The organism is Aeromonas sp. 602658 (genome assembly GCF_049173005.1).
Classification (GTDB): domain Bacteria; phylum Pseudomonadota; class Gammaproteobacteria; order Enterobacterales; family Aeromonadaceae; genus Aeromonas; species Aeromonas veronii_A.
This window is the reverse complement of record NZ_JAAKRF010000020.1, coordinates 1-56132: the sequence shown is the minus strand read 5'-3', so window position 1 is coordinate 56132 and position 56132 is coordinate 1. Positions and strand designations below refer to the sequence as shown.

Annotated in this window: 55 protein-coding genes and 2 tRNA genes (1 of these 57 running past the window's edge); 35 read left to right on the top strand and 22 right to left on the bottom strand. The window is 57.6% G+C overall.

The features are described 5' to 3' along the window. Nucleotides 1-339 carry the 3' portion of a porin OmpA gene (gene ompA, locus G5253_RS14265; RefSeq protein WP_266135391.1) on the top strand. It extends 699 nt beyond the left edge of the window, so only the last 339 of its 1038 coding nucleotides appear in the window; its start codon lies beyond the left edge, outside the window; its stop codon occupies nt 337-339. A gap of 130 nt (nt 340-469) precedes the next feature. Here the strand turns inward: ompA and G5253_RS14260 are convergent, their stop codons facing one another. Further along, nucleotides 470-1492, bottom strand: a complete 1023-nt coding sequence (locus tag G5253_RS14260) for a GGDEF domain-containing protein (RefSeq protein WP_005343157.1) — start codon at nt 1490-1492, stop codon at nt 470-472. Between the two features lie 134 nt (nt 1493-1626). Between G5253_RS14260 and rnr the strand changes: the two genes are divergently transcribed. Further along, the gene (gene rnr / locus G5253_RS14255) at nt 1627-4014 is read left to right on the top strand and encodes a ribonuclease R (RefSeq protein ID WP_266135392.1); all 2388 of its coding nucleotides are present in this window, start codon (nt 1627-1629) and stop codon (nt 4012-4014) included. 305 nt (nt 4015-4319) lie between these two features. On the opposite strand, the gene G5253_RS14250 is transcribed toward rnr, so the two are convergent. Next, nucleotides 4320-4523: a DUF4282 domain-containing protein gene (locus tag G5253_RS14250; protein WP_410170588.1), complete on the bottom strand. Its 204-nt coding sequence runs from the start codon at nt 4521-4523 to the stop codon at nt 4320-4322. A 259-nt stretch (nt 4524-4782) separates the two neighbouring features. On the opposite strand from G5253_RS14250, the gene G5253_RS14245 reads away from it, so the two are divergent. After that, nucleotides 4783-4965, top strand: a complete 183-nt coding sequence (locus tag G5253_RS14245; RefSeq protein ID WP_266135393.1) for a hypothetical protein — start codon at nt 4783-4785, stop codon at nt 4963-4965. Next, on the top strand, nt 4962-6590 hold the full coding sequence (locus tag G5253_RS14240) for a class I SAM-dependent methyltransferase (RefSeq protein WP_266135394.1): 1629 nt from the start codon (nt 4962-4964) through the stop codon (nt 6588-6590). The genes G5253_RS14245 and G5253_RS14240 overlap by 4 nt, the downstream gene beginning before the upstream one ends. A gap of 45 nt (nt 6591-6635) precedes the next feature. Here the strand turns inward: G5253_RS14240 and G5253_RS14235 are convergent, their stop codons facing one another. Next, nucleotides 6636-7790 carry a phospholipase D-like domain-containing protein gene (locus G5253_RS14235; RefSeq protein WP_421203590.1) on the bottom strand — a complete coding sequence of 385 codons (1155 nt, stop codon included), beginning with the start codon at nt 7788-7790 and terminating at the stop codon, nt 6636-6638. A gap of 702 nt (nt 7791-8492) precedes the next feature. Here G5253_RS14235 and rlmB point away from each other — a divergent pair. The 3 genes from rlmB to G5253_RS14220 are packed head-to-tail and all read left to right on the top strand — an operon-like array spanning nt 8493 to nt 10329. After that, complete coding sequence (gene rlmB / locus G5253_RS14230; RefSeq protein ID WP_266135396.1) at nt 8493-9242, top strand: 23S rRNA (guanosine(2251)-2'-O)-methyltransferase RlmB; 750 nt, start codon at nt 8493-8495, stop codon at nt 9240-9242. A 2-nt stretch (nt 9243-9244) separates the two neighbouring features. Continuing rightward, nucleotides 9245-9817, top strand: coding sequence for a Crp/Fnr family transcriptional regulator (locus G5253_RS14225; protein WP_266135397.1), 573 nt, complete (start codon nt 9245-9247; stop codon nt 9815-9817). Nucleotides 9818-9873: 56 nt separating this feature from the next. After that, nucleotides 9874-10329: a GNAT family N-acetyltransferase gene (locus tag G5253_RS14220; protein WP_266135398.1), complete on the top strand. Its 456-nt coding sequence runs from the start codon at nt 9874-9876 to the stop codon at nt 10327-10329. Nucleotides 10330-10401: 72 nt separating this feature from the next. Here G5253_RS14220 and srmB read toward each other — a convergent pair whose 3' ends face one another. Next, nucleotides 10402-11625 carry an ATP-dependent RNA helicase SrmB gene (gene srmB, locus G5253_RS14215; RefSeq protein WP_058059701.1) on the bottom strand — a complete coding sequence of 408 codons (1224 nt, stop codon included), beginning with the start codon at nt 11623-11625 and terminating at the stop codon, nt 10402-10404. 119 nt (nt 11626-11744) lie between these two features. On the opposite strand from srmB, the gene G5253_RS14210 reads away from it, so the two are divergent. The 3 genes from G5253_RS14210 to brnQ (G5253_RS14200) all read left to right on the top strand — a co-directional run bounded on the left by G5253_RS14210 (nt 11745) and on the right by brnQ (G5253_RS14200) (nt 15658). Beyond that, on the top strand, nt 11745-12455 hold the full coding sequence (locus tag G5253_RS14210) for a tRNA1(Val) (adenine(37)-N6)-methyltransferase (RefSeq protein ID WP_266135399.1): 711 nt from the start codon (nt 11745-11747) through the stop codon (nt 12453-12455). Between the two features lie 191 nt (nt 12456-12646). Next, nucleotides 12647-13951, top strand: a complete 1305-nt coding sequence (gene brnQ, locus G5253_RS14205; protein ID WP_266135400.1) for a branched-chain amino acid transport system II carrier protein — start codon at nt 12647-12649, stop codon at nt 13949-13951. A gap of 429 nt (nt 13952-14380) precedes the next feature. Continuing rightward, entirely contained in the window at nt 14381-15658 is a 1278-nt protein-coding gene (gene brnQ / locus G5253_RS14200) for a branched-chain amino acid transport system II carrier protein (RefSeq protein ID WP_266135431.1), read from the top strand. 73 nt (nt 15659-15731) lie between these two features. Here the strand turns inward: brnQ (G5253_RS14200) and G5253_RS14195 are convergent, their stop codons facing one another. The 3 genes from G5253_RS14195 to zur are packed head-to-tail and all read right to left on the bottom strand — an operon-like array spanning nt 15732 to nt 16876. Continuing rightward, entirely contained in the window at nt 15732-15962 is a 231-nt protein-coding gene (locus G5253_RS14195) for a hypothetical protein (protein ID WP_160882368.1), read from the bottom strand. Nucleotides 15963-15966: 4 nt separating this feature from the next. Continuing rightward, nucleotides 15967-16428, bottom strand: coding sequence for a chemotaxis protein CheX (locus tag G5253_RS14190; protein WP_005343179.1), 462 nt, complete (start codon nt 16426-16428; stop codon nt 15967-15969). Continuing rightward, the gene (zur, locus tag G5253_RS14185; protein ID WP_160882369.1) at nt 16418-16876 is read right to left on the bottom strand and encodes a zinc uptake transcriptional repressor Zur; all 459 of its coding nucleotides are present in this window, start codon (nt 16874-16876) and stop codon (nt 16418-16420) included. Before zur ends, G5253_RS14190 begins: the two co-directional genes overlap by 11 nt. Nucleotides 16877-17013: 137 nt before the next feature. On the opposite strand from zur, the gene dusA reads away from it, so the two are divergent. Continuing rightward, complete coding sequence (gene dusA / locus G5253_RS14180; protein WP_042062963.1) at nt 17014-18000, top strand: tRNA dihydrouridine(20/20a) synthase DusA; 987 nt, start codon at nt 17014-17016, stop codon at nt 17998-18000. A 69-nt stretch (nt 18001-18069) separates the two neighbouring features. On the opposite strand, the gene G5253_RS14175 is transcribed toward dusA, so the two are convergent. Both G5253_RS14175 and G5253_RS14170 read right to left on the bottom strand, forming a co-directional pair. Continuing rightward, a complete protein-coding gene (locus tag G5253_RS14175; protein WP_227341416.1) occupies nt 18070-18384 on the bottom strand; it encodes a hypothetical protein in 315 nt (104 codons plus the stop codon). Between the two features lie 118 nt (nt 18385-18502). Next, nucleotides 18503-20107 carry a peptide ABC transporter substrate-binding protein gene (locus G5253_RS14170; protein ID WP_266135401.1) on the bottom strand — a complete coding sequence of 535 codons (1605 nt, stop codon included), beginning with the start codon at nt 20105-20107 and terminating at the stop codon, nt 18503-18505. Nucleotides 20108-20291: 184 nt separating this feature from the next. Here G5253_RS14170 and G5253_RS14165 point away from each other — a divergent pair, with 184 nt between their 5' ends. After that, on the top strand, nt 20292-20999 hold the full coding sequence (locus tag G5253_RS14165) for a ParB-like protein (RefSeq protein ID WP_266135402.1): 708 nt from the start codon (nt 20292-20294) through the stop codon (nt 20997-20999). A 94-nt stretch (nt 21000-21093) separates the two neighbouring features. Here the strand turns inward: G5253_RS14165 and G5253_RS14160 are convergent, their stop codons facing one another. Beyond that, nucleotides 21094-21753 carry a CatB-related O-acetyltransferase gene (locus G5253_RS14160; RefSeq protein WP_266135403.1) on the bottom strand — a complete coding sequence of 220 codons (660 nt, stop codon included), beginning with the start codon at nt 21751-21753 and terminating at the stop codon, nt 21094-21096. Between the two features lie 283 nt (nt 21754-22036). On the opposite strand from G5253_RS14160, the gene G5253_RS14155 reads away from it, so the two are divergent. Further along, entirely contained in the window at nt 22037-22465 is a 429-nt protein-coding gene (locus G5253_RS14155; protein ID WP_216952074.1) for a DUF2753 family protein, read from the top strand. Between the two features lie 18 nt (nt 22466-22483). On the opposite strand, the gene G5253_RS14150 is transcribed toward G5253_RS14155, so the two are convergent. Then, nucleotides 22484-23233: an enoyl-CoA hydratase-related protein gene (locus G5253_RS14150; protein WP_266135404.1), complete on the bottom strand. Its 750-nt coding sequence runs from the start codon at nt 23231-23233 to the stop codon at nt 22484-22486. Nucleotides 23234-23323: 90 nt separating this feature from the next. On the opposite strand from G5253_RS14150, the gene G5253_RS14145 reads away from it, so the two are divergent. From G5253_RS14145 to G5253_RS14135, 3 genes are all read left to right on the top strand, one after another. Further along, nucleotides 23324-23773: a copper chaperone PCu(A)C gene (locus G5253_RS14145; RefSeq protein ID WP_266135405.1), complete on the top strand. Its 450-nt coding sequence runs from the start codon at nt 23324-23326 to the stop codon at nt 23771-23773. A gap of 95 nt (nt 23774-23868) precedes the next feature. Further along, entirely contained in the window at nt 23869-24501 is a 633-nt protein-coding gene (locus tag G5253_RS14140) for a TIGR04219 family outer membrane beta-barrel protein (protein ID WP_266135406.1), read from the top strand. Nucleotides 24502-24532: 31 nt separating this feature from the next. Then, the gene (locus G5253_RS14135) at nt 24533-25213 is read left to right on the top strand and encodes an SDR family oxidoreductase (RefSeq protein ID WP_201994735.1); all 681 of its coding nucleotides are present in this window, start codon (nt 24533-24535) and stop codon (nt 25211-25213) included. A 94-nt stretch (nt 25214-25307) separates the two neighbouring features. On the opposite strand, the gene G5253_RS14130 is transcribed toward G5253_RS14135, so the two are convergent. Next, nucleotides 25308-27032: a proline--tRNA ligase gene (locus G5253_RS14130; RefSeq protein WP_266135407.1), complete on the bottom strand. Its 1725-nt coding sequence runs from the start codon at nt 27030-27032 to the stop codon at nt 25308-25310. 274 nt (nt 27033-27306) lie between these two features. Between G5253_RS14130 and rlmD the strand changes: the two genes are divergently transcribed. After that, a complete protein-coding gene (gene rlmD, locus G5253_RS14125; protein ID WP_266135408.1) occupies nt 27307-28659 on the top strand; it encodes a 23S rRNA (uracil(1939)-C(5))-methyltransferase RlmD in 1353 nt (450 codons plus the stop codon). A gap of 78 nt (nt 28660-28737) precedes the next feature. Here rlmD and G5253_RS14120 read toward each other — a convergent pair whose 3' ends face one another. The 3 genes from G5253_RS14120 to G5253_RS14110 are packed head-to-tail and all read right to left on the bottom strand — an operon-like array spanning nt 28738 to nt 32217. Next, nucleotides 28738-29307, bottom strand: a complete 570-nt coding sequence (locus tag G5253_RS14120; RefSeq protein ID WP_042656389.1) for a PqiC family protein — start codon at nt 29305-29307, stop codon at nt 28738-28740. Next, complete coding sequence (pqiB, locus tag G5253_RS14115) at nt 29304-30953, bottom strand: intermembrane transport protein PqiB (RefSeq protein WP_005335774.1); 1650 nt, start codon at nt 30951-30953, stop codon at nt 29304-29306. Before pqiB ends, G5253_RS14120 begins: the two co-directional genes overlap by 4 nt. Further along, nucleotides 30946-32217, bottom strand: a complete 1272-nt coding sequence (locus G5253_RS14110; protein WP_106844099.1) for a paraquat-inducible protein A — start codon at nt 32215-32217, stop codon at nt 30946-30948. The genes pqiB and G5253_RS14110 overlap by 8 nt, the downstream gene beginning before the upstream one ends. 176 nt (nt 32218-32393) lie before the next feature. Here G5253_RS14110 and hfq point away from each other — a divergent pair, with 176 nt between their 5' ends. After that, nucleotides 32394-32753, top strand: coding sequence for an RNA chaperone Hfq (hfq, locus tag G5253_RS14105; protein ID WP_005335772.1), 360 nt, complete (start codon nt 32394-32396; stop codon nt 32751-32753). Nucleotides 32754-32885: 132 nt separating this feature from the next. On the opposite strand, the gene G5253_RS14100 is transcribed toward hfq, so the two are convergent. The 6 genes from G5253_RS14100 to G5253_RS14075 form a co-directional block, all read right to left on the bottom strand. Beyond that, on the bottom strand, nt 32886-33476 hold the full coding sequence (locus G5253_RS14100) for an HAD family hydrolase (RefSeq protein ID WP_184235819.1): 591 nt from the start codon (nt 33474-33476) through the stop codon (nt 32886-32888). Between the two features lie 65 nt (nt 33477-33541). After that, nucleotides 33542-34645, bottom strand: a complete 1104-nt coding sequence (locus G5253_RS14095; RefSeq protein ID WP_266135409.1) for an EAL and HDOD domain-containing protein — start codon at nt 34643-34645, stop codon at nt 33542-33544. 4 nt (nt 34646-34649) lie between these two features. Then, on the bottom strand, nt 34650-36236 hold the full coding sequence (locus tag G5253_RS14090) for a GGDEF domain-containing protein (RefSeq protein WP_266135410.1): 1587 nt from the start codon (nt 36234-36236) through the stop codon (nt 34650-34652). A gap of 253 nt (nt 36237-36489) precedes the next feature. Further along, nucleotides 36490-38505 carry an exoribonuclease II gene (locus G5253_RS14085; RefSeq protein ID WP_421203586.1) on the bottom strand — a complete coding sequence of 672 codons (2016 nt, stop codon included), beginning with the start codon at nt 38503-38505 and terminating at the stop codon, nt 36490-36492. A gap of 86 nt (nt 38506-38591) precedes the next feature. Next, nucleotides 38592-39491 carry a LysR family transcriptional regulator ArgP gene (locus G5253_RS14080; RefSeq protein ID WP_266135412.1) on the bottom strand — a complete coding sequence of 300 codons (900 nt, stop codon included), beginning with the start codon at nt 39489-39491 and terminating at the stop codon, nt 38592-38594. A gap of 199 nt (nt 39492-39690) precedes the next feature. Continuing rightward, nucleotides 39691-40341, bottom strand: coding sequence for an acyl-homoserine-lactone synthase (locus G5253_RS14075; RefSeq protein ID WP_421203584.1), 651 nt, complete (start codon nt 40339-40341; stop codon nt 39691-39693). Nucleotides 40342-40403: 62 nt separating this feature from the next. On the opposite strand from G5253_RS14075, the gene G5253_RS14070 reads away from it, so the two are divergent. Both G5253_RS14070 and lysE read left to right on the top strand, forming a co-directional pair. Next, nucleotides 40404-41186 (top strand): LuxR family transcriptional regulator, encoded by a 783-nt coding sequence (locus G5253_RS14070; RefSeq protein WP_216952064.1) that lies wholly within the window; start codon nt 40404-40406, stop codon nt 41184-41186. A gap of 194 nt (nt 41187-41380) precedes the next feature. Continuing rightward, nucleotides 41381-41992, top strand: coding sequence for an L-lysine exporter (gene lysE / locus G5253_RS14065; protein WP_421203582.1), 612 nt, complete (start codon nt 41381-41383; stop codon nt 41990-41992). Between the two features lie 82 nt (nt 41993-42074). On the opposite strand, the gene G5253_RS14060 is transcribed toward lysE, so the two are convergent. Further along, nucleotides 42075-44084 (bottom strand): methyl-accepting chemotaxis protein, encoded by a 2010-nt coding sequence (locus G5253_RS14060; RefSeq protein ID WP_421203580.1) that lies wholly within the window; start codon nt 44082-44084, stop codon nt 42075-42077. Nucleotides 44085-44345: 261 nt separating this feature from the next. Between G5253_RS14060 and ruvA the strand changes: the two genes are divergently transcribed. The 15 genes from ruvA to G5253_RS13985 all read left to right on the top strand — a co-directional run bounded on the left by ruvA (nt 44346) and on the right by G5253_RS13985 (nt 56132). Further along, nucleotides 44346-44960, top strand: a complete 615-nt coding sequence (gene ruvA, locus G5253_RS14055) for a Holliday junction branch migration protein RuvA (RefSeq protein WP_216952061.1) — start codon at nt 44346-44348, stop codon at nt 44958-44960. Nucleotides 44961-44968: 8 nt separating this feature from the next. After that, nucleotides 44969-45979 (top strand): Holliday junction branch migration DNA helicase RuvB, encoded by a 1011-nt coding sequence (gene ruvB, locus G5253_RS14050; protein WP_005335744.1) that lies wholly within the window; start codon nt 44969-44971, stop codon nt 45977-45979. A 935-nt stretch (nt 45980-46914) separates the two neighbouring features. After that, entirely contained in the window at nt 46915-48471 is a 1557-nt protein-coding gene (locus tag G5253_RS14045) for a cytochrome ubiquinol oxidase subunit I (protein WP_227341407.1), read from the top strand. An 11-nt stretch (nt 48472-48482) separates the two neighbouring features. Beyond that, on the top strand, nt 48483-49619 hold the full coding sequence (cydB, locus tag G5253_RS14040; protein ID WP_139408789.1) for a cytochrome d ubiquinol oxidase subunit II: 1137 nt from the start codon (nt 48483-48485) through the stop codon (nt 49617-49619). A 14-nt stretch (nt 49620-49633) separates the two neighbouring features. Further along, the gene (gene cydX / locus G5253_RS14035) at nt 49634-49750 is read left to right on the top strand and encodes a cytochrome bd-I oxidase subunit CydX (RefSeq protein ID WP_005304933.1); all 117 of its coding nucleotides are present in this window, start codon (nt 49634-49636) and stop codon (nt 49748-49750) included. Then, entirely contained in the window at nt 49737-50048 is a 312-nt protein-coding gene (locus G5253_RS14030) for a cyd operon YbgE family protein (RefSeq protein WP_041202810.1), read from the top strand. The genes cydX and G5253_RS14030 overlap by 14 nt, the downstream gene beginning before the upstream one ends. Nucleotides 50049-50153: 105 nt before the next feature. Further along, entirely contained in the window at nt 50154-50561 is a 408-nt protein-coding gene (gene ybgC, locus G5253_RS14025; protein ID WP_005335737.1) for a tol-pal system-associated acyl-CoA thioesterase, read from the top strand. Nucleotide 50562: 1 nt separating this feature from the next. Beyond that, nucleotides 50563-51240 carry a protein TolQ gene (tolQ, locus tag G5253_RS14020; protein ID WP_218972410.1) on the top strand — a complete coding sequence of 226 codons (678 nt, stop codon included), beginning with the start codon at nt 50563-50565 and terminating at the stop codon, nt 51238-51240. Next, the gene (gene tolR, locus G5253_RS14015) at nt 51240-51686 is read left to right on the top strand and encodes a protein TolR (RefSeq protein WP_266135417.1); all 447 of its coding nucleotides are present in this window, start codon (nt 51240-51242) and stop codon (nt 51684-51686) included. The genes tolQ and tolR overlap by 1 nt, the downstream gene beginning before the upstream one ends. 5 nt (nt 51687-51691) lie before the next feature. Continuing rightward, nucleotides 51692-52825: a cell envelope integrity protein TolA gene (gene tolA / locus G5253_RS14010; protein WP_013723471.1), complete on the top strand. Its 1134-nt coding sequence runs from the start codon at nt 51692-51694 to the stop codon at nt 52823-52825. A gap of 95 nt (nt 52826-52920) precedes the next feature. Further along, the gene (gene tolB / locus G5253_RS14005; RefSeq protein ID WP_005335728.1) at nt 52921-54246 is read left to right on the top strand and encodes a Tol-Pal system beta propeller repeat protein TolB; all 1326 of its coding nucleotides are present in this window, start codon (nt 52921-52923) and stop codon (nt 54244-54246) included. Nucleotides 54247-54295: 49 nt separating this feature from the next. Next, nucleotides 54296-54820, top strand: a complete 525-nt coding sequence (gene pal, locus G5253_RS14000) for a peptidoglycan-associated lipoprotein Pal (protein WP_005304908.1) — start codon at nt 54296-54298, stop codon at nt 54818-54820. A gap of 158 nt (nt 54821-54978) precedes the next feature. Beyond that, on the top strand, nt 54979-55779 hold the full coding sequence (gene ybgF / locus G5253_RS13995) for a tol-pal system protein YbgF (RefSeq protein WP_167571264.1): 801 nt from the start codon (nt 54979-54981) through the stop codon (nt 55777-55779). Nucleotides 55780-55953: 174 nt separating this feature from the next. Further along, nucleotides 55954-56029 (top strand) — tRNA-Lys (locus G5253_RS13990). Between the two features lie 31 nt (nt 56030-56060). Beyond that, nucleotides 56061-56132 (top strand) — tRNA-Val (locus G5253_RS13985).

Below are 56132 nucleotides of genomic sequence, written 5' to 3'. Positions count from 1 at the left end.
CTCAAGCCAGAGGCCAGTCAGGCTCTGGATAGCCTCTACAGCCAGATTGAAGAGGCTCGACCCAAAGATGGCGTGGCAACCGTAATTGGTCACACCGACCGTATCGGTTCCGATGCCTACAACCAGAAACTCTCCGAGCAGCGTGCCCAGACCGTCGCCAACTATCTGGTTGGTAAAGGGATCCCGGCCGCCAAGATCAATGTGGAAGGGCGTGGTAAATCCTCACCGGTTACCGGCGACAGCTGCGTCAGCAAGTCCAAGCGTGAGCTGATCGTCTGCCTGGCTCCGGATCGCCGTGTTGATGTGAAAGTCGAAGGTGTCAGCGAGGTGCAGGAGTAATCTTTCACACTGAGCAGCTCTCCACAGGGGCTGGAATTAACAGCCCCTGTTGGAGCAAGAGAGGCCAAAAAGCCAGTCAGTTGAGCTGACTGGCTTTTTACATTGGCATTGCGGTCGGACAGAGGACAAATCAGGAAGGGAGCGGCATAACCCGGTTGCGCCCCAGCTCCTTGGCCTTGTAGAGCAGCTTGTCGGTACGTTCGACCAGACAGTCTGCACTCTCCTGACCGTTGAACTCGCCCACGCCAAACGAGGCGGTGATGTGGTCGATGCGGCGGCCAGATTTGCGATCCAGAATCGACATCCGCTCTATGGAACGGCGCATGCTCTCTGCCATTTGCCTAGCCAGTGCCAGCGAGCGATGGGGAACCAGCATGGCAAACTCTTCCCCACCCAGCCGATAGGCGGTGACCCCCTCCTTGCAGGCATCGCGCAGCCGTTTGCTAAAGGCACGCAGCACCTGATCGCCGAGCAGGTGACCGTACTCGTCGTTGAAATTTTTGAACCGATCGATATCGGCGAGGATCAGTGAAAAGGGGTGCTGACTGCGGATCAACCCCTCCAGCTCCAGATCGAAGGCGCGGCGGTTGAGCAGGTTGGTGAGTGCATCCTCGTTGGCCAGTTTGCGGGTTTCGTTGAGCGCGGCACGCAGCTCCTTGATCTCCTTCTCGGCATTGCTGAGCTGGCTGCGAAAGTGCATGGTGGACATGCGTACATCCCGCGATTCGCGCACCAAGTCTCGCAAGATGCCCATGGTATCTTCCAGGCTCAGCCCCTCATCGTCGATCTTACTTAACTTGTCGAAGCTCTTGTCGAGCATCTCCTGAAACATACCGGTATCGGAGATGGCATCCTGCATGGAGTGGCCGAGCTCGTTGGCCATGGCTGCAAGGTTGAGCTTCATCGCCTCCATCTGCTGTTCGTCCTGCGCAGCCAGATATTGGTGATAGAGGCGCTCGCAGGTAGTGAGCGAGCAGGTTCCCTGCAGTTTGATGGCTTGATCGATCGCCTGGTTGAGTTCGGGCATGCTGGCCGAGACATAGTTGTACCACAGGTGGTAGTTGTCCGGCGTAGTTGGGATTTGGTACTTGATCATCAGGGGAACTGCCTGTTTGAGATAGGCGGCGGATTGGGCAAATGTGTCCTTACTCATGAGTTCTGTGTCTCATCATGCCAGCGAACTGAAGATAGTATGACAGAGAGATTGGCCAAAAGGCAGCCGATGGATGCCATTCGCCCCCCCCTCCGATATAATGGCACCGTTACCACCTACCCTAAGGCCTGCTTATGTCTCAAAAAGATCCTTTCCTCGAACGCGAGGCCGAAAAATACGATAACCCCATCGCCAGTCGCGAGTTGATCCTGGAACTCATCAAGGGCCATGAAAAGCCCATGTCCCGTGAAGAATTGGCCAAGGTCCTCAAGCTGAAAGATGAAGAGCCGTTGGAAGCCTTGCGTCGTCGTCTGCGCGCCATGGAGCGCGATGGTCAGCTGGTATTCACTCGCAACCAATGTTATGCCCTGCCGGATCGCCTGAATCTGGTCAAAGGTTATGTAATCGGCCACAAGGATGGCTTCGGTTTTCTGCGTCCGGAAGGTGGTGGTCCGGATCTGTATCTGAACAACCGAGAGATGCAACGCCTTATGCATGGCGATTACGTGCTGGTGCAGCCGACCGAGATCGACCGCAAGGGTCGTCAGGAAGCGCGTCTGGTGCGCCTGCTCAAGTCCCGTGAGGCAGACATTGTCGGCCGTTACTTCGTCGAGAATGGCGTTGGTTTCGTGGTGCCGGATGACAGCCGTATCGGCCAGGACATCATTATCCCGGAAGGGGAAAACAAAGGGGCTCGCCAGAGCCAGGTCGTGGTTGTGCGCATTAACCAGCGCGCCACCTCCCGCATCAATGCCGTCGGCACCGTACTGGAAGTGCTGGGCGAGAACATGGCCCCGGGCATGGAGATCGAAATTGCCCTGCGTACCCACGGTATCCCGCACACCTGGCCGGAAGAGGTGACCAAAGAGGTTGCCGGTCTCGGCGAACAGGTGCCGGAGAAGGCCAAAGAGGGCCGCATCGACCTGCGCGCCCTGCCGCTGGTCACCATCGACGGCGAAGATGCCCGCGACTTCGATGACGCCGTCTTCTGTGAAGCCAAACGCGGTGGTGGCTGGCGCCTGTGGGTTGCCATTGCTGACGTCTCCGCTTACGTGAAGCCCGGCACGGCGCTGGATGCCGAAGCGTATCAGCGCGGCAACTCCGTCTACTTCCCCGAGTTCGTGGTGCCCATGCTGCCGGAGGTGCTCTCCAACGGCTTGTGTTCCCTGAACCCGCAAGTTGACCGTCTCTGCATGGTGTGCGAGATGACCATCTCCGCCGCTGGCCGCATGTCCGGCTACAAGTTCTACGAAGCGGTAATGAACTCTCACGCCCGTCTGACCTACACCAAGGTTGCCGCAATCCTCGATGGCGATCCCAAGCTGCGCCAGCAGTATGATCCGCTGGTGGGCCACATCGAAGAGCTGAACAACCTCTATAAGGCGCTCAAGCATGCCCGTCATCAGCGCGGTGCGGTGGAGTTCGAGAGCGAGGAGACCCGCTTCATCTTCAACGCCCAGCGCAAGATCGACCGCATCGTGCCGCTGGTGCGCAACGACGCCCACAAGATCATCGAAGAGTGCATGATCCAGGCGAACGTGGCTGCTGCTCGTTATATCGAGAAGAACGAAGCCTTTGCCCTGTTCCGGGTACACGATCGTCCTGGCGAAGAGCGTCTGACCGGTTTCCGCGACTTCCTGGCCGAACTGGGTCTGGAGCTCAAGGGCGGCCTCGAGCCTGAGCCGAAAGATTTCGCCGAGCTGGCCGCCAAGTTTGAAGGTCGCCCGGATGCGGAGCTGCTCTCCACCATGCTGCTGCGCTCCATGCGTCAGGCCATCTATCAGGCCGACAACATCGGTCACTTCGGTCTGGCGTTGAAGTCCTATGCGCATTTCACCTCGCCAATCCGTCGTTATCCCGACCTGATCCTGCACCGGGCGATCAAGTATCAGACCGCCAAGGAGCAACAGGGCAACCTGCGCCACAAGTGGACCCCGAGCGGTGGTTATCACTACCAGCTTGAAGAAGTGGACCCGATGGGCGAGCACTGCTCCATGACCGAGCGCCGTGCCGACGATGCCACTCGCGACGTGGCCGACTGGCTCAAGTGCGAGTACATGCTGGATCACGTGGGTGACGAGTTTGACGGCGTTATCGCCAGCGTCACCGGCTTTGGCTTCTTCGTGCGTCTGGCGGAGATCCACATCGACGGTCTGGTGCACGTCAGCACCCTCACCAACGACTACTACCAGTTTGATCCCCTGCACATGCAGCTGATCGGCGAGAACTTCCGCCGTCGCTACCGTCTGGGTGACAAGGTGCGTGTCAAGGTGATGGGCGTGAACCTGGACGATCGCAAGATCGACTTCGTGATGGTGGAAGAGCCGCTCAAGGCCACCGGCAAGAACGCCAAAGAGATGGCGCGCAAGCAGGCCGAGATCAAGAAAGAGAAGGCCAAGAGCGCCCAGCGCCACGAAAAACGTAAAGAGGGCAAGGAGCACGGCAAATCCGACAAGGGTGGCCGTGCCAAACCGAGCAACAGACGACCGAGCAAAAAGGCTCGTGATAAGGCCAAGGGATAAGCCCTCAGCCTATGGCCTGGGTCTGGCGACCCGGGCTGAGGTCGTAAAGGGCTGATGGCCCCGGGTTATCTTCGCCAGCGCCCGGGTTATCACTGCAAAAGCCTGCGACTCTTGAGATGAAAAAATCCGAACCCGGTTACCGGGGTTCGGATTTTTTATGGTCAGCGAAAAGGGGAGAGGCTTAGATTCTGGGCGGGGCTCAGCCAGGCGCCGTGCCGATGGCGAGGGGCATACTCCCTGCGCGATGGTCACTTTATTGGTCGCTACGCGGCGCTTAGAAAGGTGGGTGTCCTATTTTTCCTTTGTTAGGCTTCTGACTTTTTACTTGAATCTTTTAATACTTGTAAGTTTTCATTTATTTTGAAAATCACAATCATTAGTTCACACCAAATTCTAGCAGCAATTGCGCCTCCCAATATAGTCAAAAGGCCCATGAGAAACTTCGTCAAAGTAACGCCACCATATCCACCAAAAATAGTTCCTAACCCAGAAACTAATGCGATTAACAACAGAAACTAATATAGGCCAGTCACTAACTTAGGTGTTAACATTGAATTAAACGAAAAAATTGATTTCATTATTATATTTCCTTGTAGTTAAAAATTTTATTATTGAACCCTATGATTGAAGCCTAACGCTTGGCTTTGCGGCGTACCGAAGCGCAGCGTAGGTACGTCCGACAACAGCCATTTATTAGGATTTTTCGTGACATTTCGCACATAGGTAATATAATGAACATAGATGCTATATGTTACAAGGGGCGTTGAAATGTCAAAAAGTGAATCTGGTCGATTAGTTCTTGAGATTGACCCTGACTTAAAGCGAAAGCTCTATGCCGTATTGGCATTGGAACAAAAAACCTTAAAAGAATGGTTTATCGAATCTTCGTCATCCTATGTGAAAGAAAGACTCAAAGCAGAGCTGGACAGTTTCGGGAGTGAAAAAGAATGAAGTTCAAAGCAGACCAGACAACCCAAAAGCTCAGGGGCGGCTACTATACACCAAAACCCTTAGCAGACTATGTAACAAGCTGGGTTTGTGCAATTAATCCTGAACACATTGCGGAGCCGAGTTGTGGAGACGGTGTTTTCCTGCAAAGCATTGCTGAGAAAAAACTTAACAAAGACGTACAGGTCACTGCTTATGAGCTATTCGATGTCGAAGCCGAGAAAGCCAGATCAAGAGCCGCCGAATCAGGGTTGAATAATTTTCAAATAAATGAAGGTGACTTTTTAAATTGGGCCAATATTGCACTGTTAGAAAAAGCGCACCCTTTCGATGCTGTGGTTGGCAACCCTCCGTTCATCCGATATCAGTTCCTTGAAATGGAATTTCAGCTGAACACAGAGCGGGTATTTCAAACACTCGGTCTTAAATTCACTAAACACACCAATGCATGGGTGCCTTTTATCTTGGCTTCCATTTCATTGCTACGCCCAGGTGGTCGACTCGGAATGGTCATCCCATCTGAAATTGTGCATGTTTTGCACGCACAGTCATTGCGTACTTACCTTGGTACCGAATGCAGTAAGGTTGTCATCATTGATCCTCAGGAAATTTGGTTCGAGGGCACCCTGCAAGGTGCGGTGATAATTATGGCCGAGAAGAAAATGGACTTTCATGAGCCGACCCAAGGAGTCGCCATTGAGAGTGTGCGCGGGTTTGACTTTCTTGAAACTGATCCGAATCAACTCTTCGAAAATGCCGTCGGAATCAATGGTGAAACAGTCGCGGGGAAATGGACTAAGGCTCTGTTCTCCCCCGAAGATTTAGCTTTTTATAATGACATTTGTCGGCACGATGACGTCCATATCTACAGTGAAATTGCTACAGTAGATGTTGGGATCGTTACTGGTGCAAACAAGTTTTTCCTAATTGATGACGAGACAGTAAAGCAACACAAATTGCATCAATATGTGCACCCAATGTTTGGTCGAAGCGAGCATTGTAAAGGCGTCATATATGACGAAGCACAACACCAGTCTAATAGGGATTCAGGAAACCCAACAAACTTTCTTCTGCTTGAGGATGAGCTCAACACCTACCCAGAAAACGTGAAGCACTACATCGCTCAGGGTGAACAGGAAGAACTACACAAGCGCTACAAATGCCGGATCCGTAAACCATGGTACAAAGTACCTTCTGTTTACGCTACTGCCATTGGGATGCTTAAGCGTTGTCATGACGCTCCACGTTTAATTTCCAACCAGATTAGTGCATACACTACGGATACCGCATACAGAATAAGACCTCTGGGTAATATTGATCCAGACACTCTCGTATATTGCTTTATGAATCCAATCACCGCAATTTCTGCGGAGCTGAATGGGCGGTATTATGGTGGTGGCGTATTAGAGTTGGTGCCATCAGAAATTGAAAAATTATGGCTACCTATTCCTGATGGAGTTGATATCCAGCTGGCACTGCTTGATGAGGAAATTCGAACTCTACCTATGGAAGAGGTGTTGCGCAGAAATGGCTATCGTGTGTTGCAGCACATTGGATTGTCTGAACAAGATGTCGAGAGATTGGTTCAAATTTGGTCTTGGTTCCGAGACCGGAGACAGAGAAAATAATCAGGGAAATGAGGCGTTCAGTGCATCTGACGCCTCTGATTACGTTTAGGTGATTTCTATCTGGTAGTTACTGCCACCCAGGTGGTAAAGTGCCATGTGCTTACCCAATAGTCCTCGCTTGGCAACAAGCGCTTTAGCATCCCCCCAATGTATCTGAGTCATTGCATTATTTTGGGCATACGTTTTTGTGTTTGTCTTAGAATTGTGGGTCAAGCGCAAATCGTAATTACCATTTGAGATACCATTAATAATGATTTCAAAAGTGGCTGTTGCCCTCAATAGGTGTTTTTTACTGGGGCGGGCATCAGGTGTCCATGTTAGCCCTACAAACACGCTATCCTTAAAATAGTGTCGTTGATCAATTCCATCAAGAAGGCCTTTCTTTAAGTACATAGACCCAGTTGGATTGGTGTTACTGCCAGTAGGGATGCATAAATCTCTTTCCGTTAACTCTTTACTGGACCAAACCAAGCCTGCGGCTGGAACAGCTTGGGGATTCTGCGGGTTTGGTGGCGCAACCTGAACAGGAACAGGTTGTGGTACAGCCTGAGGCTTTCTTCGATGTATTGGTAAGGCAGGTGTAGCCACTGATTGCCCACCTGGAGTCTTAGTGCCAATGACGGGAGCTTTTTTCTTTATGCTCTCATCTTCCAACCGGCCTTCATTTACTAAGTCGTCTAACTGGTTTCCAGCGGTGATCTGAAATACATTCAATGGATGCTGACCAATCAAGGCCCTGAATGGATCAATTAGCGTTGAAACATACTGACTATCATCATGATTAGTCAAATCAAGTTCAACTTTTGAACTAACTTCAACGTTATCGCTAAGCCCGCTAGCTGTCAGATTGGCACTCCCCACGATAAAGGTGGCTTGTTGAGCACCAATTGCGGCGTAGAGCTTTGGATGGAAAAGACTTGCTTGCGTCCCCATATCTATGACGTGAAGTTGCACTCCGATTGCTAAGAGTTTAGCTAATGCTTGTTTAGAAGTTATTCCATTCGAAATACCAACAAAAACTTGAGCTATATTGTTCTTTCTCTGAAGAGCCGTCTCAATTTTTGCTACTCCCGCTTCCCTCACAAATGCAACACTGATAAATAAGTCATCTGCCCACGGAGAATCAATTAAGTTATTTATTGCATGTTCATGATCATGATTAGGGGCAAGCCCCTGTGTAAGAGCTGATACTTTTGCCAATTATATATCCTTTTTAATTCTGAAATTATTGTTTGCGAGTAGTGGTGGCCACAATGAAGGAATGATGGGGTCAGGTCTTTAATTTTGACTTTGGCAAAAAATCCTTACCACCCACCTTGCTAACCGTACTGAAATTGGGACAGCCACCGTTTTGCTTCACTCGCTTACCCATTCCATCCGGCAAGGCTACCGCCCCTGAATGTCAGCCTCCAGTCTGCTGCTTTTTACCTGCGCGGTTTCGCTGGCTTGGCTCATAGGTGACTCCGACGAGGCTGTTGCCAAACGGCTATGTTAGCGAGCGATGCTGGAGAGGGAAGTGGAAGGTGATGGTTTTCTGAGCAAGATCAATAAATTAGTCATCCTGAGCCGTGTTGAAGTCGAACATCAACAAGGAAAGGGCTGATCTCCAAGGGCTGAAAATGGGACTGCGACCGTTTTGTGCACCGCGTAGCGAGCCCACTTAGTCACTGCCGGACAGGGTCAGGAGCACAATCAAGGATGATGGTACAGCCGTATCAAGAGGCCTGTTATAGATCCGGAGCTTGGCCGAGCAGCTTCCTCCTCCCTAGATGCCGGTCTCTCTGGTATGATGCGCCATCATTTAGCGACCGGTGACGAGACCAGTATCATAGGGGTCAGGCTGCCGGTACGGCCATTTTTCTTCGGGGCGCATTTATGCGACCCGACCTACGGATCTTGAACATGAGCACTGAACTGATCTACGGCATTCACGCTGTCACCGCGCTGCTGGAGCGCACCCCGGAGCGTTTCATCGAGGTATGGGCGCTGAAAGGGCGGGATGACGACCGGCTGCAACCCCTGCTGGCCGAGCTGGAGTCCCTCGGCCTCAAGGTGCAGAGCGTGAACCGCAAGACCCTTGATGACAAAGCGGAAGGCAACAATCACCAGGGCATCATGGCCCGGGTGAAAGAGGCGCCGAAGCTGGCCGAGCACGATCTGGCCAGCCTGCTGGACGAGTTGGCGGCACAACAGAGCCAGCCCTTCCTGCTGGTGCTGGATGGCGTGACCGATCCGCACAACCTCGGCGCCTGCCTGCGCAGCGCCGATGCCGCCGGGGCTCATGCGGTGATCGTGCCGCGGGACAAGGCCACGGGTCTCACCCCGATTGTGCGCAAGGTCGCCTGTGGCGCGGCCGAAGTGGTGCCGCTGATTCAGGTCACCAACCTGGCCCGTACCCTGCGCGAGCTGCAGGAGCGCGGTGTCTGGATCGTCGGCACCGCTGGCGAGGCAGATCACGACCTCTATCAGGCCAAACTGACCGGCCCGATGGCGCTGGTGATGGGTGCTGAAGGTAAAGGCATGCGTCGTCTGACCCGAGAACATTGCGACGAGCTGGTGAGCATCCCGATGGCGGGGGCGGTATCCAGCCTCAACGTCTCGGTGGCAACCGGCGTTTGCCTGTTTGAAGCCGTGCGTCAGCGTCGCTGTTAATCATGCTGACTGACAGACCCCCCTTCGATTGGGCGCAGGTCGCAGATAGAGAGGAGGCCGCGCGCCTCCTCTCTTTTGCCCGCCCGCTGACCCTCCGCCCGAAAAGCTGCCTCTGGCACGCCGGCGACAGCCCGGATCTGCTGGTCAGGGTGGAGCAGGGGCTGCTGCGGGCCAAGCTGGTGCTGGAGGATGGCCGCGAGTACATCAAGGAGTTCTACTGGGAGGGGGACGAGTTTCTCGACTTCCACCACCTGCTTAGTGGCGAGCCAGCCCGCTACAGCGTGGAGGCGCTGGAGTCTTGCCGTCTGCAGCTGTTCAGTCTGGCCGACCTGCGCCAGCTGCCCGGCTGGCCGCGCTGGTATCAGCACTTGCTGGAGGTGCAGTTGCGCATCAAGGAGGAGAAGGAGCTGTTGCTGCTCACCGGCAGCCCGCAGGCGCGCTATCAGCACTTTCTCGACAGTTTTCCCGCGCTCGATGCCAGAGTGCCCGACCACCAGATCGCCGCCTATCTCGGCATTACCCCCATCAGCCTGAGCCGCATTCGCAAACGGCTGAAAGAACTTAACAAAGGTTAATGCAGGGCGCTGGCGCCACGATTATGCTGGCAGGCCGAACTGATAAGGAGTTGCCGATGAACTGGATCCTGAAACCCTGGTCTGAACTGACCACAGACGAGTTGTATGAGTTGCTGGCGCTGCGGGCCGAGGTGTTCGTGGTGGAGCAGACCTGCCCCTTTCAGGATCTGGACGGGCTCGATCGCCGCGAGGGTGTCTGGCACCTGCTCGGCTATCAGGGCGATCTGCTGGCCGCCTATGCACGGATCATGGCGCCCGGTATCGGCGATGAGAGCGGCGCCGCCATCGGTCGGGTGGTAACTTCACCCAAGGCGCGCGGCGGTGGTCTCGGTCACCAGCTGATCGGCGAGGCGGTCAAGGCGTGTGAGGCACGCTGGCCGACCCACAGCATCTGGCTGGGGGCGCAGGCCCATCTGCAGGGCTTCTATGGCCAGCACGGTTTTGTGGCGGAAGGGGAAGGCTATCTCGAAGATGATATCCCCCATATGGGAATGCGCAGAGTGGCGGCATAACCACTCGTCAGAGTGATGCAGAATGCAGAAGGGCTATCCCGCGGGATGGCCCTTCTCTTTATCGCCAGGCGATCACTTCTTCTTTTTCTTCTTGGCGGACTTCTTCTTGTCGACCGGCTTTTTCTTCTTCACCGGTACCCGCGCCTCTTTATGTTTCGGGCGCAGCTCGTCGATCACCCGGCGCTTGAGGCGCTCTTCGGTGTAGCGCTCGATCTTGGCGACCATCGCCATGTCGTGGGCCTCCACCAGGCTGATGGCGCAGCCACGATTGCCGGCGCGGCCGGTACGGCCGATACGGTGAACGTAAACGTCGGCGCCGTAGGGCATGTCGTAGTTGATGACATGGCTGACGTTCGGCAGGTCGATGCCACGGGCGGCGACGTCGGTGGCGATCAGGAAGGGCACTTCCCCTTCGTGGAACTTGCGGATCGACTCGATACGCTTGCTCTGCTCCATCTCGCCACGGATCCAGGCGCAGGAGATACCTGCAGCCTGCAGCTGGCCGGAGAGCTCCGCCAGACGCTCGCGAGTCTTGACGAAGATGATGGCTTTCTGGGTTTCCGGATCTTTCAGGATATGGGTCAGCAGCGCCAGCTTGTGGGTGGCGTCATCGGCCAGATGGATCCACTGGGTGATGGGGCGACGTTCGCTGCGGGGCGGCTCGGCGTGCAGCTCCACCGGATCCTTGAGGATCTCGTTGGCGAACTTCTCAAGGCCGGCCCCTTCCAGGGTGGCGGAGAAGAGCATGGTGTGCTTGCGGTAGCGCGCTTCGGCCACGATGCGGTTCACATCCTTGATAAAGCCCATGTCCAGCATGCGGTCCGCTTCATCCAGCACCAGCACTTCGATGTCGTGGCTCTCGAACTCCTCTTTCTCGATGTACTCGAGCAGACGGCCCGGGGTGGCCACCACTATGTCGGTGGTCTTGGTCAGGGCAGGCAGCTGCTCTTCATGGCTGACGCCGCCGATGATGGTTTCGATGCTGAGGTTGGTATGGGCCGCCAGCGCCTTGGCGTGGGCGGTCACCTGCAGCGCCAGCTCGCGGGTCGGGGTCAGGATCAGCATGCGGCAGGGGCCCGGCTTGCGGCGCGGGAAGTCCAGCAGGTGCTGGAGTGCCGGCAGCAGGAAGGAGGCTGTCTTGCCGGTACCGGTCGGAGCGGATGCCAGAATATCGCGGCCGTCCAGGGCTGGCTCCAGCACCATCTGCTGGATGGTGGTGGGGCGGGTGAATCCCATCTCGGCCAAGGCCCGGTTGAGGGCTGGGTGCAGGTCGAAATCATCAAAGGACTGGCTCATGGCAATACTCGGTCATTAAGGAAACGGCAGATTATAGGCGATTATCTCGTCGGCTCCTATTGGTGAGTGTGTCTTAGCCGCTATAATCGCCCACCATTTTTGCAGATGACGGGGGCCAGATGGGACGTAGTCGCGGATTTACCTTCAAACAGTTCCATATCAATCACGATCGCTGCGCCATGAAGGTGGGTACCGATGGCATTTTGCTCGGTGCCTGGGCGCCGGTCGAACAGGCGCGTCGAGTGCTCGATATCGGCACCGGCAGCGGCCTGATCGCCCTGATGCTGGCCCAGCGCAGCAGATCTGACTGCCGTCTTGATGCGGTCGAGCTGGATATTAATGCGGCCAGCCAGGCGCGGGAGAATGCGGCGTCCTCTCCTTGGGCAGATCGGGTGACCATCATAGAGAGTGCCATTCAGGATTATCAGGCCGCCCCTTACGATCTTGTCGTCTCCAACCCTCCCTATTTCGTGGCAGGCCAGTCATTTAGCGATCCGGCGCGGGCGTTGGCCCGCCATACCGGCGCCCTCGACAGCCCCGCATTACTGGCGGCCTGCAATCGTTTGTTGAGCCCGAACGGGCAGGTGGCGCTGGTGCTGCCGACGGCGATGGCCGATGAAATTTTATGCATTTCGGCGAATTATGATCTGCATGGCATTTGTTATACAGCTGTTATCACCAGAGAGGGTAAAGAGGCAAATCGTGTTTTATTGCTACTTGGCAGAGGATTAAACAGGTGTGAGAGGGGTGAAATTGTGATCCATTCTGCTGATGGGGCCTATTCCGACAGATATATCCAACTGACCAACCCCTTCTATTTGAAGATGTAAATTTCGTCTTGAACTATTTTTTCACGCCATTATGCTGGTTCCAGATCGAGCGCCCGCTCCAGACCAGCTAAAACCACTGGTTGCGATGAAAAAACATGCGGGGCTCTTTTTTTATACCCCCTGAACACACCCGGTCAGCGACCGATAAAAACTATAACAAGCAATAATCTACAAGACAGACGAGGTTGAACTTGACGAAATCACTCACATTGTCCGATGTACTCGGATTAGGGTTTATGACCTTCGCCTTCTACTTGGGCGCCGGTAACATCATTTTCCCGCCGTTGGCCGGTTACATGGCTGGTGAGCACCTCTCCCTGGCGATGTTTGGCTTCCTGGTCACTGCCGTGGGCCTGCCTCTGGTAACCATTCTGGCCGTGGCGAAAGCCGGTAACGGTTGGGCTGGCATGACCAAACTGCTGCCTGCCGGTGTTGCGACTGCGCTGGCCGTTGCCATCTATATCATCATAGGCCCGGCCTTTGCCGCGCCCCGTACCGGTCTGGTTGCCTACGAAATGGGCCTCAAGCCGTTCATCGGTGATATGGGGCAAGCGGGTCTGGCGGCCTATACCGTGATCTTCTTTGGTGTGGCCATTCTGGTCTCCATGAACCAGGGCAAGCTGATGGACGCCATCGGCAAATACCTGACTCCGGTACTGATGCTGCTGCTGCTGACTCTGGCGGTCGGGGTATTCGTAGCGCCGCAAGGCGCCATGCCTGACGCGTCCGGTGACTATCAGAACAGCCCCTTCGTGAAAGGGATCCTGGAAGGTTACAACACCATGGACACCCTGGCGTCCCTGATGTTTGGCGCCCTGATCGTCGATCTGCTGCGCCAGAAAGGCATCAACGATTACAAGAGCCAGTTCAAGTATCTGGCCATTGCCGGCCTCATCTCTGCCGTTGGTCTGAGCGTGGTGTACGTCTCCCTGTTCCAGCTGGGTAACACGGCAGCCGGTGTGGCGACGGATGTCAGCAATGGTGGCGCCATCGTCAACGCCTACGTACTGAGCCTGTTTGGTCAGCCGGGTCAGTTCATTCTGGCGGCCATCATCACTCTGGCGTGTTTTACCACTGCAGTCGGTCTGATCTCCGCCTGTTCCGATTTCTTCCACAATCTGACCGGCATGGCTTACAAGAAGCTGGTGGTGTTGCTGGGCGTTATCTGTGCCGTGGTGGCCAACGTGGGCCTGAGCCAGCTGATCAGCCTCTCCATTCCGGTGCTGGTTGCCATCTATCCGGTTGCCGTGGCGCTGGTGCTGGTCACCTTCCTGAAGGGTTACTTCGGCCGTCCCCGTCTGGTGTTCCGTGGCGTGTTGATGGTTGCCTTCCTGTTCGGGTGCCTGGATGGTCTGGGTGCTGCCGGCATGAAGATGGATGCGTTTGCCTTCCTGCCGCTGTTCGACAAGGGCCTCGCCTGGCTGATGCCGACCCTGCTGGCCTGCGTAGTTGGCGTGATGGTGCGTCCGACACAGATGGCTGCCGAAGCTGCCTGATCACGCCCGATGTGATATTGCCAAGAGCCTGCCCCGTGCAGGCTCTTTTGCTTTCCGTCACTCTGCATTGTGTTTTGCAGGGTTGTGATGGTCACTGCCGGTGACGCTTGCCTGTTCCGCGCTTTTGCTGCCTGTTCTCGCCTCTTTGCTCAATCTCTCTTTACATCATTTTGAGAATGGCAAACTTGTTGGTGATTAATTCTATTTGTTCAAATTGTTTCAATGTATTAATTTGATATTGAGATTTGATTCCTTTTCTTTATGCTGAATGCGCAATTCTTGTCCGGTATCCGTACGAGAGAGAAGCAAGAGACATTGTTACCGGTTATCTGCCAGGCAGTGGGTGCAATCAATAACAAGCTGATAAGGCAGATGAGGGTGGGTTTGACGAAATCATTGAAGTTGTCCGACGTATTCGGACTGGGGTTTATGACGTTTGCCTTCTATCTGGGGGCTGGCAATATCATTTTTCCGCCGCTTGCGGGTTTTATGGCTGGTGAGCATCTGCTGGCCGCCATGTGCGGTTTTCTACTGACGGCGGTGGGGCTGCCGTTAATCACCCTGATTGCGGTTGCCAAGGGGAGTTCGGGGGGCCGCGCGAGTGGCTGGACCGGAATGACCCGCTATCTGCCCGCCGGGGCGGCGACCGCGCTGGCCATCGCCATCTATATCATCATGGGGCCCGCCTTTGCCATTCCCCGCACCGGTCTGGTCGCGTACGAGATGGGGCTCAAGCCCTGGCTCGGCGATGCCGGTCATGAGGGGCTGCTGATCTACACCCTGAGTTTCTTTGCGCTGGTGATCATGGTGGCGCTCGATCGGGGCAAACTGCTCGATGCGGTTGGCAAGTACCTGACTCCCGCCCTGATGGCGATGCTGCTCATTCTGGCGGTCGGGGTCTTTATCGCGCCACAGGGTACCATGCCCGATGCCAGCGGTGACTACATCAGCGCTCCGCTCACCAAGGGGATGCTGGAGGGGTATAACACCATGGATACCCTGGCATCCCTGATGTTTGGCGCCCTGATCATCGGGTTGCTGCGCCAGAAGGGGATCGAGGATTATCGCAGCCAGTTCAAATACCTCACCATTGCGGGCCTGATCTCGGCGGTCGGGTTGTCGGCGGTCTATCTCTCCCTTTTCCAGCTTGGCAACAGTGCCGGTGGGGTGGCGAGCGACATCAGCAACGGCGGTGCCATCGTCAATGCCTACGTCCTGAGCCTGTTTGGTCAGCCTGGGCAGCTTATTTTGGCGGCCATCATCACTCTGGCCTGTTTTACCAGTGCAGTAGGCCTACTCTGTGCCGGAGCCGATTATTTCCAAGGTTTGACTGGCTGGGCTTACCACGAGTGGGTGATGCTGCTGGGGGCACTCTGCGCGCTGGTGGCCAATGTGGGGCTGAGTGAGCTTATCAGTCTCTCCATCCCGGTGCTGGTAGCCATCTACCCGGTTGCCATTGCATTGGTGCTGGTGACCTTCCTCAAAGGGTGGTTTGCCCAGCCACGGCTGGCGTTTCGTGGCGTGCTGCTGGTCGCCTTTCTGTTTGGCTGTCTGGACGGACTGGGCGCTGCTGGTATGGCTATGGACGGCTTTGCCTTCCTGCCGCTGTTCGACAAGGGACTTGCCTGGCTGCTGCCAACTCTGCTGGCCTGCATCGTTGGCATCTTGATGCGACCGAACGGAAAGCTGGCTGCCGAAGCGGCTTGATTCAGGATCAACGAGATAGCAAAGAGGCCAGCATCTGCTGGCCTCTTCTGTTTCTGCCGGATCCGTTACCGGATCAGATTTGCGGGCCTGCCGGCTTGGGTTTGCCATCCAGACCATACCAGTGGGTTTCTACCCGTCCGGCATGCCACTCGAAGGTGCCCCAGGGCTGTTTGGTTTCCCAGCGCGGGAAGTTGATGAGAACCCGGTTATCTTCGTACTTGTAGAGGGAGGTGCTGATCTGAATGTCCGACAGGATCAACAGTAGTGCCCAGCAGATGAAAATCCATTTCAATGCTTTCCACATAGGATTACTCGAAGCAAATTTCGATAGTGGCGCGACCGAAATCGGATTCGAACGGCATCATTATCTTGGTGCCATCGGCCCTGTGGGTGATGGTGTGGTTGGGGCCGGAGACGATGATGGGGGTCGCCATGTCAAACTCGTAGCCCTTCTCGCCCAGCATCCGCTTGGCACCGCCGGTCACCATGTTGGTGATTTCACCGACCATGTCGGTCACCTCTTCATTGATGGAGGCGGGAGCTTCCCCCAGCATGCGACGCATGATCTCCAGCGCCAGCCCCTTCTCGAAGCTGATGGAGAGGGAGCCGCGGGTCTGCGGGCCGACCATGCCGATCAGACCGGAGACGTCGCCGCGCGCCAGCTCATCCATCTTGCGTTTCGGTTTGCCCGGTTTTAGTTCCAGCTGTGCCATGGTCGAGAGCACATTGAGCAGAGATAGCAGGAACGGATTTACAAAATCAGCCTTCATGATGACTTCCTACAGTGGGCGTACAGCGAGCACATTGGCCATGTGCCTCTATTGTCTTATTGGTAATCGTAAAGCCATGCAAGTGGGCCTGCTCGGAAAACGCGCTATCTATTGCACTATCGTGAAGTTCGACCACATCCCCGCACTCGTCGCAGATCAGCAGCTGCATCGGGTGAGCGTGATCGAAGTGGCAGCAGAAGATAAACGCGTTGAGCGATTCCACTTTGTGAGCAAAGCCCTGTTCGAGCAAAAAATCGAGTGCCCGATAGACGGTTGGCGGCTTGGCATTGGCTTCGGTTTGTTGCAGCTGGGCCAACAAATCATAGGCGCTGATGGCGTTGCCGTGTGCCGCCAGCAGGCGAAATACCTGACGTCGGGTCGGGGTGAAGCGGATCCCTCGCTGTATACAGAGTCGCTCGGCTCGTTGTAAAAGTTGGTCTTGATTCATGATCGCGCAGATACCCTTTCTATTAGCCGGATACTATCACAGGGCCTCGCATGGCGCGGCGACAAAATTCATTTTCTGGGGCTGCTTCACGTTGTGATAAAATCCGCCCCTTTCTTTAGCCAACCCGGATGATTTTTATGCAGGCGCAGCGTTTTTCCATCGCCCCCATGCTGGACTGGACTGATCGGCATTGCCGTTACTTTCATCGACTGATGAGCCGCCAGACCTTGCTCTATACCGAAATGGTGACCACCGGCGCCATCATCCACGGCAAGGGGGATTATCTGGGTTACAGCGAGCAGGAGCACCCCATCTCCCTGCAGCTGGGGGGCAGCAATCCGGCCGATCTGGCGCGCTGTGCCAAGCTGGCCGAGGAGCGCGGCTATGACGAGGTGAACATCAACGTCGGCTGCCCCTCCGATCGGGTGCAAAACGGTCGCTTTGGCGCCTGCCTGATGGGCGAACCAGCGCTGGTGGCGGACTGCGTCAAGGCAATGCGCGATGTGGTCGATATTCCGGTGACGGTGAAGACCCGTATCGGCATCGACGATCAGGACTCCTACGAATTTCTGCAGACCTTTATCGAACAGGTGCGCGATGCCGGTTGCGATACCTTTATCGTCCATGCCCGCAAGGCGTGGCTGAGCGGCCTGAGCCCCAAGGAGAACCGCGAGATCCCGCCCCTCGATTATCCCCGCGTCTATCGGGTCAAGCAGGATTACCCGGAGCTGACCATCGCCCTCAACGGCGGCGTCACCTCCATGGAGCAGACTCTGGAGCACCTGCAACACGTCGATGGCGTCATGATGGGGCGTGAAGCATATCAGAACCCCTACATTCTGGCGCAGGTGGACAATCTGGTGTTCGGCCAGAACAACGCCGTGCCGAGCCGCCACGAGGTTGTGCGGATGATGCTGCCCTATATCGAGCAGGAGCTGGCCAAGGGCAACTACCTCTCCCATATGACCCGCCATATGCTGGGGCTGTTCCAGAACATGCAGGGGGCTCGCGCCTGGCGCCGCCACCTGAGCGAGAACGCCTGCAAACCGGGCGCCGGTATTCAGGTGGTGCTGGATGCCATGGCCAAGGTGCCGGAGTTTGCCAGCAGCGAGACGGCCGAATAAGCCGCTTTGTCAGGGCAAGAACCACAAAAAGCGCGTCAATCGACGCGCTTTTGGTTTTTCTGGTCAGGGTCACCCTGATGTGTTGTCAGAAGTCGTACTGTAGTCGTGTATCTCTCCGGGGCGCGGAGTAAAACGTGGATCGCCATCTTTGTATTCACGAACAAGCTGCATGGTCTTGCAGAAGCTGGCCTGCTTGTCGTACTCCTGCCGGGCAAGATCGATGGCCCGCTCGGCCCGGCGTCGCTCCATCTTGTCAGACTTGCGATCACTGAACTGTTGCTGCTGATGCAGCATCCAGCCGACAAACTCTTGCTGGCATTGGGATTCGCTGTTGGCCTGTGCAGGCAGGGTCCACAACAACGAGAGCAGTATCAAATAACGCATGTCTGACTGGGTATTGAAGATTAATTGAACAGAAGGGGCGGCATTTTAGGCTGGAAATCGGGGTGTTAACAGTATCAATAGCGAGGCCCTGCGGGGCCTCGCATCGTTGTGGCCGGTGTCAGTGTTTGATCAGGTACAGCTGGCGGCTGTAGGCCACATCCTCCGGGTTGTTGATGGGGTAGCCCTTGAGCCATGGCTTGATGAGGCGGGCATTGGTGTACTGGTAGATGGGGGCTATAGGGGCCTGATCCAGCAGGATCGCTTCCGCCTCGCCAAACAGCTTGCTGCGGCTGGCGGCATCCTGAGTGCTGGCCGCCTCTGCCAGCAGCTGGTCATAACGGGCATTGGCAAAGCCTGCCATATTGCCGCTGTGACGGGAGCCCCACAGGCCGAGGAACGCTGACGGGTCGTTGTAGTCAGCGACCCAGGAGGAGCGGATCACCTCGAACTGACCGCTCTGGCGGCTGTCGAGATAGGTTTTCCACTCCTGATTGGTCAGCTCGACCTCGGCGCCCAGCTTCTGTTTCCACATGCTGGCGATGGCCAGCGCCATCTTCTTGTGAATTTCCGCGGTGTTGTAGAGCAGGGTCAGCTTGAGTGGCTTGCCCGGGCCGTAACCGGCCTCCTTGAGCAGGGCCTTGGCCTTGCTGTCCAGCTCCGGCTGGCTGCTGGTGGAGAGCAGGTTGGCGGCTGGGGTGAAGCTGGCGGTTACATCCGGAGTGAAGTGATAAGCCGGTTTCTCGCCAGTGCCGAGCACCTTGTCTGCGATCAGGGCGCGGTCGATGGTGTAGGAGAGCGCTTTGCGCACCCGCACATCGTTCAGTGGCGCCTGTTTGGTATTGAAGGCGTAGTAGTAGGTGCCGAGCTGATCCGGGGTATAGACCTCATTCGGGATCTGCTGCTTCAGCTTGTCGTACTGCTCCTTGGGGAAGGATTCGGTGATATGCAGATCGCCAGCCAGGTAGCGGTTGGTGGCCGCGCTCTCCTGATTGATCGGCATGAAGATCACCTTGGTCAATACGGTATGTGCCCGATCCCAGTAATAAGGGTTGGGGGTCAGCTCCAGCTTCTCGTTGACCACCCGATGGTTCAGCGCAAAGGCACCGTTGCCCACCAGTTTACCGGGCTGAGTCCACTGGTTGCCGTACTGCTCGATGCTGGCCTGATGGAGCGGCGACAGGCTGGGGTGGCTCAGCAGGTTCAGGAAGTAGGGCACCGGCTGGGAGAGGGTCACCTGCAGGGTGTGATCATCGAGGGCCTTGACCCCCAGCTCGCTGGCAGGCAATTTGCTAGCTACTATCTCGTCCACCTTGTCGAAACGGGCCAGTTGGGCAAACCAGGCGAAGGTGGCCGCCTCTTTCGGATCGACCAGTTTGCGCCAGCCGTAGACGAAGTCGCCGGCCTTGACCGGATCGCCGTTGGACCAGCGCGCATCCGGGCGCAGATGGAAGGTAAAGAACTGGTTGCCCTTGTTCTCCCAGCTGGCCGCCACTCCGGCAACCGGTTTGCCATCCGGCCCCTGGGTCAGCAGCCCCTCGAACAGATCCCGTAGTACCTGCAACTCCGGCAGGCCGACCAGCTTGAGCGGGCTCAGGCTCGCAGGTTCATCCTTGAGGTGGCGAACGACAATCTGCTCGGCGGCGAGTTGTGTTCCGGCGGGAATATCGGCAGCCTGGACAGCAGCACAGCCCAGCAGGGCCAGCAAGGGGCTCCATCCTTTCATGGGTCGGATCCTTCAAATAGTGTGAAGCGGGGAGAAAACTCGGCGAGAAAATATCGCCGACAGATGGGAAATCATGATATCCCGTTTGCTGGTCTGACCGCCAGCATTCGACTCTCACTCCCAATCGGGGTAGAAGAGCGTTCCCGGCGTCTGTGCAGTTCAATGTGGTGAGGAGTGTCAAACGATGAAAGCATGGTTAGTGCTGGCCTGTGTGTTGAGCCAGGGTGCCTGGGCGTTGGCCCCGTGCCAGAGCGACACGGCGGTGGGCAACTGGTGCGAGATCGGCATCGATGCCTTGCACCCGACTCAGGGGGGCGTCGGCCAGATCCAGGTCGATGAGACCCAGGCCACATTGGCGGACATGAGCGCAAAGCAGCTCGACAAGTTGATGAAAAAGAAAGAGATCCCCGTGGTGATTGCGCCGGATGGCAGCTACTGGCTGGTGGACAGGCACCATCTCACCAAGGCGTTGTGGCAGCAGGGCGTCAAGGATGCCCGGGTCAAGGTGATTGGCCGTCTGCAGGACAAAGCCAACTTCTGGAGCCAGATGCAGAACAATCATTGGGCCTGGCTCAAGGATGAGAAGGGACAGCCGCTGACCCCGGAGCAGTTGCCGACCAGCATCGACAAGCTGCCTGATTACCCCTATCGCACCCTCGCCGGACTGCTGCAGAATGCGGGCTACTTTCGCAAGGACAAACGGGTCTATTTCGTCGAGTTTGCCTGGGCCAGCTGGCTCGGCAAGCAGATGCAATGGATGCCGGTGGACAGCGCCAATCTGGCGGCCCGCCTGCAACAGGCCAAACGGCTCGCCTGCGGCAGCGATGCCAAGGAGCTACCCGGTTATCCCGGCAAGCAGTGCAGCCTCAACCAGTCCAAAAGCGCGCAGTGAGTGGATGTGCGATGACGGCGTCCAGAGCATGCCGGAGATAAAAGAGGGCGACCCTGGGGTCGCTCTTATGCTGTCAGCTACTGGTTAGCGGTAGTCACTCATGGCGCTCCGCCCAGTGGGCAGCCGCCTGTTCAAGCAGGGCGACGTCACCTTGCTGGATCAGCGGTAGCAGATCGTTGACCTGTTGATCCGGCCAATCCCACCAGGCGAGGGCCTGTAGCCGGGCAATCTCCTCCTCGCCAAAGCGCATCCGCACCACCCTGGCTGGGGTGCCCGCCACCATGGCATAGGGCGGCACATCCTGATTGACCAGCGAGCGGGCGGCGATGATGGCGCCGTCGCCGATGGTGACGCCGGGCATGATCATCGCCTCCATGCCGATCCAGACATCGTTGCCGATGCGGGTATCGCCTGCGGGGCGGTAGCTGCGCTGGAGCGCTGCCAGATCGGCGAACGGATAGGTGCTGATGAAGGCTGTGTTGTGGGTGTGGTTGCCCCCCATGATGATCTTCACCCCGGCGGCAATCTGCACATAGTCGCCGATATGGAGCCGGTCGATATGCCAGAGCGGCTCCCAGCCGGTGTCCGGGCTGCGGCTGAAGGGATCGCCATGGAGGTAGCGCACCGCCACCTCTTCGAAGGGGCCATCCCAGGCACCCGAGTAGTAGCTGTGCTGTCCCTTGAGGCAGATATTGGGGTTGGTCACCGTCAGGTGCAGGTATTCGACCTGCGACCAGTGTTGGCAGGGGTTCATGTTGGTACTCCTTTGCTGAATGGATCGGATGGGTTGCGTTCGCGTGAGCGCAGCTAATAGATCCAGACCAGCATGTGGGGCACGCAGAGCAGGGAGCAGCCCAGCATCTGCGGAAGGCGTGGTCGCATTGTGGGGCTCCAAAGAAGGGGGGAAGGGCACGATCATAAGGTCGGGCGCCGGGTTTGCCAAGGTTGCGCAGAGATCCTGCACTAACCCTCTGGTTGATATTTATTCTCAATTAGCCATGATAACACTCCCACCATGACGGACTCGGGAGAGCGAGATGACACCGCAAAGTTGGCAACGATACATGCTGGAGGCGGAGCGTGCCTGGCAGGCCGGTTCGCTGGGGGCGGCGATCTGCTTTTATCAGCAGGCGCTGGGGGATGTTTACGAGATGACCCAGGTCGAGCTGCCCGAACTGGCCACCATGCGGGTCGCCACCTGTCATCGGCTGGCCGACTTCTGGCGGGCGATGGATGAGCCGACTTACGAGTTGCGCTACCTGAAGCTCGCCTCCGAGCTGGTGACGGCGCTGGTGCCACAATGCCCCAACCGGGAGTGCGAGGCACTGATCAGCGAGCTGGGTTGCTGCCGTGGGGCCCTGCTCGCCTTTCTCAAGCGCCACCCCAATCCGGAAATTGCCCGGCTGATCCAGCTGCAGGACAAGGTGCAGGGCTGCGAGCTGATCGGCCGTTTTCGACTCAACTGACTTGCGTTGAGCGGCAGCTCAGCCTCGCCGTTGGAGTTTCTGGGCGATGCGCTGCTGCGCCTCTTCCCCTTGCAGTGCCTGGGCGAAGGCGCGCGCCTCCAGATCGATGACAAAGTGCACCGCCTGTTTGAGCTCCTGCTTGAGCAGTGCCTTGCTCTTTTGCAGCGCTCTGGGCGGTTTGGCCGCCAGCTTCAGCCCCTGCTCGCGGGCAAAGGAGAGCACTCCATCGGCCGTCACCACCTTGTTGGCCAGCCCGAGCCGTAGCGCCTCCTCGGCATCCATCGCCTCGGCCAGCAGCAACAGCTCGGCCGCCTTGAGGTGCCCCACCAGACGCGGCAGCAGCAGGCTGGAGGCAAACTCCGGCACCAGTCCCAGCTCGACAAAGGGGAGCTGCAAGCGGGCGTTATCCGCCAGATAGACAAGATCGCAGTGCAGCAGGATGGTGGTGCCAATCCCCACCGCCGGGCCTGCCACGGCGGCGATCACGGGTTTGGGGAAATCGGCAAGGGTGTGGAGGAACTGCAGTATGGGGTCGTCGGGCTCCAGCGAACTTTTGCCCATAAAGTCGGCCAGATCATTGCCCGCGGTAAAGCAATCCTGCTGCCCCTGCAACAGCAGGACATGCACCTCCTCATCGGCTGCCGCCTCTCGCAGCACTGCCACCAGTTGCTTATACAGCTCGGTATTGAGAGCGTTGCGTTTGTCGGGGCGGTTGAGGGTCAGGGTGAGCAAGCCATCCTGCTGCTCGGCAATGAGAATGGGGGCCATGTCTAAATCCTTGTTATTGAAAGGTGCAAAAAAGGTTGCCGCTGGGGTAACCTTGGCGCCGTTTAACAACATCATAAAAGGATTTCAACCATGTTTAAACGTGCGTTTTATTCTCTGCTGGTTTTGGGTATGACGGCGCCTGCACTAGCCAAGGTCGAGGCTGTCGACGGTTATGTGCGGCTGTTGCCGCCGGGCTCCCCCAACACTGCCGCCTTTATTGTGCTCAAGAATGACGCCGACCAGCCGGTCAAGCTGGTGGCGGCGGCCTCTGCTGCAGCGGGTCGTGCCGAGCTGCACACTCACCTGCACGAAAATGGCGTGATGAAGATGCGTCAGGTCGAAAATATCGAGATCCCGGCCAAGGGCGAAGCGGTGCTGAAACCGGGCAGCCTGCACATCATGTTGTTCGAGGTGGGCACGCTCTCCGAGCAGACTCCTTTCCCGCTCACCCTCACCATGGATGATGGTCAGCAGCTGGATCTGTCACTGCCGGTGAAGCCGATTGAGCCGATGGCAGAGATGAAGCATATGAAGCACTGACATTTGTCGTCGTTTGTTCAGGATTGACGCTGGGTATTTTGGCTGCACCGAGTAAAATAGTGCTCTTTTCCATGTATGCAAGAGGAAGTGACGTAATGAAAAAGACGCTGATTGCCGGTTTTGTGCTGGCTCTGTGCAGCCAGAGTGCCATGGCCGCTGACGACTGGCGTTTTGCCGCCGGTGCCGACGTATGGGCCGCCAAGGGCAGTGGTCAGGCTTATGGCACCAGTGCTGATGGCAGCTATGACGACAGCTACAACTGGAACGGCTATCTGCAACTGGAACACGGCATCATCCTCCTGCCGAACGCCAAGTTTGAAGTCTCCGATTTCAGCACCTCCGGCGGCAACTTCAAGAACGACCTGACCGCCTACGATCTGAGCCTCTACTACCGTCTGTTCAACAACGATCTGTTCAAGATCGATCTGGGTATGACCGGTCGTCACTACGATGGCGAGCAGGTCTATGTCGGTCGCAAGGGCTATAACGAAGATACCCTGATGGCCTATGCCGGCAGCGAAGTGAAGATCCCGGGCACCGGCATCGCCTTCTTCGGCGATCTGCGTACTCACGATGCGGACAACTATGACTACCGTCTGGGTGGTTCCTACAAGTTCTCCTCCATGCCGATCAAGCTGCGTGCCGGCTGGCGTGAAGCCAAGGTCGACTTCGCCAATATCGACCAGTCTGTTGATGGCTGGTTCATGGGCGGCGAATTCACTTTCTAATCTGACCGTCGACTGACGACGAGGAGCGATAATGGGCCACATCATAGTGACAGGTGCCGGTTCCGGTCTCGGCCGGGCGCTGACTATCGGACTGGTTGAGCGGGGCCATCAGGTCTCCATGATGGGGCGCCGTTATCAGCGACTGCAGGAGCAGGAGCAACTGCTCGGCAGCGCGGTGATCGGCATCGCCGCCGATCTGGCGCACCATGAAGAGGTTGACGTCGCCTTCGCTGCTGCGGTGGAGTGGGGCGGCCTGCCCGATATGGTGATCCACTGCGCCGGGGTGGGCGAGTTTGGCCCGGTCGGTGTCTACACCGCCGAGCAGATCCGCCGGGTGGTGGAGAGCAATCTCATCTCCACCATTCTGGTGGCCCAGCAGACGGTGCGGCTTATCGGTGAGAAAGGCGGAGTGCTGGCCAATGTGCTCTCCTCCGCCGCTCAGGTGGGTAAGGCCAACGAGAGCCTCTACTGCGCCTCCAAATGGGGGATGCGCGGCTTTCTCGAATCCTTGCGCGCCGAGCTGAAAGGCTCGCCACTGCGGCTGGTCAATCTCTATCCGAGCGGGATCCGCAGCGAATTCTGGGCCAACTCGGATCACGTGGACCCGAGTGGCTTCATGACCCCGGAAGATGCGGCGGCCTATATGCTCGATGCGTTGGAAGCCAGAAGCAGCTGCCACGTGACCGACCTCTTTATCGGTCGCAATCCCTGAGACTGAGCCTTGTCATCCGGTTGCCGTCGTCAGAACATACAGAAACAAAAAGCGCGCCAAACGGCGCGCTTTTCTATTCAGGTAAGGGGCGGAATTAACGGCCCAGCTTGGCCTTGAGCATGGCGATGATGTCGCTGATGGCCACTTCCTGCTTCTCGCCGGTGCGGCGGCACTTGTACTCCACCACGCCGTTGTCCAGACCGCGATCGCCGATGACGATGGCGTGCGGGATGCCCAGCAGCTCTATGTCGGCGAACATCACGCCCGGGCGCTCTTTACGGTCGTCGAACAGCACGTCCACACCAGCGGCTTTCAGCTCGGCGTAGAACTGTTGTGCCTGCTCGGCCACGCGCTCGGACTTGTGCATGTTCATCGGCACGATGGCCACTTCGAACGGGGCGATGGCGTCCGGCCAGATGATGCCGTACTGGTCGTTGTTCTGCTCGATGGCGGCAGCCACCAGACGGGAAACCCCGATACCGTAGCAACCCATCTCCATGGTGACGGACTTGCCAGCTTCGTTCAGCACGCTCGCCTTCATCGCTTCGGAGTACTTGGTACCCAGCTGGAAGATGTGGCCCACTTCGATACCGCGCTTGAGCAGCAGCTTGCCCTGGCCGCACGGGCTCGGGTCGCCTTCCACCACGTTGCGCAGGTCGGCAACTTCGTAAGAAGCGATGTCGCGATCCCAGTTGGCACCGGTCAGGTGGAAGCCGGTTTCGTTGGCGCCGCAGACGAAGTCCGCCAGATGGGCGGCGCTGCGATCGACGATGATGCGACCGGCAAAGCCGACCGGGCCGATGGAACCTGCATCGCAACCGGCGGCAGCTTTAATCTGCTCGTCGTTGGCGAAGGTCAGCGGGTTGGCTACGCCAGCCAGTTTCTCGGCCTTGATCTCGTTCAGCTCGTGGTCGCCACGCAGTACCAGCGCGATGACGGCCTGCTTGCCGTGCTCATCTTCCTCTGCCAGTACCAGCAGGGTCTTGGCGATGGCGGTCGGAGCCACGTTCAGGAAGGCAGCCACTTCGTCGATGGTGTGGACGTTCGGGGTGGCAACCTTGGTCAGGGCTGCGGTGGCGGCAGCGCGCTCACCAGCCGGTGCCAGTGCTTCGGCCATCTCGATGTTGGCGGCGTAATCGGAGCTATCGGAGAAGGCGATCAAGTCTTCACCGCTCTCTGCCAGCACCTGGAATTCGTGGGAACCGGTACCACCGATGGAGCCGGTATCCGCCTGCACTGGACGGAAGTTCAGACCCATGCGGGTGAACGCCTTGCAGTAGGCGGCGTGCATCTTCTCGTAGGTATCGACCAGAGATTCCTTGTCGATGTGGAAGGAGTAGGCATCCTTCATCAGGAATTCGCGGCCGCGCATCACGCCGAAACGGGGGCGCACTTCGTCGCGGAACTTGGTCTGGATCTGGTAGAGGTTGAGCGGCAGCTGCTTGTAGCTGTTCACTTCGTAACGTACCAGCGCAGTGATCACCTCTTCGTGGGTCGGGCCCAGCACGAAGGGACGGTTGTGACGGTCGGTCAGACGGCACAGCTCGGGACCGTAATCATCCCAGCGGCCAGACTCCTGCCACAGCTCGGCAGGCTGCACCACCGGCATGGAGACTTCGACGGCACCAGCATTGTTCATCTCTTCGCGAACAATGTTCTCGATTTTCTTCAGTACCCGCAGACCGGTTGGCAACCAGGCATACATGCCGGAGGCCAGTTTACGGATCATCCCGGCGCGCAGCATCAGCTGGTGGCTGACAACTTCAGCGTCGGAGGGGGTTTCCTTGAGAGTGGAAAGCAGATATTGGCTGGTACGCATCGCGGTAGACCTTAGCTAGAACGGGCGCGGGGCCCAGGATAATTTCAAGGGCGGAATTTTAACAGGCTGGGCGTTGCGGCCCAAGGGCTAAATTTGCCGCAACCCGAAAGGTGGCCACGCCCGGCAGATGGCCAGGGGCAATGACCATTGCAACAAGCAGGCTTTTTATGCCTGCAATTTGGCCGGATCTCCGCTAAACTCTGCCACCTTTTCTCGATGGGCATGGCTCTGCCGCGTTCATCACCCCCCATTTTTAGTACTTTTGGAGCCGCTCATGCCGTTAGTGGGACATCAACACCAGATCGAGATCCTGGAACTGACCGACAAAGGAGATGGCAAAGGACGCCTGTTCGATCGCCCCCTGTTTGTCGAAGGTCTGCTGCCCGGTGAGCAGGCGCTGGTGGAGCTGACCGAGGTCAAGCCGAACTATCTGCACGGCAAGGTTGCCGAGCTGCTCCAACCTTCAGCAGATCGGGTTGCCGATTTCTGCCCCAACACCGAGTGCGGTGGCTGTCAGGTACGCCCGCTGGCCTATCCGGCTCAGCTCAAGCTCAAGCAGGCACTGGTGCAGAGCGCACTGGAGCAGGCCGGGCTGGGTGACACCCCGGTCAAGGATATCCTTGGCATGGAAAGCCCGTTCGCCTATCGCAACAAGGCGCAATATGCGGTGCGTGGCTGTGACGCCGGTGCCGAGATCGGTTTTTATCGCAAGCACTCTCACGATCTCATCACCGCCGATGATTGTGCGGTGCAGGATCCGCTGCATGTCGAGCTCAACGCCCGGGTGCGCAACTGGATGCGCGCGCATGACATCGCCGCCTATGACGAAGTAAACCACAGCGGCTGCGTGCGCAACCTGATGACCCGCAAGGGCTTCAAGAGCGGTGAGCTGATGGTGGTGCTGGTCACTTTGGGCGAGGAGTTACCGTTCGAAGCCGAGCTGCTGGCAGCCCTGAGCGATCTGCCGGTCACTACCCTGGTGCAGAACATCAACGATGAGCGCACCAACCGCATTCTGGGCGCCACCAACCGGGTGCTGCTCGGCGAAGGGGTGATCCGCGACAAGATCCACGAACTCGAGTTCGAGATCTCGCCGCTCTCCTTTTTCCAGAACAACCCGACCCAGACCGATGTGCTCTACTCCAGCGCCCTCGAGTATGCCGAGCTGACCGGCAACGAGACGGTGTTCGACATCTATTGCGGTATCGGCACCATCTCCCTGTTCCTGGCTGGCAAGGCCGCCAAGGTGGTGGGGATCGAGTCGGTGGAGAGCGCTATCAGCGATGCCCGTCGCAACGCCGCCCTCAACGGCATCGAGCACACCGAATTCCACGTCGGCAAGGCGGAGCAGCTGATGCCCGAACTGCACGCCCAGGGTGTGACCGCTGATGTGGTGGTGATGGACCCGCCCCGCAAAGGCTGTGACAAGGCGGTGCTGCAGATCCTGGTCGCCATGGCGCCCCGCCGTCTGGTCTATGTCTCCTGCAACCCGCAGACTTTGGCCCGCGACCTTGCCTGGCTGGTCAAGCAGGGCTTCGTGCTGGACGAAGTGCAGCCGGTCGATATGTTCCCGCACTCCATGCATGTGGAAGCGGTGGCTCGTCTGAGCCTGCCCGCCCAGGCATAAGTCGCCCCGACTCTTGCCCACAAAAAAACGACGCCAGCTGGCGTCGTTTTTTTATCTCTGCAATCGGCGGATGGCCGATTAGCTGGCGCTCTGGCGCACTTCGGCGGCGATTTGGTCGAGCAGCTGTTGCCAGCCCTGACCCAGCTCGTTCACCAGCGCGTTATAGCCATCGGCCGGCAGTACCCGCTCCTGACGGAAGGGAGCATCGCGCAGCACGGTGCCATCTTCCGCCAGCAGGCGCCAGCGACCGCTCAGCACGGCGCTGCCGTCATGACGGCCCTGAAAGCGCTCCACCAGAATGGTCAGCACCGGCCCCTTGCGGGCGCCATCCTGCCGCACCACCCAGCCCGGCAGGCGGGTGGAGAGGCCATTGAGGGTGAGCTGGTTGAGCTGATCGTCCAGCGCACCAGCCCAGCGATGGTACTCGGTGAAGTGGAGCTCTTGTCCTTCCAGCTGATAGACCAGACTGATCCGGTCGAGCTGGCTGGCCAGCGCCACCGGGCGCAGCACCAGCTGGTGCTGCGGTTGGGCCGGGGCCGTCACGGGTTGCTGACTATCGGCATCGAGCGAGTAGTAGTGCAGGCTTGGTTGGCTGCTGCAACCCGCCAGCAGGCCCAGCAGGGCCAGCGTCAGGATCTCTTTTTTCATTGTTTGCCTCGCTTGGGCTCAGGGTCCGATGGATGCGCGCGATCGAAGATCAGCGAGCTGGGCTGCTCGTTGAGGGAGTGCACCAGCGGCTGCAGTTCGCGCATCAACTGATTGAGGGTCTGCACCGACTGGCGCAGGTCCTGATTGGTCTGCGACTGGGCATCATAGGCCTGCAGGGTCTCCTGCAACTGCTTGAGGCTCTCGTTGAGCGAGGCGGGCAGCTGCTGGGTGGAATCCTTGGCGGTGAGCTTGTTCAGGTTGGCGCTGACTGCACTGATGTTCTTCAGGGTGCCATCCAGGGTGGTGAGTGACCCGTTGACCTTGGTCAGGGTGGTTGCCATGTCCATGTCGACAAACTTGTCGAGGATGAGGTTCACCTTGCGCTCGATCTGATCCAGCCCGCCCTGCACGGTGGGGAAGACCTGATAACCGGCCAGCTTGGCCTGTTCGAAACGTGGCGCGTCCGGATAGAAGTTGAGGTCGATGATCTTGCCGCCAGTCAGCAGGCTCGAGGTCTTGAGGCTGGCACGCAACCCCTCCTTGAACTGCTTGCCGAACAGGGCACGCCACTGATCCTTCTCCGCCTTGGCATAGCGGTGGGAGAGGCGCTGCACCTCGATGCGAGCCAGCACCGGGATCTGGCGGCTCTTGAAGATTTGCACGCCCTTGTCCTCGATGAGGTAGGGGGCGGAGATGACGGTACCGACCCGAATGCCGCGATACTGCACCGCCGCGCCCGGGTGCAGGCCACCCACGTTGTCATCGAACAGGAAGACGTAGTCGATGAACTGATCCAGACTACCGGCCAGCACGCTCGCCTCATCCTGGAACAGGGTGAACCCTTCCATCTGTTTGACCGGCTCGCCAGGTGCCCAGCCGGGTGGCAGACCCATGGTAATGCCGCCATCGATTAGGCTCTCCAGCGAATCCATCTTCACCTTCATCCCCTCGCTGCTCATGGAGACTTCGAAGCCCGGGGTCATCCAGAAGCGGGAGTTGCTGCTCACCAGAATGTCATAGGGGGCGTGGATGAAGATTTGATACTGCATCTCGCTCTTCTCGGGCAGGAACTTCGCCTCTTCCACCTGACCTATGGTGAAGCCCTGATAGTTGATGGGGGAGCCTTCTCCCAGCGCGCGGGTGTCGCGACTGCTGAGGGTGAGACGCAGCCCCTTGGCATCGAGGGAGGCGAGTGGCGGTTTGTCGAGCATGGCGTATTCGTCCCGCGCCCGACCTTTCTTGCCGGGGGCGAGTTCGATATAAGCGCCGGAGAGCAGGGTGCTCAGACCCGACACCCCTTCACGGCCCACTCTGGGTTTGACCACCCAGAACTGGCTGTCACCGCGCAGCATGCCGGAGGCGGCATTGGTCAGCCGTCCTTTCAGCACGGCATGGCTATAGTCATCGCTCAGCTCGACGGCTTCGATGCGGCCGACATCCACTTCGCGGGAGCGGATCACCGTCTTGCCAGCGACTATGCCCTCGGCAGTGGCGACTGTCAGGGTGAAACTGGGGCCCTGGGAGTACCAGTGCTGGAACAGCATCCAGAGACCGATGAACAGCGCCAGCAGGGGCACCATCCAGATTGCGGCGGCAGAGCTCAGAAAGTCAGAGCCCGGTTTCCACCTTTTTTTACGCTCACTCACGTTCGCGTTCTCCTTGTTGTAAATCCCAGATCAGGCGGGAGTCGAAACTCATGGCGGCGACCATTGTGATCAGCACCACACCTGCAAATGCAACGGCCGCAGGGCCGGGGTAGATGGTCATCAGATTGTCGAGCCGGATCAGGCCCGCCAGAATGGCCACCACGAAGACGTCGATCATCGACCAGCGTCCGACAAATTCGGTCATGCGATAGAGTTTGAGCTTGCCGAGGGGGGAGGTGACATTGCCGCGCTGCACCATATAGCAAAGCCAGAATAGCGCCAGTATTTTCACCAGCGGCACCACCACGCTGGCGAAAAAGATCACCGCCGCTATGGGGTATGAGCCCATGGCCCAGAGCAGCACCACACCGCCGAGGATGGTAGAGGGGCTGTCATCACCGAGAAACACCGTATCCATGATGGGATAGACGTTGGCCGGAATGTAGAGAATGGCGGAGGTAAACAGCAGCGCCCAGGTACGGTTCAGGCCGCCCGGCTTGCGGGCATGCAGCTTGCCGCCGCAGCGGGAGCAGCTGTGGCTGCCCACCTCGCTCAGGGCGCCACAGATATGGCAGCCCACCAGACCGGACTCCAGCGCGCCCGCTTCCGGGTCGATCTCCCGCGCCTCGGTCGGGCCGAACAGCCGCTGCCACAGCCACATCTGATCCAGTGAGGAGATCATCTTGATGAGCAGCACGGTGTAGCCGACGAAAGCCCAGAATGACAGCCCCATCTTGATGTCGGCCATCCCCATCAGCTTGACCAGCGAGATGAGCACTCCCACCAGAAAGACATCCACCATCAGCCAGGGTTTGATCCGGCAGAGCAGACGGCCGAGGGAGCGCAGGGCATTGCTGTGCAGATCTTTATCGATCCGCCACAGCACCAGCATGATGGAGCCCATATAGACCAGCGGCAGGCCGATCAGGGTCAGGCTCAGTACCGCGCCGAGAAACAGATAGCCCTCATCCACCAGGGTGGTGATGCTCTGCAAAAAGGTCATCTCCTGGCCCACCCCTTTGGCCGAGAAGGACATAAAGGTAAAGGCATTGGCGAGCACGAACATGATAAGTGCCGCGAACCCGTAGGAGATCGGCCGCAACTCCTGCTGTGGCAGGTGGCGACTCAGGGTGTGTCCGCAACGGGGGCAGCAGCTGGCCTGTCCCACCTCGAGCGGTGTGGCCGGTATCAGCAGGTCACACTCTTCGCAGGCAGTGGCATCATGGACATAGGTGGTGTGGTGTTGGTGTGAAACCGGATGCAAGATAAAACCCCAGATAAGGCCCATGGTGGAGCCAGAGCTGGCGATTATCGCAGTTGTGCTGGTCAGCGACCAGCCCCCGGAGGCCGCTATTGCTGGCGGGAGTGAGAATGACTTTGACAAGCCAGTGCCCATTTAGCACAATCAAACGCCACTTTTTTTCCGCGGGACAATAATTTATGACAACTGAATCCCCAAGCTACTCCACGATTGAGCAAGCCTTCTCCCTCGGGAACGGGCAAGATTCTGCCCTCAACTGGTTGCGCAAGAACCGCAGTCAGGTCGCTATCTTTCTGGTGAGCGGCATCAAGCTGGAAGGCACCATCAGCGGGTTTGACCAGTACAGCGTGCTGCTGACCGATGCACACGGCAACCAGCAGCTGGTCTACAAGGCCAAGATCTCCACCATCGCCATGCACACCGGCCGTCCGCAGGTGAATATCCAGCGTGCTCGCAAGCCGCGTGTCTCCATGGCGCCGCGCCCCCACGGTGCGCCGGGTCGTTATGACGACAATCAGGGCGGCGGCAACAACGAGTAATCGTCTGCCCCGCACTCCCCGTTGACGCGCCCTGCGTCAGCGGCTGACGGAACCTGCTCTCATTTTCATTCATGTCCCGTATGAGAGCCGGTTCCGGTTATCGCCCCTTGCAGGGCGATATTTTTTTCCGCACTACGCCGTTATGCCGACTGGTTTGCCCTCTTTGACCATGCAGGTCTGCATACCCGCTGCTTCTCCGGCCTGTACCCCGATACCGGTATCTTCAAACACCAGACAGCCTGATGGCTCGACCCCCAGCTTGCTGGCGACCAGCAGGAAGGTGTCCGGATTGGGCTTGTGCAGCTCCACATCGTCTGCGGTGACCACCACGGAGAAGTAGCGATCCAGCCCTGTGTTGCGCAGCACTGCCTCGGCGTTGACGCGAGGCGAGCCGGTGCCGATCCCCATCGGGATGACGCCATGATAGCGCTCGACCAGCGCCTGCATGGCCGGAAAGACGGTCGCCTTGTGCAGGTTGGCCACATAGTGGGCGGTCTTGCAGCGGGTGACTTCGAGCGGATCGAGGGGGATCTGCTGCTCCTGTGCCACCAGCAGGGCTATCTTGCGGCTCGGCATGCCACCCAGTTCATAGAACCAGTCGGCATCGAAGCGAAAGCCAAACTCACGGGCGGTATGTTCCCAGGCGGCGAGGTGCAGCGGCATGGAGTCGACCAGGGTGCCATCAAGGTCAAAGACCAGGCCTTGGAATCCGGAAAGCGTCATGGTGCGGGTCAGTCTCTGAAAAAAGGGAGCCCATTCTAGCCAGTGGCTCCCCGCCTCGCCATCACCTAGCAGGTGAGAAACGCTTGCCCCCACATTTGCGCCTGAAAATAGACGGGGGTGAGTCTGGTCGGGTCGAGCTGGTATTTCGGTGCCAGCTGCTCCAGCAGGGCCCAGTTGCCCTGTTCATAGGTCCTGACCAGCTGGAACAGGTGGAACAGCGGCCCTTCGTGCCGCTCGATGGCTCGTTTTACGTTGTTGGGCAGGTGGGCCTTCAGCGACTCCGATAGCAGGGAACCATCGAGTACCAGCCCTACCAGAAAAGCCCAGCTTGCTTCGCGTTTGTCTAGGGCGGTGAGGGCGATAAGTTCACAGAAGCGACCGCGAGCGATGGCCATCCGGGTAGAGGCCTCCGGCATATGCTGGCTTACCCGGGCCAGGCCGTTGATCAGCACAAACTTGCGAATCTCCTGCTCTCCCAGATAGGAGAGGGCGCGGGAAACCGAGGTGATGGGGGCGGCATGATCGAAGCCGGGGGCGTTGACATAGGTGAGTAGCTGGCCCGGGAGCAAGGCATCCTGCTCCAGCAGGCGGGCCACCTGGGCAAAGGAGAACTCCTCGTGGCAGATGAGCTGGAGGATCTGCTGCACAAGTGCCATGTCGGGCTGGTTGGCCCGCTGATTGACCAGCTCGGGGCGGGCGAGAAAACCACCGGCAAAGAAGTCGACTCCGGCCTCTCGCAGCGGGAGAAAGTCTTCCCAGGTTTCGATATCGAGTGCCATCCGCTTGTGTTCGGTGGGCTGGCAGATCCCCTCTTCGCCCATCCAGAATACCAGCAGACGGCTGGCACCGAGCCAGCGTGGCTCACGGCTGACCCCGTGTACGGCAAGCCGGCGTCGACTGTCTCGCCACTGTTCCAGCACCGGAAAGGAAGCTGGTAGCCGTTCGCTGGAGGCTTCGACCAGCGGGATCGCATCCTGATCAAACAGCAGGGGGCGCTGTTCATCGAGCTGTTCGTGGGTGAAGGGCACCAGATATTGGCGCCCTTGTGCCAGCAGGCGGCAATGTTGTGCCAGCGAGGGCCACTCGTCCGGTGAGCCGAGCAGATAATCGATGCCGTAGGCCACCAGGGCCAGGCGGCGATTGAAGATGGGATAACGACGCAACAGCATGGGATCACCGATAGGCCAGAGTGCGCGCCCGTCCTTGAGACTTGGCGTGGTAGAGCGCCTGATCGGCCTGTTCGGTCAGACTCTGCCATGCCTCGTTCAGGGAGGGAACCAGATAGCTAAAGCCTATGCTAACCGTAATGAAATCAGCAACCCGCGAGGCGGGATGGGGCAGTTTTAATCGGGTTAGGCCATCATGGATCCTCTCGGCCAGTTGTTCGGCCTCACCGGGTTGGGGGGCGCAGAGCAGGATGACGAACTCTTCTCCGCCATAACGAGCCACCAGATTGGTAGAGCGTCGCTCGGCCTCCCGCAGTACTCGGGCTACCTGCTGCAGGCACTCATCCCCCTTGGTATGACCGAAGTGATCGTTATAGGCCTTGAAGTCGTCGACATCGATCATCAATACCGCCAGCGGATTTTGGGTGCGCCGTGCCCACTCCCATTCCCGTTGCATGGTGATGTCCCACTGGCGCCGATTGACGATACCAGTCAGAGGATCTTCCAGCGAGAGCAGGGAGAGGCGGTGATTGGCCTCCTCCAGCGCCCGATTGAGCCGCTCCAGCTGCTCCTGGGTGCGCTGGCGGATCAGTAACTGTGACAGGATGGCGGCGTACTGTTTGAAAATCTCGCTCTGATAAGCCTTGAGTGGTCGGTGACAGAGCAGGTTGTCGGCGGCGATCCAGCCGATGGGAGTGGTGCCATCCCACAGCGAGACCATGGCGTTCCAGCCACGACCTACCTGCTGTTTCTCGTAGTAGAGGGGGGTATCTTCCAGCACCAGTACGTAGTCCTTGCGCCTGAGCGCCTCCTGCACCGTGGGGTGCTCCGGAATGGGGCTGACAAAGTCATGTTCGTCTACCAGCTCTCCCTCTTCGCTGGTGCCCCAAGTGCCGCGCATGGTCTTGCCATCGGGTTCGATCAGGAAGATGGCGACCCGATCGAACTGCAGCTCCTTGCGGGCCAGAAGCACGGCGTCCCGCAGCAGATCGTTCTCGCTGCGGCTGCGGGAGAGGGTGACGCTGACCATGTGCAGCGCCTGCAACATGGTGAGAAAAGAGCTCTGCAGCGCCTGACTCTGCACCAGATCGGTCTGGGTATGGAGCCGCTGATCCCGCTCCTGATTGACCTGGCTGGATAGCAGGTGGTTGCTCAATTCGGCGGTCAGATAGTGGATCAGCAGCTGGATCCCCTGACGCTGGCGTGCAGAGAGGCGGTCGATACGGCGGTGGGTCTCCAGATAGATGACCCCTTCCAGGCTCATATGGCGTTTGAGGGGGAAGCAGGCGCGTAGCCGTTGCTGGGCTGGTTCGATATTCTCACCAGAGTCCGGCGGCTGGTAGATCTGCTCGATCACCAGTTGCCCCTTGCCCATCGCCTTGTCGAGCAGATGGTGGGGCAGGGTCAGCTGTTCGAGATGAGCAGGAGCCAGTCTGGTCAGCCCCTTATCGAGCTGAAAGCTGTAGAGCTGTGGTTCGGGGGCTTTCAGCCAGAGGTAGAGGCGTTCGGCATCGGTTTTTTCACGGATGGTGGCGAGGCTCACTTCGCATAACTGAGCGAAGTTGGTGAAGTGTTCCGGGTCCCATTCCTGCATACCAATATCCCTTGGATTGTACCCAAGTGAGTACAAACATATTTCTCTTTGATTAATATGTCAGAAAGGAGAGGTGTCGCACATATTGGTTGCATTCCACGTTATGCGTGGAAACATTCACTGCTTTTACTGCCAACTGTAGCGAAAACTGTGCGTAGTGGCACCACTTGTGGCAGCGTGTATGGCAGATGCGGGGAAAAAAAGAGCCCGCGCAATGGCGGGCTCTCGTGCAGATCAGATGACTCTGTGCGGCTTACTCAGCCTTGGGGGCTACGTCCGCAGGTGTGCTCTCGGCGACCGGGGCTTCCGGTGCCGGGCCCGGTACCAGATCCACAGCCGGTTTGGCGATAAGGGAGCGGGTCTCTTCCACCGCTTCGGTCAGCTTGACCTCGATGATCTGGCCGAGCTCGTAGACCACCTCAGTCTTGTCCAGATAGACGCGGCCGTTGTCCCAGTTGCACTCCAGCCGATCCTTGTTGTCGAGAATATGACGGGCAGGCAGAAAGACCACTGCTCCGTTCTCCTGCAGACGCAGCTTGAGACCGGCACGCATCACGTCGATGATCTCGGCGTTGAATACCTGATCGGTGCCAGCGGCGGCTTTCAGGTAGCGAACATAGAGCCAGTCGCCGATGTCACGCTCCACCATGCGGTGCAGGCGGCGGCAGGCGGTCAGGTGCTCGGTGAGCTCGGTGCTCGGGCGCTCACCTGGGGTCTTGCCGGCGATGACGGCTTTGAGCAGACGATGGTTGACCATATCGCCGTATTTGCGGATCGGGGAGGTCCAAGTGGCGTAAGCATCCAGACCCAGACCGTAATGGGCGCCCGGTTCGGAGGACATCAGCGCATAGCTCTGGAAGCGGCGGATCTTGCCATCCAGCCAGCGGGTGTCGAGGTTGTCGATCCAGCGGCGCAGGGCGCAGAAGCCGGAGAGGCTGGCGATCTCGTCGCGCTCGAACGGGGCTTCGGCGCTTTTCAGCAGGTCGATGGCGCCGTCGAGGGACTCTTCGTCAAAGCCGGTGTGAACGTTGAAGATGCCGTAACCGACGCTCTTGCCCAGCACGCGACCGGCGCAGATGTTGGCGGCGATCATCGACTCTTCCACCATGCGGTTGGCGATGCGGCGCGGCTCGACGTGGATAGCCAGCACTTCGCCATTCTCGCCCAGCTCGAAGTCGTAGTCGGGACGATCCGGGAATACCAGCGCATGCTCGGTGCGCCACGCGATGCGTGCTTCGGTCATCGCCTTCATCAGCGGCAGCTGGGCCAGCACACCTGCGTCGATAGCCAGCTCTTTGCCATGCTCAGCCCAGTCGGAGACGTCGTCATAGTTGAGACGGGCGTGGGAGCAGATGCGGGCGGCGAAGAACTCGGTCTCCTCCAGCAGCAGACCATCTTCGGCGATCAGCAGACGGGCGCACAGGGTGTTGCGCTCCTCGCCCTCTTTCAGGGAGCAGAGCTCGTCGGAGAGGGTGCGTGGGATCATCGGCACGTTGCGGCCCGGCATGTAGACGGTAAAGGCGCGCTGGGCGGCCTCTTTGTCCAGCTCGCTCCCTTCGGCCACATAGGCGGTCGGGTCAGCGATGGCAACCAGCAGCTCCCAGCCGTTGTCCAGCTTGGTGATGGCCAGCGCATCGTCCATATCCTTGGTCTTGGCACCGTCGATGGTGAAGAAGGGGACTGCGGTCAGATCGCGACGGGGCAGCTCTTCCTCTTCGATCACCTTCCACTCCGGCAAGTCAGCCGGCTCGACCTGGGCCAGATTGTGGCGCGCCAGCACCACCCACCAGGGCACATTGTGGTCTTCTTGGGCGGCGATCTTCTGGATAATCTCGGCAGAGAAGTTGCCGTCGACCAGCGCATGGCGCTTGAGGGTCGCCACCACCCAGTCACCTTCCTTGAACTCTTTCTCATCCAGACCCTTCTTGACGCGGGCCTTGATGGCATCCTTGATCAGCGGGTGGTCGGCAACCACGTTGAGGCGGTCACGGAACATCTTGACCCGGGCCACGAAGCGGGTGACGGACTGCTCCAGCAGGGTATCCGGCTCGGCCACTTCCTTCTCTTTTTCGGTGCGGATCAGGGCGGTCACCCGGTCACCGTGCATCACCTTCTTCATGTAAGGAGGCGGCACGAAATAGCTGGTCTTCTCATCCACCTCCAGAAAGCCGAAGCCCCGGTCCGAGGCGCGGATCACACCCTCTTTCTTCGGGATGTTTTCGCGGATTTGTTGCTTGAGCTGGGCCAGCAGCGGATTGTCTTGGAACATAAATGGGGAACCTGAGTGGAGACCTGATGAAGAAACGCCCAGCACTATACGTTTTTAGCCCTGCAAAGCCAAGGTGAATGGCCTGATCAGCGTGGTTTCAGAGAGCTGCGGGCATAGTCGATGAGCCGTAAAGAGAGCTGTTTGTGTACCCCTTTTTCCAGTACCCAACGGTGCCAGTAGAGTCGCTCCGTCAGGATGCGCTCTGGGCTGAGGTTGACCAGTGAGCCACTCTCCAGTTGTCTCCTGATCTGTAATTCCGGGATAAGACAGTAGGCTACTCCCTGTTCGGCCATGGCGACAAAGGCCTCCGACGAATGAACCGTATGGCAGGGGTAGCCGCCAGGCTCCAGCCCGAACTGCTCCCTCATAAAGCTTACATGCATGTCATCTCGCTGATCGAACGCTACTGCCGGTGCCTTGGCCAGTGCTTCCCGGGTCAGACCGCGAGGAAAATGGCGAGCCACAAAGGCCGGGCTGGCGGTGAGCAGATAGTTCATCTCACCCAGCTCGTCGACACAGCAACCCGCCAGCGGTTGGGGGCTCAGGCTGACCGCGCCGAAGGCCTGTCCCTCGCGCACCTTGTCGAGGGTGCGGCACTCGTCATCCACCAGCAGGTTGAGTTCGATGGGATGCTGCTCAAGCAAGGGAGTAATCGAGGGCAGAAACCAGGTGGCCAGGCTGTCGGCATTGACGGCGATACTGATCCGGATGGGTGCTTGTGGTGTGGCGGGAGCCAGCTCACCAGCCAGTTCCAGCTCTAGCTGGTGGACCTGACGATAGTGTGCCAGCAGCTTCTGGCCGAGCGGGGTCGCTTGCAGCGGCTGGCTGCGGATGAGCAGCGGCTCGGCAAACTGCTGCTCCAGCTGCTTGATCCGCTGGGAGATGGCCGACTGGGTGATATGGAGCGACTTGGCCGCCCGCTCGAAGTTCTGTTCCTGCAGTACCGCATCCAACGCCCGCAGCAGTTTGTAGTCCAGCTCTTTCATCTTCCCTCCCTTGCGTTGCTTCTGGGCTGACTCTACGTCACTCGGCAGGGGACAACAATGAGTGGTGACAGGGACGTTATGCTGTGATTTCTGACAGTAGTGATCAGGTTGTTGAGGGAGGATACTGCCCGCTGATCCGTGGGTTAGCCTGCGGGCTCATAGCGATCTGTTTATCCCGGGTCTGTTTTCCCGGGATTTTTTATGACTGCGCTGTCAGCGCCCTTGATGGTTGCTGCAGTAGAATGTGGCTGGTTTGATAGTGGCCCAGCAGAGGTTGGCCAACGGCACGGGCGAAACGTTCATCCAGATGGAAGCGGATCCCCACCCCGCGCACGGCCCCCAGATCCACCGTCTGGCGGTGACCGAGCCGCTCGATGGGCAGTCCGAGACGACGAAAGATGCGCTCTACCGGCAGGCTGACGACAGCGACCAGCTCCCGGATCCCGTGAGCATGGGCGAAGGCATAGACTTCGCGAAAGATAACGCAGGTGAGCTCGCTGACGCCATTGACCATCCGCGGAGCACGGCCGGCATCGATGGCTAGACGGGTCAGTTCCCAGACATCGGGGGTGCGTGGTGCACTTTCACCGGCAAGGGCGGTGGGGAAGATGGTGGGCAGCATATAGGCATCGGCACAGTTGAGCAGGCGAATACAGCCGCACAGCCCTTGTTTATCCTCGATCAGCACCCAATGGGTGTCTGGCGTATCAAAGCTGTCACGCTCGAGTCCCCGATGGGACTCTACATCCCAGCCGAGCCGGTCGGAAAAGACGCGATTTCGAAAGCGATAGAGTTCCTCCTCTACCTCATTTCGTGGATGCTCTCTCAATTTTCCTTTGAAAACCAACATTATGGGCCCTCTGTCTTGCTATTCGCCGTTATAATCACATGTCTGGCCAAGGGGGCTTTCATATGAAAAGAGACCAACTGCTTGAGTATCTCGAACATTTCACTTCGGTGACGGATGGCAACCGTCTGGCCGAGCTGATCGGTCACTTCACGCTCGGGATGGGCTACGACTACTACCGCTTCGCGCTGATCCTGCCGATGTCGATGCAAAGACCCAAGGTGGTGCTGTTCAATCACTGCCCTGACTCCTGGGTGCAGGCCTACACCGAAAACAACATGCTGGCATGTGATCCGGTGATCCAGCTGGCGCGCAAGCAGACTCTGCCCATCTACTGGAATCGCCTCGATGAGCGAGCCAGTTTTCTGCAAGAGGGAAGCATGGATGTGATGGGGCTGGCAGCCGAGTTCGGGCTACGCAATGGCATCTCCTTCCCCCTGCACGGTGCAGCCGGGGAGAACGGGATCCTCTCCTTTATCACGTCCGAGCGGGCCTCGAGCGATCTGCTGCTGGAGTCGTCGCCGATCCTCTCATGGATGTCGAACTACATCTTCGATGCCGCAATCCGGGTGGTGCGTTTCAGCATGATGGACAGTGCGGGCAAAGAGCCCCTGACCGAGCGCGAAACCGAGTGTCTGTTTTGGGCCAGCGAAGGAAAGACCTCCTGCGAGATAGCCTGCATCCTCGGCATCACGGAGCGCACGGTCAATTACCACCTCAATCAGGTCACCCGCAAAACCGGCTCCATGAACCGCTACCAGGCCATTGCCAAGGGGGTGGGGACCGGCTTGCTGTTGCCCAATCTGGAGCAGGTGGTGGTCACCAATTTTCCCCGAGTGTTGCAGTAGTCCGAGTCTCACATGCCACAGATTCTCCTGCTGCTGTATGAGGGTCACAATTGTCAGATCCGGTAATTGACAAGGGATTGAATAGAAAAGCTTCATCATTAGCAAAATGAATGAACCAGTAAATCAATGAATTTCTAAGAGGGAACAGGGCTCGCTATAGTGCCGTTCATTCATCACTTCGAACGGAACTTTCCATGCTGCTGACCACGACCCTGCAAGGCTTCACCATAGGTCTTGCCATGATCATCCCCATCGGCGCCCAGAATGCCTTTGTGCTGAGCAGAGGCATCCATCGCAATCACCATCTGCTGAGCGCCACACTCTGCAGTTTCTGCGACCTCATTCTGATCGCTATAGGGGTATTTGGCGGAGCCAATCTGCTGGCTACCAGCCCGATTGGCATGATGCTGCTTACCTGGGGCGGCGTGCTGTTTCTCGGCTGGTTTGGGGTTCGCTCCCTGCGCAGCGCCTGGCATGGACAGGAGGGCGGACTGGCCGACTCTTCGCAACGGATGAGAGCCAGAAGCGTACTGGCCATGACGCTAGGGGTCACCCTGCTCAATCCCCATGTCTATCTCGATACCCTGATGCTGCTCGGCTCCCTTGGCAGTCAGGTGAGCGAGTCCCTGCGTCCGGCCTTTGCTGCGGGGGCCATGCTGGCCTCGCTGGTGTGGTTTTACTCGCTTGCGCTGGGAGCGGCCGCATTGGCGCCCTGGCTAGCGCGAGGAGGGGTGCAGCGGGGGATCGATCTGCTGGTCGGCATCATCATGCTGAGTCTGGCTATTCAACTGGCCATAGGAAGTTGAGGAAGTTAAGGCGGCAGGAATGAGCGACCGGTAACAAAAAGATGCCACTCGCAGGGAGTGGCATCTTCGCTATTGGAGGGGGTCAGACTCGGAACTGGGAGAGCAGGCGCTGTTGCAGCAGGCTGGCTTGATGGAGCGAGGAGGCGAGCTGCAGGCACTCCTGCGCCTCCTGTTCGCCGGTTCTGGCTTGCAGACTGATGCCGGAGACCTTGTCAGAGGAGTGGCTCAGGGTGTGTGACAGTTGACCTGTGGCTACGGCCACCTGCTGCACCATGTCGGCCAGCTGGTCGATGGCGCCTTCCACCTTGAACAGGATCTGCTTGGTGTTCTCGGAGTCCTGCATGCCGGACTCCACCGTCTTGAGGTTGCGCTGCATCATCAGGTAGGCGCTCTCGGTCTGCTGCTGGATGCTGCTGATCACCTGGCTGATCTCGGCGCTTGATGTCGCCGTGCGATTGGCCAGGGTGCGCACCTCGTCCGCGACCACAGCAAAGCCACGTCCCATCTCCCCCGCGCGGGCTGCTTCGATAGCCGCATTGAGGGCCAGCAGGTTGGTCTGCTCCGAGATTTCGCTGATGGTGGAGATGATCTGGCCGATCTGGCCCGCCTGCTCCTTGAGGGCGTTGATGGCGATGGCGCACTCGCCCACCTCCTGCACCACCCGCTGCATGCCCGCACTGGCAGAGGCGACATATTGGCTACTTTCGGTGGTTAGCTGGCGCACCTCGTTGGCATTGTGGGCCGCCATGCTGCAGTTGTCAGAAATACCGGTAGCGACTTGTACCATTTGTTCACTGTCCTGATGCAGGGCCAGCGCATGTTCGGCGGTCTGGCGGCTGCTCTGGCTGATCGCCTCCACCCGGTTGACCGAGGTGTGAACGTGTTCGCTGATGTGCCGGTTGTTGTCCATGGTGGAGCTGATCATCTTCTGCAATTTCTCGATGAAGCGATCCACGCTGTTGGCCAGCGAGCCTATCTCGTCATCCCGCTGCAGGTTGATGCGGGCGTTGAGATCCCCCTCGCCGGCGGCGATATCCTGCATCCGTTTGTCCACTTGCAGCAGCGGGGTGACCAGCTTGCGGGTCAGCCAGAAGCCACAGAGGGTGACCATCATCAGGCTAAGCAACAGGCCGCCCAGCAGCAGGGTGCGGGTTTGGCTGATGATGCCGTTGAGCTGGACTACCTGATCCTCGACGGTGGCATCACCGCTTGCCTCGATGGCAACCAGTTGTTGCTGTAGCTGGTCGGCACTGGCCTCATAGAGAGCCTGCTGGGCCTGATAGCTGCCGAGCGCCTCGATCCACTGCCCCATCAGCTGCTGATGTCGGGCCAACAGGGTGCGATACTGTGTCGCCAGCGGCTTGCCGGCAAATTCGCCGGTTCCCTCGATATCGAACAGCCCGGTACCGAGCATGCTGTCGATCGCTTCGTGATAGAAATCGGTCGCCTCTTTCAGCTCGACCTTGATCGCCTCCGTTACCCCTTGTCTGCGCATCTTCTCCAGCGCATAGAGCTGGCGCAAAAAGCCGATATTGGACTCCATTCCCCCGTCGGCCGCTTCCCAGCGGGTGGAGAGGCCGCTGTTCCAGCTGATGGTCTGGTCGGGGGCCTGGGTCAGCACCTCTACCGCCCCATCGCCAATCACCTCCAGCTGGGTCGAGAGTCGTGCCATCAGCTCGGCGTTGTGATGCAGGGCCTGATCCACCTCGGTATAGGCGTGATAGAGCGTCAACAGCTTCTCTTGTTGTTGTTGATAGGCCAGCTTCTGCTGCTCCATAGTGGCCAGGACTGCGCCATCAATGAGCTGACCCTGGCTGACCCGGGCCAGCGCATCATCGGTCGCCGCCTTGGCGGCATCAAGCTCGGTGCGATTGAGCGGGGTGCCGTTTTGCATCTTCTGAATCTGTAACTGTTGATTGCCCAGTTCGATGGAGCCTTCCATGGCGCCATCGGCGGTCTGCCAGGCGCTTCCCAACACATAGGTGAGCAGGCCGGCCAGCCGCTGGCTGCCATACCAGCCCACGACCCCCATCCCCAGCGTGCAGCCGAGCAAGATGGCAAGACCCAGATTGGCGGTGGTAACAATTTTCATATGATGGCCTTCCTTGGTATCTGCACTGGCATCAATTTCGGTTCCGAACGGATTTAGTGTAGTGGCTCATGCCCAGTCGGAGTCCGGTACGGTGCAGAAACATCCCGTACACGCAGGCTGAACTAGATCAAGCATGGTGGCCAATTTGCGAAAAAGCTTCTCCGGATACCAGAGGGTTGCTGCCCTATGCTGGATACTTATCCAGTTATTCTTTATGCTATGAGCCAATTTGCGAATAGCTGTATTGGTGAGGAGAGAGCCGTGATTGGTCGCTTGAGAGGCATTGTCATTGAGAAGCAGCCCCCCGAGGTCTTGCTGGAAGTAGGCGGGGTTGGTTACGAGGTTCATATGCCGATGAGCTGCTTCTATGATTTGCCGGAGATCGGCAAGGAGGCGACCATCCACACTCACTTCGTGGTGCGGGAAGATGCCCAGTTGCTCTATGGTTTTAACCACAAACAGGAGCGGGCGCTGTTCCGCGAGCTGATCAAGACCAACGGAGTCGGCCCCAAGCTGGCGCTGGCTATTCTCTCCGGCATGACAGCTACCCAATTCGTGCTGAGTGTCGAACGTGAAGAGATAAGCTCTTTGGTCAAACTGCCGGGAGTCGGCAAGAAGACCGCCGAGCGTCTGGTGGTGGAGATGAAGGATCGCCTCAAGGGCTGGGTCAGTCACGACCTCTTCTCCCCGGCCATGGTCACCCTGCCAGCCAGTGAGCCAGAATTGCGGGCACCGGATGTGACCGAAGAGGCGGCCAGTGCGCTGGTGGCCCTCGGTTACAAGCCGCAGCAGGCGAGCCAGATTGTCAGCAAGATCGCCAAAGAGGGGATGTCGGTGGAAGATATCATCCGTGAATCCCTGCGTAGCCTGGTATGAGGTAGTTGATGATTGAAGCAGACCGCCTCATTTCGGCCAGTGCCGCCCGTGAGGATGACATTATTGACCGGGCTATCCGCCCCAAGAAGCTGGCTGATTACACCGGTCAGGATACCGTCTGCGAGCAGATGGAGATCTTTATCGAAGCGGCCCGTCAGCGGGGTGAAGCGCTCGATCACCTGCTGATCTTCGGTCCGCCGGGCTTGGGTAAGACCACCCTCGCCAACATCGTCGCCAACGAGATGGGTGTCAATATCAAGACCACCTCCGGCCCGGTGCTGGAGAAAGCGGGGGATCTGGCGGCGCTGCTCACCAACCTTGAACCGAACGATGTGTTGTTCATCGACGAGATCCACCGTCTCAGCCCGGTGGTGGAAGAGGTGCTCTATCCGGCGATGGAGGATTACCAGCTCGACATCATGATCGGGGAGGGACCAGCGGCTCGCTCCATCAAGCTGGATCTGCCTCCCTTTACCCTGATTGGCGCTACCACCCGGGCCGGTTCACTCACCAGCCCGCTGCGGGATCGCTTCGGCATCGTCCAGCGGCTGGAGTTTTACAACGTCAAGGACCTGACCGATATCGTCTCCCGCAGTGCCCGTTGTCTGGGGCTCGACATGACGGAAGATGGTGCCATTGAGGTCGCCCGTCGCTCTCGCGGTACGCCGCGGATTGCTAACCGTTTGTTAAGACGAGTGCGTGACTTCGCCCAGGTCAAATCCGATGGCCGGATCGATGGCCCCATCGCGGCCCGCGCCATGGACATGCTGGATGTCGATAACGAAGGTTTTGACTTCATGGACCGCAAGTTATTGTTGGCTGTCATAGACAAGTTTATGGGGGGGCCGGTGGGTCTCGATAATCTGGCCGCCGCGATCGGGGAAGAGAAAGATACTATCGAAGATGTGCTTGAGCCTTATCTGATCCAGCAAGGGTATCTGCAACGTACACCCAGAGGACGGATTGCGACCACACGAGCATATGCTCATTTCGGTCTTCAGCGACCAGATGAGAAGTAAAAACAGTCGTTTGAACAAAAAACCGCCGTCAAAGGCGGTTTTTTGTTATTCGGGCAAAAAAAAAGCCCACGGCTGATGCGGTGGGCAAAGACAATTCAGGATGGATGTTCACAGACAGTGAGTGCGTCTGGACACAGACCGGAAAATAAACAGGTGAGCCGTCGCGAGCTCTCAGAGTCGGTTCAGTTGATAGAGCTGAACAAAGGAAAGCTTGTAGTAACGGATGGTTTTAGCAACAAACTTTTTCATCTTCGATTCCAATAGACAGGTTCAAATTGATGGTCGAATACGTACCGTGAACCCGGATTAACCGGCCTGTATCCAAGGGTATGCCCTCACTGCGAGGCGCATTGTAGGAGCTCGTATCGGCCCGGGCAAACAAGAAAAATTGCAACCTTCAAATTAGTTTATCTAATGTAGTGATTGATGAAATTGGTTCGCATGAGTATGCATTGTTTGTAGTTTTAAATTGAGTTTTCGAATCAGTTCGCCTGACCTGGATAACATGGAAAAAGGCGCGTCATCGACATTTTTCAAATTAAATGGGGTGGCCGGATGTCAAATTCTTAAATTGATTTAAATCAATATTTTACGCATTGTCATCTTTTGTGATCTGGCTCGCTTCAATAATCGTGAAATAGATTAAACATGGCTTTGAAAGCCATGTATGGCGGGTCCTTTTACATTGATTTCAATCAAATAAAGGTGATATAAAAACCCGGTCATAATGAGCGAGAATAAATTGAAGCTTATTGTTTTTTAATTGTTAAACATTAGCTTTGTTTGTGTTTTCGCGTTGCCTTGTTGTTAATATTGGTGGTTACTGAAAGTGTTTTGTTGTGATGCGTCTCAACGGGGCCCATTCGATAACCCCCAACGGAAGCTTTGTGCTTAAAACTTAAAATAGCCGTGCCAATAATCGGTGAGGAAACATCATGATTGCTGAGCATGTGGTAGACCTATCGCGGTTCCAGTTCGCTGCGACGGCCCTTTATCACTTTTTGTTTGTACCCCTGACGCTGGGAATGGCCTTTCTCCTGGCGATCATGGAATCCGTCTATGTGATGACCAACAACACCATCTACCGGGACATGACCAAATTCTGGGGTAAGTTGTTTGGTATCAACTTTGCCCTGGGGGTCACCACAGGTCTGGCCATGGAGTTCCAGTTCGGGACGAACTGGGCGTACTACTCCCATTATGTCGGCGATATCTTCGGGGCCCCGCTGGCTATCGAAGGGCTGATGGCCTTCTTCCTGGAGTCCACCTTCGTCGGTATGTTCTTCTTTGGTTGGGATCGTCTGAGTAAGCATCAGCATCTGGCTGCCACCTGGTTGATGGCGCTGGGCACCAACCTCTCCGCCCTCTGGATCCTGGTCGCCAACGGCTGGATGCAGAACCCGGTCGGGGCAGAGTTCAACTTCGAATCCATGCGGATGGAGATGATGAGCTTCGCTGACGTGGTGCTCAACCCTGTTGCTCAGGTCAAGTTCGTTCACACTGTGGCGGCTGGTTATACCTGTGGCGCCATGTTTGTGCTGGGTATCTCCTCCTACTACCTGTTGAAGAATCGTGATGTGGCGTTTGCCCGTCGCTCCTTCGCCATTGCCGCTGCGTTCGGTATGGCTTCCATCGTGTCCGTGCTGATCCTCGGTGACGAATCCGGTTACGAGACCGGTGAAGTGCAGAAGGTGAAACTGGCCGCTATCGAAGCTGAGTGGGAAACTGAACCTGCTCCGGCCGCCTTTACCCTGTTCGGTATTCCGAATCAGGAAGAGATGCGCACCGACTACGCCATCAAGATCCCCTATGCACTGGGCATTATCGCTACCCGTTCTCTGGACGGTCAGGTAACCGGTCTGAAGGATCTGAAGAGCGAGCACGAACTGCGCGTTCGTAACGGTATGACCGCTTACGACTTGCTGACCAAGCTGCAATCCGGTGACAAGTCTGACGAGACCCGCGCTCGCTTCGACGAAGTGAAGCAGGATCTGGGCTACGGTCTGCTGCTCAAGCGCTACACCAGCAATGTGACCGATGCTACCGACGAGCAGATCAAGGCCGCCGTGGATGACTCCATCCCGCAGGTTCTGCCGCTGTTCTTCGCCTTCCGCATCATGGTTGCCGTCGGCATGCTGATGCTGGTACTGATTGGTATGGCCTTCTATGACAGTGCCCGTCACCAGATCGGCCAGCGCAAGTGGCTGCTCAAGGCTCTGCTGTGGGGTATCCCGCTGCCGTGGATCGCCATCGAAGCTGGCTGGTTTGTTGCCGAATATGGTCGCCAACCGTGGACCATTGCAGAGGTGTTGCCGACTTCCCTCTCTGCATCCAACTTGCCTGCAGCCGAGATCTGGTTCTCTCTGATCGGTATCTGCCTGTTCTATACCGTACTTCTGGTTATCGAGATGTACCTGATGTTCAAGTATGCCCGTCTTGGCCCCAGCAGCCTGAAGACTGGCAAGTATCACTTTGAACAGATCAAGGCATAAGGAGAGCGACCATGTTTGATTACGAAACTCTGCGTGTCATCTGGTGGGCTCTGGTCGGCGTACTGCTGATCGGTTTTGCCATCACGGACGGCTTCGACATGGGGGTAGGCGCACTGCTCCCGTTCGTCGGCAAGAAAGATGTCGAGCGCCGCGTGATGCTCAACACCATGGGGCCGCACTGGGAAGGTAACCAGGTTTGGCTGGTCACTGCCGGTGGCGCCTTGTTCGCCGCCTGGCCGATGGTGTATGCCGCGACCTTCTCCGGCTTCTACATCGCCATGATCCTGACCTTGATGGCGCTGTTCCTGCGTCCGGTCGGTTTCAAGTACCGCTCGCTGCGTGCTGATGCAAAATGGCGCAGCAACTGGGACTGGGCCTTGTTCGCCGGTAGCGCCGTACCGCCCATCGTCTTTGGTGTGGCCTTTGGCAACCTGCTGCAAGGCGTTCCGTTCGAGTTTAACCAGTTCATGATGTTGACCTATCACGGCAACTTCTTCGGCCTGCTTAACCCGTTCGGCATTCTGGCTGGTCTGGTGAGCCTGTTCATGCTGCTCACCCAGGGCGCAACCTGGTTGATGATGAAGACCGACGGGGAAGTGCTGGCACGTTCCCGTACTGCCGCCATGATCTGCTCACTGCTGACTCTGGTGCTGTTTGCTGCCGCGGGTTGGTGGGTAAGCGGTATGGAAGGGTATGTCATCGTCAAGGCTGCCGCGACTGACGCAGTATCCAACCCGATGAACAAGGAAGTTGTCCTGCAGGCTGGTGCCTGGATGAACAACTACACCCTCTATCCGTGGATGGTGGCTGCCCCTGTACTGGGCCTGGCCATGAGCCTGCTGACTGCGCTGTTTGCCCGCATGAACATCGGCTGGCTGGCGTTTACCAGCTCCTCGCTGGCGATTGCCGGGGTCATCCTCACTGCCGGTTTCTCCATGTTCCCGTTCGTGATGCCCTCAAGCCTTGAGCCGTCACTGAGCCTGACCATGTGGGATGCTACCGCCTCTTTCAACACCTTGCAGGTGATGACTGTGGCCGCAGCAGTCTTCGTACCGATTGTGCTGGGTTACACCATCTGGACTTACATCAAGATGTTTGGCCGGGTAACCAACAAGCACATCGAAGATAACCAACAATCTCTCTATTAAGAGGTGCGCTGACAATGTGGTATTTCACCTGGATCCTGGGGCTGTTGCTGGCCTGTGCATTTGGCATCATCAATGCGTTGTGGTTGGAACACACCGAGAACATGGATCGTCAGATCGATGAAAACAAGTGATCGACTCGCCAGGCTGGCCGCTCCCCTGGAGCGGCAGCCGTGGCAGGGGTTGATGTTACTCGCGGCGGCCTTGTTGGCCGTCGCTATTTTACAGGCCCCCAATCTGATCGCGGCCAACACCAGCGAGCATGGTCTCTGGCTTGCTCCCTGGCTGATGTGGGCCGTCTGTTGTGGCGTACTTAACGGGCTTGGCTTTCATCTGAAAAGCCTGCCCGGACGTGTGCTGTTCAACCCCTGGCTCGCCTGGCCCAGTTTGTTGTATGGCCTCTGGCTGACACATTCATATTTCCTTTCATAAAAAACGGGGGGAGGCAGGATTTCCCTGTCTCCCCCTGCTTCTTTCCTATTCAGCCCTGCGCTATGATAGCCCCCCATCTGACTGTCGAATGGATCACAGATTGTTATGGGGGAAGTCTTTGAGTTTCCGGTGCGTGTCTACTACGAAGACACCGACGCCGGGGGCATCGTCTACAACGCCAATTATCTCAAGTTTATGGAACGTGCTCGCACCGAGTTTCTTCGTGCCAAAGGGGTCGAACAGGACGTCTGGCTGCAGGAGGGATATGCCTTCGTGGTGAGCCGAACTGAGATCGATTTCCGCTCGGCGGCCCGTTTTAATGAACTATTGAATGTATTAACGCAAGTGATTGAAGTGAAACGCGCATCCCTGCGCTTTTCGCAGCAGATCCTGGCGGCTGATGGACGACTGATCACCCAGGCGATGGTACAGATAGCCTGTGTCAGTCATCCGCAAATGAAACCTGTAGCTATACCTGAAAAAATCAAGGGAGTGCTGTTAAGTGCACGCTGAAATTTCGTTTATTGGCCTGTTTTGGCAAGCCAGCCTGTTGGTAAAACTGGTCATGATGACCCTGATGAGCATGTCGGTCGTCTCCTGGGCGCTGATTATCCAGCGTTCAAAGGCGATCAAGGCGGCCAATCTCGCATCGGAACAGTTTGAAGATCGCTTCTGGTCAGGGGTCGATCTCAATCGCCTCTATCAGGAGTCCTCTTCCCGCCGCGATGATATCGAAGGCATGGAAGATATCTTCTACTCCGGCTTCAAGGAGTATGCCCGCCTGCTCAAGGCCGGTGCCCGTGGTCAGGATGCGGTAATGGATGGTACCTACCGCGCCATGCGCGTCTCCCTCTCCCGCGCGGTGGATGATCTGGAATCCAACTTGCCGGTGCTGGCGACCATCGGCTCCATCAGCCCCTATATCGGTCTGTTTGGTACCGTATGGGGGATCATGAACGCCTTTATCGCCCTGGGTCAGGTGCAGCAGGCCACCCTGCAGATGGTGGCACCGGGTATCGCGGAAGCGCTGATCGCCACCGCCATGGGTCTGTTTGCCGCTATCCCGGCGGTTATCTTCTACAACCGCTTCTCCAACAAGGTCGAGCGGCTGGAGAACGCCTACGCCAACTTCATGGACGAGTTCACCACCATTCTGAACCGTCAAATTGCACAGCAGCAGGGTGATCAGTAATGCAAACCTATCAGCGGATCCGGCGCAAGAAGGTGGCCGAGATCAACGTGGTTCCCTATATCGACGTCATGCTGGTGCTGCTTATCATCTTTATGGCGGTCACGCCGGTGATCACGCAAGGGGTCAAGGTGGATCTGCCACAGGCTGAGTCCGAGCAGTTGCCGGAAGATGCCAAGCCGCCCTTCATCGTCAGCGTCAATTCCGAAGGCGAGTATGTCATCAAGGCTGGTGAAGCCGATGATGAGCCGGTGCCAAGCGGCACGCCAGAGGCGATGCAGCAATACATCACCGAAAAAGCCATGGGCTATCTGGCGATCAACCAGAATGCCCCCGTGGTGGTCGCGGGTGACAAGGCCGTGCGCTACGAAGAGGTGATCCTGTTGATGGTGGCCCTCAAGAAAGCGGGTGTGCCTCAGGTTGGCCTGATGACAGATCCGGTGAACTAACGGAGATGGATGTGAAGCGTGGTATTTCCGGTTATCTCATCGCGTCGTTTCTGCTGCACCTGATCATCGGCATCATCCTGTTTGTCGGGCTCGATTTCAGCAAACCGAAACGACCCGAATCGAAGGGGCAGATCGTCAATGCCGTCATGCTCGATGAGAATTTCCTCAACGAACAGGCCAAGCAGATCCAGCAGCAGAAATCTCAGCCCAAGCCTCAAAAGGTAGAGAAAGAGAAGGATAAGGAAGACACGGATCTCGCCAAGCGCGAGCTGGCTCAGAAACAGGAGCAGCTTCGCATCGCCGAGACCAAGCGCAAGCAGGCCGAAGAGGCGACTCGCAAGGCCGAGGCCGAGAAGCAGAAGAAGGTGGCCGAGCAGAAGCAGGCGGAAGAGAAGGCCCAAAAAGCCGAGGAAGCCCGCAAGCTGGAAGAACAGAAGGCCAAGAAGGCTGAAGCCGAGCGTAAAGCGGCGGAAGCCGAAAGCAAGGCGTTGGCGCTGAAGAAGAAAAAGGAACAAGAGAAGAAAGAGGCCGAAGAGAAGGCAAAGGCGGCAGAAGCCAAGGCCAAGAAAGCGGAAGCTGACAAGAAGGCCAAAGCCGAAGCCGAGAAGAAAGCCAAGGCAGAAGCAGAGAAAAAAGCCAAAGCCGAGGCCGAGAAGAAGGCCAAGGAAGAGGCTGAGAAAAAGGCAAAAGCTGACGCAGAGAAGAAAGCCAAGGCAGAGGCCGAAAAGCAGGCCAAGATCGCGGCTGAGCGCAAGCGTAAAGCGGCCGAGCAGGCCAAGCTGCAAAAAGAGATGGAAGAGATGATGCAGCAGCAGCTGTCGGCTGAGGCCAATGCCCGCAGTCAGGCGGCATCGGCAGCAGCCCAGGGCGAAGTCGACAAATATGCGGCGCTCATCAAGGCTACTGTTGAGCGGTATATGATTTTGGATCCCACCATGCGGGGCAAAACATGTACTATCGGCGTACGTCTTGCGAGCAGTGGCTTTGTCATATCGGTAGATAACGGCCAGGGTGACCCGGCGGTTTGTCGTTCCGGTAAGGCGGCTGTTCTGAAAGCCAATCAACTGCCTGTGCCCAAGGATCCTGCGGCATTCGAGATGTTGAAGGAATTTAACCTGAAGTTAGAACCGAGTATCTAAGCGTGATAAAACGAGGTTGCTTGCCTCCGGTTGGCAACCTCTCACCGAGAAAGGAATTTAACCTCTCATCTATATTGGAACCGAGTATTTAAGCCATGATCAGAAAAGTATTTTTTGCTTTGGTTGGCTGTTTGTTGCTGGGCCAGAGTGCCCAGGCGGCCCTGGACATCGTCATCACCGGCGGTATTGATAGCGCACGCCCCATCGCTGTCGCCCCCTTCAAGTGGGAAGGCAACGGGCAGTTGCCGCAGGACATCGCGGAAGTGGTCTCCAACGACCTGATGCGCAGCGGCAAGTTCAAGCCGCTGGCCCGTGGCCAGATGCCGCAGACCCCGAGCAGCAGCAGCGAGATCAACTTCGCTCCCTGGGCCTCCCAAGGGGTTGAAGCCGTGGTGGTGGGTTCCATTTCGGCAGTCGGTGACGGCACCTACAAGGTGAACTTCGAGCTGGTCGATGTGCTGAAGGGTCAGCTGGCCAAGGCACAAGGTGGCGAGAGCAACGGTTACATTCTGGATAGCCGTATGGCGACCATCCCGGGTGCCCAGATGCGCCAGTTTGCCCACCGTATCTCCGACATCGTCTATGAGCGTCTGACTGGCGAGCGCGGTGCCTTCCTGACCCGTCTGGCTTACGTCTCCGTACAGCAGGGTACCCAGTTCCCGTACCAGCTGCGCATTTCTGACTACGACGGTTACAACGAGAAGACCCTGCTGCGCTCCCGCGAGCCCTTGATGTCTCCGGCCTGGTCGCCGGATGGCAGCAAGCTGGCTTACGTGAGCTTCGAGAACCAGAAGTCCGAAATCTACGTGCAGGATATCTACACCCAGCAGCGCAGCCTGATCACCAGTTTCCGCGGTATTAACGGGGCGCCGGAGTGGTCTCCGGATGGTCGTCGTCTGGCTATCGTTCTCTCCAAAGATGGTTCACCGAACCTCTATGTGGTTGATGTCGCTAGCAAGCAGCTGACCCGCGTCACAACCAGCCGTGTGATCGACACCGAACCCTCCTGGATGCCGGATGGGCAAAATTTGTTGTTCACCTCTGAACGTGGTGGCAAACCCCAGATTTATAGCGTAAATTTGGCGACTGGTATGACTCGCCGGATGACTTGGGAAGGTGAATCCAACCAGGGTGCATCCATCACTCCTGATGGCAAAATCATGGTGATGGTGACCCGTGTTCAGGGACAGTATCGTATTGCCCGTCAGGACATGGAAAACAATGCCCTGTTGGTCCTTACCCAGAGTGCTCTGGATGAGTCGCCAAGTGTGGCTCCCAATGGCAGCATGATCATTTATGCCACCATCTATCAGGGTCGTAAGAGTCTCGCGTTGGTGTCGACTGATGGTCGCTTCAAGGCTGTGCTTCCGACCAGTAGCGGTGAAATTCGTGCACCAGCTTGGTCGCCCTTCTTGAATTGATAAAAATCCAATTGTTTTTTGTTTTGTTATAAAGGTTTAAGGAAATAGCATGCAACTCAATAAACTGCTCAAGGGTTTGGCCATCGCACTGCCACTGTTCACCCTGGCCGCTTGTAGTTCTTCTTCTGATTCCGACGCCGCTGGCGCTGAATCAGGTATGACCGACGGCATGGGCGGTGTACAAACCGGCGGCGCCAACGGCATGTTGTCCCCGGAAGAGCAGATGCGTCAGAAGTTCGAAGCACTGCAGCGTGACAACGTGATCTACTTCCCGTTCGACGGTTACGATATCCAGGGTCAGTACGCTGATCTGCTGGATGCCCACGCCAGCTACCTGCGCGAGCGCCCGAGCGTGAAAGTCCTGATCGAAGGTCACGCCGATGAGCGCGGTACTCCCGAGTACAACATCGCTCTGGGCGAGCGTCGTGCCAAGGCTGTTGCCAAGTATCTGCAAACCCTGGGTGTGCAGGCCGAGCAGCTCTCCATCGTCAGCTATGGCGAAGAGAAGCCGCTGGACATGTCTCACACCGAGGATGCCTTTGCCAAAAACCGCCGCGCGGTTCTGGTTTACTAAGGTTTAAACCGAACGAAGTTCGTTTATATGCAAGCGGCCATTTCGATGGCCGTTTTATTTGCACTAAACGCCAAGGTTTGATCCGAATGAAATCTGCATATGCGAGCGACGATGGCGCTGGCCGTTTTATCTGTACTAAACGCTAAGGTTTGATCCGAATGAAATCTGTGTACAAGCAAGCTGTCGTTGCGCTGGCCGTAATGGTTGCTCTGAATGCGCAAGCTGCAGCACCGGTCAGCGATCTGGGCGGTGACTCGGGTGGTGGCGTTGTCCTTAGTGGCAACAACGGCGCCATCGTGCCCACCGGTAGCCTGGAAGATCGGGTTGCCCTGCTGGAGCGCACCCTCAATGCCCGTCTGCGACTGCAAGCTGAATTACAGCAGCAGGTCGACTCCCTGCAAGGGGAGGTCTCCGAGCTGCGTGGTCAGCTGGAGCAGCAGACCTACCAGATGGAACAGTCGCAAGAGCGCCAGCGTCAGCTCTACCAGGAGCTCGACAAGGTTGCCAGCAGCCAGCAGGCTGCTCCAGCCGCCCCTGCCCCTGCTGCTGCCACACCGGCTGCCGCCGCCAATTACTCAACCAATCAGGATGAGAATCAGGCCTACGACGCAGCAGTCAACATGGTGCTCAAAGAGAAGAACTACGACAAAGCCATTCCGGCTTTCCAGGGCTTCATCAAGCAGTACCCCAATTCGGGCTATGTTCCCAATGCACACTACTGGCTCGGCCAGTTGCTGTTCAACAAGGGTGACAGAGCCGGTGCCTCGGCCCAGTTCTCGACCGTGGCCAACAAATACAGCAAATCCCCCAAGCGAGCCGATGCGCTGCTGAAGCTGGGTATGCTGGCGCAGCTGGATGGCAAGAAGGCGGAAGCCAAATCCTTCTATGAGCAGGTGATCAAGGGCTATCCCAACACCTCGCCGGCCCAGTTGGCCAAACAGAGTCTGAGCAAGCTGTAACATTGCTGTATGTCACTGTTTTCGTAACGCTACTGTAAAAACAGCCTGCATTTGTACGCACAGTGAGCAAACGGATTTAAATTACGAATTTTCTGTTGCACCGGAAATTTAAATCCGTAATATAGGCCGCCGTCAGAGCCGAAGCAGTAATGCAGTCGGAACTGGTCGTGGTGAGGGTCGTTAGCTCAGTCGGTAGAGCAGTTGACTTTTAATCAATTGGTCGCTGGTTCGAATCCAGCACGACCCACCATTTTCTCCACTCGGTGGAGACAGAATTCCCAGGTCGTTTAGCTCAGCTGGGAGAGCACCTCCCTTACAAGGAGGGGGTCACTGGTTCGATCCCAGTAACGACC

Bases quoted from the DNA above. Each gene is read 5' to 3' on its own strand.
- G5253_RS14260 (WP_005343157.1), bottom strand. From the start codon at position 1,492: ATGAGTAAGGACACATTTGCCCAATCCGCCGCCTATCTCAAACAGGCA.
- rnr (WP_266135392.1), top strand. From the start codon at position 1,627: ATGTCTCAAAAAGATCCTTTCCTCGAACGCGAGGCCGAAAAATACGAT.
- G5253_RS14245 (WP_266135393.1), top strand. From the start codon at position 4,783: ATGTCAAAAAGTGAATCTGGTCGATTAGTTCTTGAGATTGACCCTGAC.
- G5253_RS14240 (WP_266135394.1), top strand. From the start codon at position 4,962: ATGAAGTTCAAAGCAGACCAGACAACCCAAAAGCTCAGGGGCGGCTAC.
- rlmB (WP_266135396.1), top strand. From the start codon at position 8,493: ATGAGCACTGAACTGATCTACGGCATTCACGCTGTCACCGCGCTGCTG.
- G5253_RS14225 (WP_266135397.1), top strand. From the start codon at position 9,245: ATGCTGACTGACAGACCCCCCTTCGATTGGGCGCAGGTCGCAGATAGA.
- G5253_RS14220 (WP_266135398.1), top strand. From the start codon at position 9,874: ATGAACTGGATCCTGAAACCCTGGTCTGAACTGACCACAGACGAGTTG.
- srmB (WP_058059701.1), bottom strand. From the start codon at position 11,625: ATGAGCCAGTCCTTTGATGATTTCGACCTGCACCCAGCCCTCAACCGG.
- G5253_RS14210 (WP_266135399.1), top strand. From the start codon at position 11,745: ATGGGACGTAGTCGCGGATTTACCTTCAAACAGTTCCATATCAATCAC.
- brnQ (WP_266135431.1), top strand. From the start codon at position 14,381: ATGACGTTTGCCTTCTATCTGGGGGCTGGCAATATCATTTTTCCGCCG.
- G5253_RS14195 (WP_160882368.1), bottom strand. From the start codon at position 15,962: ATGTGGAAAGCATTGAAATGGATTTTCATCTGCTGGGCACTACTGTTG.
- G5253_RS14190 (WP_005343179.1), bottom strand. From the start codon at position 16,428: ATGAAGGCTGATTTTGTAAATCCGTTCCTGCTATCTCTGCTCAATGTG.
- zur (WP_160882369.1), bottom strand. From the start codon at position 16,876: ATGAATCAAGACCAACTTTTACAACGAGCCGAGCGACTCTGTATACAG.
- dusA (WP_042062963.1), top strand. From the start codon at position 17,014: ATGCAGGCGCAGCGTTTTTCCATCGCCCCCATGCTGGACTGGACTGAT.
- G5253_RS14175 (WP_227341416.1), bottom strand. From the start codon at position 18,384: ATGCGTTATTTGATACTGCTCTCGTTGTTGTGGACCCTGCCTGCACAG.
- G5253_RS14170 (WP_266135401.1), bottom strand. From the start codon at position 20,107: ATGAAAGGATGGAGCCCCTTGCTGGCCCTGCTGGGCTGTGCTGCTGTC.
- G5253_RS14165 (WP_266135402.1), top strand. From the start codon at position 20,292: ATGAAAGCATGGTTAGTGCTGGCCTGTGTGTTGAGCCAGGGTGCCTGG.
- G5253_RS14160 (WP_266135403.1), bottom strand. From the start codon at position 21,753: ATGAACCCCTGCCAACACTGGTCGCAGGTCGAATACCTGCACCTGACG.
- G5253_RS14155 (WP_216952074.1), top strand. From the start codon at position 22,037: ATGACACCGCAAAGTTGGCAACGATACATGCTGGAGGCGGAGCGTGCC.
- G5253_RS14150 (WP_266135404.1), bottom strand. From the start codon at position 23,233: ATGGCCCCCATTCTCATTGCCGAGCAGCAGGATGGCTTGCTCACCCTG.
- G5253_RS14145 (WP_266135405.1), top strand. From the start codon at position 23,324: ATGTTTAAACGTGCGTTTTATTCTCTGCTGGTTTTGGGTATGACGGCG.
- G5253_RS14140 (WP_266135406.1), top strand. From the start codon at position 23,869: ATGAAAAAGACGCTGATTGCCGGTTTTGTGCTGGCTCTGTGCAGCCAG.
- G5253_RS14135 (WP_201994735.1), top strand. From the start codon at position 24,533: ATGGGCCACATCATAGTGACAGGTGCCGGTTCCGGTCTCGGCCGGGCG.
- G5253_RS14130 (WP_266135407.1), bottom strand. From the start codon at position 27,032: ATGCGTACCAGCCAATATCTGCTTTCCACTCTCAAGGAAACCCCCTCC.
- rlmD (WP_266135408.1), top strand. From the start codon at position 27,307: ATGCCGTTAGTGGGACATCAACACCAGATCGAGATCCTGGAACTGACC.
- G5253_RS14120 (WP_042656389.1), bottom strand. From the start codon at position 29,307: ATGAAAAAAGAGATCCTGACGCTGGCCCTGCTGGGCCTGCTGGCGGGT.
- hfq (WP_005335772.1), top strand. From the start codon at position 32,394: ATGACAACTGAATCCCCAAGCTACTCCACGATTGAGCAAGCCTTCTCC.
- G5253_RS14100 (WP_184235819.1), bottom strand. From the start codon at position 33,476: ATGACGCTTTCCGGATTCCAAGGCCTGGTCTTTGACCTTGATGGCACC.
- G5253_RS14095 (WP_266135409.1), bottom strand. From the start codon at position 34,645: ATGCTGTTGCGTCGTTATCCCATCTTCAATCGCCGCCTGGCCCTGGTG.
- G5253_RS14090 (WP_266135410.1), bottom strand. From the start codon at position 36,236: ATGCAGGAATGGGACCCGGAACACTTCACCAACTTCGCTCAGTTATGC.
- G5253_RS14085 (WP_421203586.1), bottom strand. From the start codon at position 38,505: ATGTTCCAAGACAATCCGCTGCTGGCCCAGCTCAAGCAACAAATCCGC.
- G5253_RS14080 (WP_266135412.1), bottom strand. From the start codon at position 39,491: ATGAAAGAGCTGGACTACAAACTGCTGCGGGCGTTGGATGCGGTACTG.
- G5253_RS14075 (WP_421203584.1), bottom strand. From the start codon at position 40,341: ATGTTGGTTTTCAAAGGAAAATTGAGAGAGCATCCACGAAATGAGGTA.
- G5253_RS14070 (WP_216952064.1), top strand. From the start codon at position 40,404: ATGAAAAGAGACCAACTGCTTGAGTATCTCGAACATTTCACTTCGGTG.
- lysE (WP_421203582.1), top strand. From the start codon at position 41,381: ATGCTGCTGACCACGACCCTGCAAGGCTTCACCATAGGTCTTGCCATG.
- G5253_RS14060 (WP_421203580.1), bottom strand. From the start codon at position 44,084: ATGAAAATTGTTACCACCGCCAATCTGGGTCTTGCCATCTTGCTCGGC.
- ruvB (WP_005335744.1), top strand. From the start codon at position 44,969: ATGATTGAAGCAGACCGCCTCATTTCGGCCAGTGCCGCCCGTGAGGAT.
- G5253_RS14045 (WP_227341407.1), top strand. From the start codon at position 46,915: ATGATTGCTGAGCATGTGGTAGACCTATCGCGGTTCCAGTTCGCTGCG.
- cydB (WP_139408789.1), top strand. From the start codon at position 48,483: ATGTTTGATTACGAAACTCTGCGTGTCATCTGGTGGGCTCTGGTCGGC.
- cydX (WP_005304933.1), top strand. From the start codon at position 49,634: ATGTGGTATTTCACCTGGATCCTGGGGCTGTTGCTGGCCTGTGCATTT.
- G5253_RS14030 (WP_041202810.1), top strand. From the start codon at position 49,737: ATGAAAACAAGTGATCGACTCGCCAGGCTGGCCGCTCCCCTGGAGCGG.
- ybgC (WP_005335737.1), top strand. From the start codon at position 50,154: ATGGGGGAAGTCTTTGAGTTTCCGGTGCGTGTCTACTACGAAGACACC.
- tolR (WP_266135417.1), top strand. From the start codon at position 51,240: ATGCAAACCTATCAGCGGATCCGGCGCAAGAAGGTGGCCGAGATCAAC.
- tolA (WP_013723471.1), top strand. From the start codon at position 51,692: ATGGATGTGAAGCGTGGTATTTCCGGTTATCTCATCGCGTCGTTTCTG.
- tolB (WP_005335728.1), top strand. From the start codon at position 52,921: ATGATCAGAAAAGTATTTTTTGCTTTGGTTGGCTGTTTGTTGCTGGGC.
- pal (WP_005304908.1), top strand. From the start codon at position 54,296: ATGCAACTCAATAAACTGCTCAAGGGTTTGGCCATCGCACTGCCACTG.
- ybgF (WP_167571264.1), top strand. From the start codon at position 54,979: ATGAAATCTGTGTACAAGCAAGCTGTCGTTGCGCTGGCCGTAATGGTT.